This is a genomic window from Dawidia cretensis (genome assembly GCF_018598175.1).
GTDB classification, from domain to species: domain Bacteria; phylum Bacteroidota; class Bacteroidia; order Cytophagales; family Cyclobacteriaceae; genus Ohtaekwangia; species Ohtaekwangia cretensis.
On record NZ_JAHESE010000009.1, the window covers coordinates 57,672 to 115,342 of the forward strand.

Sequence of the window (57,671 nt, forward strand, 5' to 3'; positions counted from 1 at the left end):
TCTGGTTGTTACTAAAGGTTGTATCCAGGCAGCTGATGGTCGATTGTTTGTCCGGGCAAATGGGACAGACGGGATACATATCTGTTACCTGCAGTGAGTGCGGATCGTATGCTTCGGGCACCGCTACCTGCAGCTTGATTGAATGTGCCGGACCTTCTCCATTATTCTGAAAACGGATCTTAAAATCGATGTTTTTATTTTTATAAAAACGGTAGTTTAATCGGGTGTCGGATACAGACATTTTATTCGGATCGTGTGAGGTAACGATTTCCATCTCCAGCGTTTTGCTTTTATGATTATCCGCTCCCCTATCGGGCACGTAGATACCTTTTACCGTAATGATTGCACTGGTATCTTTCAGCATTTCGGGCGTGGTTGTGAGTGAATAAAATACATGGCGACTTTCCCGTGCACCCATATCATTGAATTCCAGTGCATGCACTGTGCGATACTCCGCCCGGGCGGCTTCCAACGCCAGGGATAGCTGTAATAATGACGCCTCATCGGATTTCCTGTCATTTTCTGGCGAAAGATTTATCTTACTACTCGCCCACAACGCATCGGGGTCTTTTTCATCCATACGAGAAGCAACCCGTGCTAAATCTTGTACCTCTTTCTCTCCGTGATGTGTACGGACCTCTGTGAGCTGGAAATTATCGGCCTTATATTTTCTTTCGTTAAAGAACAGGTATAGTTTACCGTGGGCTGGATAGTCGGTGTCATTTTGATAGCGTACGATGACTACCATTTCCTCGCCGGGAATGGGTTCCCGATTGCTCTTTACATCAAATCCGTCGGGTAGCGCCTGTTGCACCGGGTTGGTATCATTAAATGTAATCTTCTTTACAGGCACCTTCTGGGGCCGGCTTGGCGGTGGTTTTCCATTGTCGTAGTTATTGGTAGTCCATAGTCGAACCGTATGGTCGCCCGTTTTTTTATACACATGTTCTGGCGATGCCTCTTTGCTATACTCGCCATCGCCAAATTCCCAATAGAATGTATAGAAGGCGGCCGGCGCTCCGGGAATAGGTTGAAGCGGCGGAGTAATAGCCGAAAACTTTACTTTATTATCGTCACCTGCGGGTTGTATGCGACTTTCTCTTTTGACCGTATCTTGTTTGACAGCATGCTGACTAAAAACAGAAAACGAGAGAAGGCAAATACTGATGACTGCTATAATTCTCATCAGAATAATTTTATTGTGCAATATGCAAGTTATTCCATTTTTTCCAATTCCAAAAGTCCCCTCTCCAAACAGAGAAGGGACTTTTTTCGATTAAGCCAGCACTAGTCAGTGGGTGGTATTAAGGAAGCGCGTCGATCAGTGCGATCAGTGCAGCCTCGGTGGTAGGCTGAAGCTCCGTAAATGTTTCTACATGCTCAGCTCCGATCGTTGCAGGCCTGATGGCGTAGTACCACTGCTCGTCTATGACTGACACCATAATGAAGTGCACTTCAAGACCAATCGGAACCTGGCCATAGTGTTCTGTAAAAAGGGCCGTGGCTGAATCGTAACGATCGAACGAGGCCAGAGCAGTAGGTTCGCCGTCGTACGACAGGTAGACTGAGCAGTTGGTATTGTCATAGCCTTCGGGCACGTCTACAAAGAGTGTGGTTTTTGGACGTGGATCGCTGTACCAGCGGTCAATGTTTGTCCATCCAAATTGATTCTGGAATATGTTATAAGTAGTCTGCCCGATTTTCATATCGCGATCTTGCTGTCTCCATACGTTTTTGCAGACACCATCTTCACATTGCTCCACCCCCATAAAAGGTTTCATGTCCTGATCTATACCACCTGTTTTATCGGCGGGAGCCTCGATCTGAAATGTGCCATGTAATACCAGCTGCTCATCACCTTGCTTGGCATTGACAAAAAACTCGCCGCCTGAAATCAGCATGGCTATATTGCCGGAAGCATCTATGCCTTGGGTAGTCATGTTTGTGAGCAGCATCTGTGATTTCTTATAAATCTCCACCAACTCTATGGTTACGTTACCCGTTACTGCATCTCCATTTGATTTGAAAAATGAATTTGCATAAAAAGAAACGATAGTACCATCTTCACCTTCTATCTCTCCGCCGGCAGCATCGAGTGTAAAGGTCTGTTTTAGTGCCGCCACTTGATCCTGATGCACGTTGCTGATCTTATCATCTTCTCCCGGCTTGATGACTACGGGGGAGGCATCATCGTTATTATCATCGCAGCTTACACTGCCCATGGCAACGAGGCCCGCGAATAAAAGGGAGGTAAAATAATTGTGCTTTTTCATGGTTTGATTTTTTTGATTACACCCCTAGATCAAACCGATTAAAAATTGTTACCCCGTTTTGTGCGCCATTTTCCTATTTCTTCAAAAAAAAGCGAATTTGAGCGAAATAAGCGGTTTAATTTCACTCTCAAATAGCCAACAATGCTCATTTTCTTTTTTTCCACACAATAAAAATAGGTATGAACGCCGAAGACGAAGTGTTACAGGTCGGAAAGGAATGGGACAAGGCGATGGTGGGCAACGACCCGGACGAAATTGGAAAATTTATGTCCGAAGATTGGGTCATTGTGGGCTCGGATGGAATAACCTCGAAGTCTCAATTCCTCGAGACGATACGGTCGAGTGCTTTGACGCATTCGCGGATGGATTCCGATGAGACAAAAATAAAAGTTTACGGCGATACGGCTGTCGTCACAAGCCGGGGAACGAGCGCCGGAGAATACAAGGGTCAGCCGTTCGAGCTCTATGAGTGGTCATCCAGCGTATTCATACGCAAAAAAGGTAAATGGCTTTGTGTACATACCATGCTAACCCCGGCGAGGAAAATTTGACTCACGCAGCTGGACCGCAGGTGTCAAGATGCAGTCAACCTAAGTATTTGAGACACTGAGCCTACTGCTATTGAGATAATAGTGGAGCCGAAGACAACGTTTTGTCAGCCAACGGAAGGACAAATTTGAAAGTAGTTCCCTTGCCGGGCTGGCTGGCGACCTCGATAGCCGACTGATGCAGCTCCAGAATCTTCTTGACGATGGCCAGTCCGATTCCCATTCCTTTTTTAGGCGTAGAAATTCCGTCCAATTGCTTATAGCGTTCGAAAATGTAAAACTGGTCTTCGGATGAAATTCCGATACCCGTATCTACTATTTGAACCTTTATCCCACCATTATCCCTTGTAAGTTGGATGGTAATATCGCCGCCGTCAGGTGTAAACTTGAACGCGTTGTCAAGTAAATTTTGAAACACCCGTTCGGTAAGGGCGATGTCGGCAAACACGGGGGGTAAGTTGCTGGGCGAGTTTAAGCGCAGATTGATGGAGCATTCTTTGGCTTTGAGTTGATAGGCCATCAATATGTCGGATGCCAGCTCATCAAGTCTAAAAGGCTCTTTTTGTGGCGTGGTTACGTTGCCTTCCAGTTTGGCGTATTGGAAAAGCTGCTCTACGAGCCCCGAGAGTTTCTTAGCGCCGTCATGCACTACCGCCAAATACTTGTCTTTGTCACTTTGTGTCAGTACATCCTTTTTCATCATCAGCGTTTCGACATATCCCTGCATGATGGATAAAGGTGTTCTGAGGTCGTGCGAAACATTGGCGATCAGTTCCTGGCGGAACCTGTCGGTGGCTGTGATCTTTTGGATGTTGTTGACAATCACATCGGCCATGTCGTTAAACGTGGACGTTAGCACACCCAGATTCCCCTGAGCGTATCCTTTAATGCGGGCTGAATAGTCGCCCTCCTTGAAGCGCCTGACCGTGCCCGCAATGGTACAGATGCTGTCCGTAATAAGAAAAAAGGTCACGACGCCTACAATGAACGCCGTGAGCAGCGCGGACAAGAAGATGTAGACACTGAGGCGGGTATAGAAATGGTCGTTGATGGCGCTCAATATCTCTTTCTGCTTTTGACTGGACAATACGGCATATACATACCCAACCAGGTGGTTGTTCTCATATACCGGCGCGGCAGAAAAGATACTCGGTTCGCTCGGGTCTTTGGGATTGTCGCCCATGGGATACAACATATCATCCTGCGTGGCGAGCCATTGCTTAATAATGGCCATATCAACGCAGTGCATCTGTACCGTTGTATCAGGCACGACGTAGTCCATGATCCCGCCGGCCGTATCAAGCAGATAAATTTCCACGCTGGGATTCGCGACCATCGTGGAATGGATGATGTCATGCGTGACGGTGGTGTCGGGCTTGCCGTTTTTAAAAGGCTGCGTGAATGTAGCTAAATGGTGCGCCAGGTCGCCGTAAAGTTGCTGGTGGGCGGTGGTGTAATAACTCTTTGAAAATCCGGAGGCGATAGCCACGAATGCAACACCCAGTATAATGAGCAGCACGGTGAATACTCCGGCAATTTTCCAAAAGAGAAGATTTCCCCGGATTGTTTTGACCGACATAGGTAGGTTGTTAAAGGTCTTCGTTAAACCTGTAGCCTACGCCCCAGGTTGTTAAAATGAATTTCGGGTTCGAAACATCACCCTCGATCTTGCTGCGAAGGCGGTTGATGTGGCTGTTTACAGTATGCTCGTATCCTTCGAAGTCGTAGCCCCAGATCAGGTTCAATAAATTCTTACGGCTGTAGCTCTTGCCAGGATTTGAAGCCAACAGCGTGATGAGGTCGAATTCTTTTGGCGATAGCTCGATACGCACGCTGTTCAGTGTTACCTTCCTCTTGTCCGCATCTATTTTTAAATCGCCGTAGGTCATAATGGAAGAGGCTGCAAGTCCGCCTTCCGGGCTATGGTGGTCTTCGCTTCTGCGGAAAATAACTTTCACCCGTGCAATGAATTCCCGGATGCTGAAGGGCTTCGTGAGATAATCATCGGCACCCGTTTCAAGGCCCATAACCTTGTCGATTTCTTCAGACCTTGCCGTTAGCATCATAATGGGTGTCTGCCGGTCGGCCTGCCTGATCTTCCGGCATACCTCCATGCCATTGAGGCCGGGTAGCATAATGTCGAGAATGATAAGGTCGAAGGCACTGCTTTTTGCGGCATTAAGCCCGAGATGCCCGGATGCCGCGGTGATTACGTCACAACCGAGGTCGCGAAGGTGAATGGTGAGGAGCTCTACGATGTCGCTGTCGTCTTCTACGATTAAAATCTGCTTGCTGGCCATACCACAAAATTGATAAAAAAAGCAATAGCGGGCTGTGATACTTTTGTTACAATTCCGCAACCGCAGTGGGATACTGTTTCTTTTGTTTTGAGTCCTTAAACCAATCACTCATGAAACAAAACATTATTAAATCAGTTGCGGTGCTTATGGTGGCACTTGCCGGAACATCGTGTAGTGACGACGACACCGCTATGACGGAGTCCACGATGATCACGATAGAAAATGTGCTGGATAGTAAACCACTTGTTGAATCGGGCAGCTTTCAGGGCATGGGAACACCCCCGGTGATATTGCCCGGGCAATCGGTATCTTTCTCGTTTTCCGCGGCGAAGAACCAGCGGCTCACATTTGCTACGATGTATGGATGGAGCAATGACCTTTTCTTCGCGCCCGAGAACCCCGGTATTACGCTATACAATGAAGATGGAACTCCCATCACCGGCGATGTGTCATCACAAGTCAGGTTGTGGGATAATGGAACCCGCGTAAACCAGACTCCGGGCGCAGATGTGTCGCACCCTGGTGCTGCCGAGACTGCCACGAAGAATATTAAAGAGGTAAACGGTACCGACGACTATGGTCATGCGTATCTCCCCGCTTCGCAGCTAATGAAGCTAACGCTGAACTACAATGGAAATTCGACGTTTACGCTCACGATCATGAATAATTCGGGTGGCACAAACAACGAAACGCCGTTTAGCCCTGGCGTGTGGGCGATTTCCTATGTTGCCGGCGGAAACTTATTATTGCCGGAGCCGGTCTATTCAAAGGACAAACCTTCTGCAAATGGTCTTACCAACATCGCTGAAGCCGGTGATAATGCGGTACTGAACACTTACCTCGCCGGATTGACCGGTACGTTCACACCATTATCACCTGTGCTTGTGTTCGTGTACAATGGAGTTGAAAATCCGTTTTATAAAACAGGCGAGAAAGATAGAGGCATGGGATTGAAAGACCTTGCGCAGAAGGGAGATGGGAGTATGCTCGCCGCGGCGCTAAAAACGACGCCCGGCGTGAAGGAAGTATACCTTCTGAAGGAGATGGACAACACGGTGTTGCTGCCCAGGATCAATGGTGCTGCCGGGGGGAAGGTCTCACAGCAACTTACCATTGCCAAAGGCGACCGGATTGCGCTGGCGACCATGTATGGCTTTTCCAATGATTGGTTCTTTGCTACTACGGGAGCGGACGTCGATGCCATGCAGAAGGGCGACGTCTCTTCCAACATAGGTTTGTTTGACAATGGCACCGCTATCAATCAATACCCCGGCGCTGGTATTACCCAGTTCAATCTGGCGGGTACGCCGCTGGAGGAGAACAAGGATATCGTTGCGGTGCCAAGTGCGAACGAATTTACAATGCTGCCGGCAACAAGTAGTATTATTAAGGTCACGCTACAGTAATCGAAAAAGCCAGAGGGAATCTTTTATAGAAAGGATTCCCTTTGGTTACCTCTGCTCAGCACTATCGGCTATGGGGCACAGTTGCCTAAGACTCTGTAATTTCTTTTCGGTACCGTGTAAGGACGGATGATTTCGACAGGAAGCCGAGGTAAATACCATTCTCCACCACCGGTAAGTTCCATTGATTCGTCCTATCGAACTTATCAAATACCTCATGCAGGTTTTCATGAAGCTCTACCACCGCGTCGGGCTTGTCCATGAGATCCTTCACATAAGTCGACTCATATTTTTCGGTTTCGAACATGATGCGCCGCACTTTGTCCATGTGGACAAGTCCGATCAGCTTCAGGCCGTTGTCTATCACAGGAAATATATTACGTGGAGAGGCCGAAATGATCTTGACCAGGTCGGAGAGCTTAGCCTCGGGCGATACAACCGCAAAATTTTTCTCGATGAGCTCCGATAAATTCAGGCGACTGAGGAGTAGTTTGTCGCGCGTTTCCACCGTCGAGTTCAAGAGCCTGGCTAGTTTTCTCCCCTCCAGGGATACAGGTTGAAAAAGGTGCACCACGGAAAGGCTGAGCGATGAGACAATCATAAGCGGTATAATCAGGTTGTAGCCCCCGGTTATTTCGGCAATAAGGAAGATGGCGGTAAGCGGCGCATAAAATACTCCGCTTAGTATTCCCGCCATCGCTACCAACGTCATGTTACTGACAGGAAGTTGGGACAACCCTGTATAGTTAATGAAGCGACTGAATAGAAACCCGAGGTAGGAGCCTACTACAAGCGACGGAGCGAAACTTCCGCCATTTCCTCCGCTGCCTACAGTAACAGCAGCGGCGATCATCTTAAAGACAATCAATAGGCCTATAAACACCAGGAGCGCGGGTTCGGAGGTGATCAGGCGATTAAGAATGCTACCTTCCGCAAGCTGCGCTGCGTCTTTCCCTTCGAGCATACGCACGCCTTCGTATCCCTCACCGAAGAGCGGCGGGAAAACAGTAATCAGCGCAAATAGCATCAAGCCACCTGCTACAACTTTCACCCACTTGTTTTCTACGTTTTCAAACCGAAGCTCGATCGCATGAAAGATTTTGGCGTAGCACAAAGACGCAAGTCCACAGAGAACACCCAGCAGCAGATAAAACGGTACATTGCTGTAATCGAAGGGTTGCTTAAGGCCGAAGGCCAGCGTTACGCCTTCTGCAAGTACGATCTTGGAAATGAGTGCTCCACATGCTGCCGATAGGATGAGCGATATAAAGGCCGCCGCAGTAACGTCTGTCAGCAGCACTTCCACGGCAAACAGCACACCCGCGATGGGTGAGTTAAACGCAGCGGCAATCCCCGCGGCAGCGCCGCACCCGAGAAGTACGGTGCGCTCGCGATAGGTGAGTCCGTACACGCGACCGTAGTTGGAACCGATGGCGGATCCAGTAGAAACCATCGGCGATTCAAGCCCCAATGATCCACCGAAGCCGACTGTAAATGCGCTCGTGACGAGATGGGCAAAGGTGTCTTTTAGGGGAAGGATTCCAGATCTTTTTACGATGCTATATACAATCTGTGCGCTTCCCTTCTTCAGCTGTCCATTCAGGAAATATTGAATGAAGAACACGGTTAAAGCTATCCCTAACATCGGGAATATTGCGAACACGTAAAACTTTCCAGAAGTCTGAGAAGTAGCCACGAGATGCCCGATCTGATGCACCATCAGCTTCAATAGAATGGCAGCCAAGCCGGATACGAGCCCCACTAACACGGCGGAAAGGTTCAGAAAATTCCGGTCAGACAGCTTGCTTCGTAGGAACAATATGGGGCGTTTAATCAAGCTGATCATGGTGGTTTTCGTAGTTGATGTTGAGTATTCGCTGTGCCACCGGCAAACCTCAGTAGCAGATCGCTAAGTTGCTTTTTTAAATGGAATATGTGCGTGCAAAATTCATTTTTTTGACGGCCGCGTTGCACGGGTGCAACATCCAGGTGCCCTAAATTTCACTGCGTCTTTTCTTAAATCCGCCGTCTTAATCACGGAACCACATCACGATCATGGAAAAGTCAAATTCACTTCCGGTAGCAGTTATCGGCGCCGGGCCCGTTGGGCTTGCAGCTGCTGCTCACCTTGCGATCAGGAATCAACCATTCTTGCTCTTTGAAGCGGGCGGCTCTGTAGCCGCCAATATTCTTACCTGGCAGCACATCCGCGTATTCTCTCCCTGGCGCTATAATATCGACAAGGCCGCAAAACAACTCCTGGCACAAACCCACTGGTTGCAACCCCATGACGATGGGCTGCCCACCGGCAAAGAACTGTATGAACATTACTTCAAGCCACTCTCCGAGCACCCAGCACTCCAGCGGCATCTCCACTTGCGGAGCAAGGTCATCGCCATCGGCCGTGTCGGCCTCGACAAAATGAAAACCGCCGGCCGCGAACGGCTGCCCTACGCCGTCCAGGTACTTCACAACAACCACGTCGAGCAATTCCTCGTCAAGGCAGTCATTGACACCTCCGGTACCTGGAACTCCCCGAATCCCATCGGCTCCGGAGGCACGTTCGCCATAGGCGAACAGGAAAACAGCAGCAGGATCTTCTACGGCATCCCCGACATTCTCAACACGCACGCCGGGCGTTATAAGAACAAAAGCGTACTTGTCGTCGGCAGCGGCCACTCGTCCATCAATGCCGTGCTGGAGCTCGACAAGCTCAAAGAACAATACCCCGACACCCAAATTCATTGGGTGCTGCGTAAGCAAAATATCTATGACGTGTACGGTGGCCAGGAGAAAGACACCCTCGAGGCACGCGGCGCCCTCGGTATTAAAATTGAGCAGCTCGTCAACCAGGACCGCGTCAGCGTATATACCCCGTTCCATATCCAGCAAGTCGTCAATACCGGCACAAACCTTTCTGTCGTCGGTCTGCAAAACGAGAACAAGTTTGCACTCCCCGGCATAGACGAGGTCATTAGCAACACCGGCTCCCGACCAGACCTCAGTTTCCTTCGCGAAGTACGAATCAGCATCGATTCCTCGCTCGAGTGCGTCGCCGCGTTGGCAGAACTCATAGATCCCAACATCCATAGTTGCGGAACGGTACGGCCACACGGCGAAAAAGAGCTCCGTCATCCCGACCACGGTTTTTACATCGCCGGTTCCAAAAGCTACGGCCGCGCGCCGACGTTCCTTATGGCTACCGGCTATGAGCAAGTACGATCCATTGCCGCGGCGATCGATGGTGACTTGGAAGCGGCACGCAAGGTAGAGCTCGACCTTCCTGAGACAGGAGTCTGCAACGCAACAGCAGGCAATATCGAAGCAGCTGCATGCTGTGGCACAGCCCCGGAGGGCCAAAAAAAACAGGCAGCTACTTCATGCTGCACTCCAAAAATCGAAAACACGGCCTGCTGTGAGCCCAGCCAAACGAAAGAAGAAAACAACGGCGATTGCTGTGCTCAACCACAAGATGGTTCCGCCTGCTGCGACAAGTAGTGAACCGTAATAGTCGCAAGAGATACATACTTCTTGCGACTATTAGCCATCTAAAAGATTTCTCTCCTATCGGATATACTTTCTAGAAACCGTTTTCCATTCAGCAACCGCTTCCTTTAGATCGTTCTGAAATGCGTCGTTCTTCAGGTAATACTGAAGCATGGCAAACGACACCTGGCGCGATGCTTCGTTATCACTGGGATAATGAATACCCATAATCTCCCGCGACCGTCTGATCTCTTCGGCCAACGCAATGAAATCTTGCTGCCTCTCCGGAATTACTTCACTCCAGGTGAATGCCTGAACAAAAGCCCATAGCGTATGGCCGCTGGCAAAAGAAGGAGAATTGATTTTTGTTAGCGGTTGAAGTTTCGGCTCCAGGTGATAAGGCCTTGGCCGGAACAATTTATACTTGATCGTAAACTCCATGATACGTATATCCTGCATAACACCTTGCAGCAGTTTGGAGATCTTAGGAAAATTCTTTGCATTGATATTCTCACCCATCAGCTCACGGCCTTCAAAAAACAGGTTACGCAAATTCTCCTCATACGAAGGGTGAGAAGGCACCATGTTGATAGATGGCCAATAACCAATATCACCTAAAAATTCAACGCGCTTGATTTGTTCCGGAGTACGCTTGCTTTGCAGGTCGAGCATATAATCCAGTTCCTTCCGCACCTGGTCTGAACTGTTTGCCGGGAACTTCACGCTCTCACTAAGCGCCTTCACTTGCCCATCCGACAAGTAATAAGGCTTGACCAACATGTATACAAAGGAAGAACCGTATTCAGCTGGCGGATAATGAACCGTATCCATCCACGCGCGCTGCGGGTTTGCGGCTGCACTAATCGCCTGCAGGGATTTATAGTGATCGGAAGCGGGCGCCAATACACGCCTGGTGTTCTGCGCAATAACAAGGTGTGTTAAACCCAGAAAGAAAAACAATAGATATATTTTTTTCATGTCTTGAAGATTTACCTCCAAGACGAATGCGTTTTAAAAAAGACGCAGATATATTAACAGCAGGATTTACGATCTTCACAAACTATAGCATTACCATAAGCGTCTGTTCGCACGATAAGCACCTCATCCATTTTCTCCTTCAGCATCTGTCGCGCGCGTTGCACGCGCGATTTGGCGCCCGAATAAGAGATGCCCAAACGCTCAGCCAATTCCGTCTGCGAAAGATTCTCTATCTCGGTAAGCTGCAAAGCTTCACGGTACATATCAGGCAGCGTCGGGAATAGCCGATTAAGATACCCCGATACACAAGCATTGAAATTGGGTGCATCGTTTTCCCAATCCAGGTCACCGGCATAAATCGTTTTAGACTCCTTTCTGAAATGATCGATGATCGTATTCTTGGTGATCTGATAGATCCAGCCAGTGATCTTTTCCGTGTCCTGGAGCTGTCCGATCTTCGCCTGAACTTTCAGGAACACATCGTGAAGAATGTCTTCCGCAACTGTCTTATCCTTGACTCTTTTATGAACAAAGCCTTTCAACTCGTTCTGAAAGAAGCTCAAATTTGCGTTTGCTGATGGTGCCATAGAAATGAAGTTCAATTCTAGTTACGTGGCTATGACGAAGCCTGTTTAAAAAAGACGCAGATTAAACGCCTATAATTTTACTTCTTCGCTCAAAGAGCACGGTATTCCGCCATTTTCCGTCTAATTGGGCTATTTTTTCCCGAAACCCGATCTTGCGAAAACCAGCGGCCGTATGCAGGCGAATGCTCGCCTCATTCTCTTCAAAAATCGAGGCATACAACGTCCAAACACCGCTGTTTTCACTTTCTGCTACCAAGTGCTGCATCAATAGGGTTCCCAGACCCTTTCCGCCGCGATCGGGATGCACATACACCGTCACCTCCATCACTCCCTTGTAAACTTTTCGAACAGAAACCGGCTGCAGCCCTGCCCACCCACCAACCTGCCCCTCTTGTTCAATGACCCAAAACCAGCGGGCCGGAAACTTCTTGCTCCACGCCTCAAAATCCGGCACCTCTGTTTCAAAAGTAGCATTGCGTGTAAGGAGCCCGAGGCGGTATATCTCGCGAACAGCCTCCCAATGCGCTGGCTCAAAAGCCAAAATTTTCGAGCCTGTCATCACGACGTCGTTTTCGAACTGTACAATTTATCCCTCAACCAAAAGGCCAGGTTCACCAGCAAGATCAACGCCGGCACCTCGATCAGCGGCCCAATAACCCCCGCAAACGCCTGCCCCGAGTTGATACCATATACACCCACCGCCACCGCTATCGCCAGTTCAAAATTATTACCCGTCGCCGTAAAAGACACGGAAGCATTTTCCGCATAGCTCGCACCCAGCCGCTTTGACAACAAAAAGCTCAGCACAAACATCACGATGAAGTAAATCACCAGCGGCACGGCTATTCGCAGCACATCGAGCGGTATATCCACGATCATCTTCCCCTTGAAGCTGAACATCACCACAATCGTAAACAGCAACGCGATCAGCGTCAGCGGACTGATCTTCGGTATCACATGCTGCACATACCATGCTTCGCCCTTTGCTTTAATAAAGATATAACGTGTTAGAAAGCCAGCAATAAACGGCACGCCCAGGTACAGGAAAACGCTCTCGGCCACATCGCTCATGCTCACGTCTACCACGGAGCCCGCTATGCCAAATCGTGGAGGCAGCACAGTAATAAACAGCCATGCAAACACGCTGTAAAAAATCACCTGAAAGATACTATTCAATGCCACCAGCCCAGCCGCATATTCTTTATCACCCTTCGCCAGGTCATTCCATACCAGCACCATCGCAATGCAGCGCGCCAGCCCGATCAGAATCAATCCCACCATATACTCCGGCTTGTCACGCAAAAACACCATCGACAGCACAAACATCAGCACCGGACCTATCACCCAATTCAGTACCAGTGAAAGGCTGACTACCCTCACATTCCTGAAGACCTTACCCAGGTGTTCATACCGCACCTTCGCCAGCGGCGGATACATCATCACAATAAGCCCCGCCGCTATCAGCACATTCGTCGTCCCCATTTGAAAGGCACCCATCAGTTGCTCCACCGGCAGAAAATTTCCCAGCGCCACGCCGATCGCCATCGCCAGGAATATCCACAGCGTCAGGTATCGATCCAGAAACCCAAGTTGTTTTTTATTGCTCATGCCTTTTTTACTTGTGAAAACGCAAATAAGATTTCCCGTCCAATCTCCCGCACGCGCTCCGCGTACTTAGCCGTTTCAAGTTCCGTCCCATCAAAGGCCTTCGGATCGTCATACCGCAGCGCTATACGCGCCGACGAGCCCAGCACCAGCGGGCAGTTCTCGTCAGCATGGGAGCAAGTCATCACCGCCGCAAAGTCCTCGTTGTGGTTAAACGGGTCGTCATACGTTTTCGAGAAGGCAATAACGGGCGGTGCCTCATCTGCAAACCTCACCTCGTATATTGGATTTTGCCCATCCTTCTGCATCACAATCCTAAAGCCAGCATCCTCCATCGCCTTTACCGCGCGCGGGTTAAAAGCCGTTGCCTCGGTGCCACCCGAATAGCAAGACACGTTCTGTATACCGTAATAGTATGCAGCCGCCTGAGCCCACAGTTGTGACAGATGGCTCCTTCGGGAGTTGTGCGTACAGATAAAATTCAGGTATGTAGGCAACTTTGCATTCACGCTGTCCTGCACAAAGCGCGTCAGCTCACCAATCACTGGCTTGCGCACGGCAGGTATCTCACCAAATTCCGCAGTAAGCTGCGATACAGTCTTCGATAGATCGGTATTGAGGCTCATATTGTATTATTGTAATATTACGTTACGCCTGGTCAAAAAAATGACTCAGCAGCAGTCGTTCTTTTTTACATACTTGGAAAACATATTCATAAACATATCTCTCGCCTCCTCCCATACTTTTTCATCAATACAGTAGTTCACCTTCGGTCCCTCGATCTCGCCTTTGATGATTCCGATCTGCTTCAACTCTTTTAGGTGCTGTGTAATCGTCGATTGCGACAGCGGCAGTACGTCCACAAGATCGTTACAGATACAAGTTTCGTTCGCCAGTATATATTCGAGGATCGCCACCCGTGCCGGGTGATCGAAAGCCTTCGCCAGCGTCGCTACCCTGTTCTGGCGTTTCTTAAATAAGTCAGACTTGGTTATTCCCATATCGTTACAACGCAATATTACGTTATATATTCTAAATTGACAAACTGCCGCCTTGGAGTCGCAATTCGCGGTCAGTTTGTATTTTAACACAGGCCAACGTGACTGGCCTGTGTTAAGTATTTATTTCGTGTATCAACTGTCAGAACTTCACTATTGCAGACACATATATGGCTCTGCCGGATTTACCAGGCATAGAATACACCATCCTCGACGCAACGTCGGGAATGTTAATCTTTTCATCCAGTAAGTTCGTACCGTAGACGCTAAGAATTATTTCTTCCTGCATATTCAATGTGAAGATCTTGGGAATGCTCAGATTTATGTTTGCCGATAAGGTATTGTAACTTTTGGTTTCGCCGTTATGCCCCGGCAGTGCCTCCTGGCCGGTAAACGAATGAAACTTCGACACATACATGTTATACAGCCCCAGTGAAAGGCCCTGGCGAGCTTGAAACCCGACGCCAAGCTTGGCAACATGGTTCGGCATTAACGAAGCATGTTCGGTAATCGTACCATCGTCAGCGACCAGTTTATTGGTCTGGTAAGCATACGAGCCGTTTACATACACACGGGCGCTGGGAACATATTTACCTTCCAGCTCGAAGCCATGGGCTTCGTTGCGGCCCGCGTTGACAAATTTGCCATGTAGGCGAGTAATGTTATCCTCCTTACGGTTGTCAAAATAGGTCGCCGCCAACTCCAGTTTTGTTATTGAATAGAAAACCTGCACATCAAGGTTTTTCAAAATTTCTGGAGTCAGGTTCGGGTTGCCCACGATCACGTCTGATTTGATGTCGGTTTCAATGGCGTATGCCGCACGGAATGCCTGCCCATACAGAATTTTGGTGCCCAGGCTTTTCGTAAAGTTATAGATGGCGCCCACGCGAGGGACCACATTTACATCGACTCCTTGAATTTTATTTACTTGCAATCCACCGATCAATTTTAAAGGTGCAACAGGACGATAATCTGCCTGCACATACCCGTTGTACCACCCTTTGTTGTATTTCGGCACAGATCCTACAAGCTCACCGGTTTGCTTATAACCCGATGCCCCAAACACTATATTCCATTTGTCTGTCGGACGAATAAAGTTGGACACTTCCAGGATGATATCATCACTGTTACCGCTAGCCACCGCAGGCCCCGTTAACTTCAGGTTAAAACTATTCAGCGTGGCATTCACCTTTGTCGTCACCTTTTCGGAAATTTTCAATTCATACCCGATATCGGTCGAAACCCTGCGCGAAAAAGTTGTTTTGCCTGGCAAATTAAACCAAACCGGACTGCCAAACCCAAAAATTGTTTGTGTGCTCTCGGTAATCAGGCTGTTGATCGTTAACCCCTTGTAGCCCACCCGAAAAGCCAGGCCATTGTTGTTCTCCTCATAGTTGGCAGTATCCTTTGCCCCCATAGCATCGGTAGCCGTGAAGCTCCATCCCTTTTCTTCAAATTTTTTGTAACCGATCATGACATTGATGTCACCTCTATCAATATTCACAGAGCCGTCGACACCGGCGCCACCAAACGAGCCTAAATAAGTGCTCACCTTATTTTGGTCACCACCTTTTTTCAGGATGATATTCACAACACCCGAAAATGCATTGGATCCATACAGCACAGACCCCGGTCCACGAATAACCTCTATTCTTTCAATGGCTGTCACCGGTATACCCAGCAGCACCGCGTAGTCTAACCCACCATAGATACTCTCGCGGTTTGGGCGACCGTTGATTAGAAGCAAAGTATGATTGTTACTTTCTCCGGAAAGATCTCCGCGAAACGAAACGATGTTTTGGGGATTCGAGTTCGTACTCACGTTTATCACACCTGTCACCCGTTCCAGGATCTCAGCCAGGCTTAACCCCCCGAACTGCTCAATTTCGCGCGCCGAAATGGTCGAGATAATGCCAGGTGCATCCGAAGCTCTCTCGGCAACCTTAGACGCCGTCACAATGTTCATGTTCATAAGCTCTTCGAGCGACAGCGAATAAAGTGTATCAATAGACATTTCTTCCTGCGCAAATCCCACCAGATAACACTGCAGCATCAAACAGCTTGCGAGCAAAATTCTTTTCATATTCAGCAATTACATTTTTTGGATACCCATCCAAAATCTGGTCCGCCAAATAATTATTGCGTTATCAACCATTTAAAGCAACAAAGGCATTCGCTGTATATCCAATTTGGGAGACCAATTTCCAAACTTTAGAACACCATAAAGCTGATAATCGAAGCTTGAAGGTGGAATAGCCGTCATCAGGACACCACGCCTGCAGCATGCCATGACAATCAAAGCCCATTTCATCCCATCAAATATTCTCTGTCCACCAAAGGTATGCGTCATAGTCCGTTACGGCTATTTCACGTGTTATTCCCAGCGCACGACACATGGTAACGACCTGTCCCCGGTGGTATGAACTGTGATTGACTACATGCAGGATATATTCGTATCGACTTTGCGCGCTGTCAGATGCCTGAATACTTTCAATCAATTGTTGTTCATTGAGTGCGGAGAGGCTATTCACTAACTGCTGTGAGCTTATAACGAGATCGGCCATAACCGCATCGACTACATTCTATTTTACCGGTGCGTTAAACTCATTTATCTCGCCTCTGGCAATTAGCGCATGCCAGTATATCTGCGCCATCAGAATATGTTGGAGTGTCAGATCAATTGTCCCAAAGCTTGATCCCCTTTTTTCATAAAGTATGTGTCGGTCGATGGTCATCAACCAGGAGGTAAGGCGTTTGTTAGCCCAAAGGTCATAACGAAGAGACGGGTCGTGAGGCGTTGAAGATGCATGACTGGCCGTGTTTATGGACATATTTTTATCAAGAATTTGGCTGGCAATTATCAGAGTTGCCCAATAAGCCTTCTTTGGTTAAATTTCGAGTCCACAATACATGCGTAACTATGTTCGAAGGGTCGGATTTCCCCAAGTCGCTTGATGAAGAGACATTTAACCTCTGGCTGGAAAATGGCCGGCAAAGCAAAATAGGCTACAGCCATTTGCTTATCGTTTGGGATGAATACGATTCAACCTACCACCCTCTATACGTTGAGAGTCGTGAAGAAATCGAAGGTTACCAAAAAAATAACCAATCAACGGGCCGCGAATCACTGGTTGCCGTATACGACCTGTATTCTGAATCAAGAATTGCTTAAAAACGCTACTGCTTCTGCTTTTTCCCAAAAGGTCTGTCAACGCAATCGTATTTGTCAGCGCGGGATTCTTCGTAACGCTCGGGTGGATTCAATCCAAACGCCTCGAAGGTTTCAATTTCAAAGTAAGTGTTTATCGGATCTCAAGTCGAATTCACTGGCATAATATACGCTCTTGCTAAACCGAAATTAGCCACGCGATGTACGATTTAACGCAATGTAGACTCCAGGAAGGCGAGTAACGCTTGTCGGGTAGGCTCCGTGTCAAACATCGGCCCGTAGTGTGGCGCATCCTTTATTACCGTCAGTGAATTGCGCACTTTCGCCAGATCCAACCACGCTTTTAAGAGATACGATTGAGCCGTAGGCACATCCGGATCTTTCTCACCATGGACAATAAAGAATGGCGGGTCGGCCTTGTCGACATACGTGGCAGGGCTCGCCTGCTTCGCCAGGTCCGGTCGCGCCAGCGGCGAAGCGCCCAGCAGAATCGAGATCGGATCACTGGCTTGCGTCGGCAGCAAGTCGCCATAGAACATCAAAAATTCAGAAGGGCCGTAAAAGTCTACAACACTGCGAAGAGTAAAGGAAGGTTTTCGCCCGCCGGAATAAAATGCCGTAACGTTGTTGTTGTGTGACAATCCCAACAGCGACGCCAAGTGCCCACCCGCCGAAAAGCCCATCAGGGCAAAGTGACGTTGGTCAAGCTTGTATTTCGTGGCATTGTCGTGCAGGAACTGCACCGCCTGAATACAATCCTGGATCTGCGCGGGAAAAATCGCCGTAGTACTATGCCGGTAGTCGATCGACGCCAGGCCATAGCCCTTCTCCAGGATCGCCCGGATCGTCCCCTTCATATACCCCATATCGGCATACTTGTCGTTGTGCATCCACCCGCCGCCGTGCACCCAGATCACCAGCGGCACGTTACCTTTGGCTCCGGGCGGAAGGTATATATCCAGCAAGTGTTTCCGTAGCGTATCACCCGCATAGGCGATATTGGCATGAAATACTGTTCCTGTGGGAAAAGCATCTTTTATAGCGTCGGGAGGTGTAGGAAGCTGTTGGGCAACCGTTGCTGTTACCAGCAACAGGCTCAGCCATGTCAGGTGTAGTGTCTTCATGGAGTAGTAGATTCATTTTAAGATACTACGAAGACACTTCATAAACAAACAGCGGCAAGTCCTCAGAAGCGATTTCTCACGGACCAAATGTTTCTATTGACGCCAACGGGAGTAAAAGACAAATGTATTACCCTTACTAAATCCCCGTTCTTCCAGAATCTTCTGCATGACAGTATTATCGGTCGCCGTCATAACCTCGATCAGCGTAATCCCCAAAGTATCCAGGCCCTTCTCATAATGTTCCAGGAGCGCGGTACCAACACCTTGCTGCTGCGCCCGCGGGTCAACGATTAACGTTTCAAGATGCGAATACGAATCGTGGTAGTCGGCCATCAACGCTCCTGATAGCCTGCCCTCCGATTCAAAAACAAAAACCTTCTTTTTCCCATCCTGAATATACTCGGCAACGTCCCGCTCGCCGAAGCCGGTAGCATCTTCACCAAAAATGCGGGTATCGCTGTTAAATAAGACCGTAAGCGCGGAGATGTCTTTTTGCTCGGCGAGACGAATGATGCGTGTCATGTAAATCCTTTCAAAGTCCAGCGCAAAGATAACGATAAAGCAGTACTCCGTCAGCGCAGTACCGCCACGAAGTCTTTTTTTGGACTCTCGCACACATGGCAGTGATAAGATGCCGGCAACTTCTCGAACGATATACCCGGCGAAATACCCGCAGTGGCATCGCCATATTGTTCGTCGTATACGGTCAAACAGTGCGGACATTGATACACCGTGCTCGTGCGGGCCGGCTGCGTCTCGGGCACAAAAGCTTGTTGTTGTTCCTTTTCCGGATTTAACTGCCGGAAATACACCTTACTAAGCTCGATGAGCAGCGCGGGAATCAGCTCCCGCCGCACATGTTGCGCATAGGGATGATACACGCCATGATTCGGGCTAAAGTTGTGCGCATATAAAATAGTATAAAATTCACCCGGCAAGGCACCGGCGGGTTTTTCACGCTCGATCACCACGGACGTAAAATAAACCATGTCGCGATGAGTCTTGATCGTAAAGGTCAGGCCGTGCGTGCTGATATCCTGTTGGTCGAGCTCGCGCACCAGAAACCGCTTCAGATCGAGCGCCTCCAGGTCTGTTACCGGCAGGTGCCAGTTTAGCTCCAGCGAAGAATGGCGTTCGTTAATACCATATTTACCCATGAGCTTTTCCCACCGCAGCCGGTCGCTGGCCTTGATGCCTTTTAACACAAAAGCCTTCCAGGGAATGATGTTGACCTTGCCAATATTGATCTCCTGGCACAGGCGGCACGCCGCGCTCATAAAGTCGATGTCATACTGGTTGTTACGCCAATACAATCCCAGCCAATACTGATTATTCAGCATGGCATTAAGGCCTTCGTAATACGGAAAGGGGATCTCTGAAAGCTTGAGTTTTTCAGTAAGCGGCTTATAGTTGATGCGAACCTTCTCATTGTTCAGCACCAGGTTCAGCTCCTCCGTGGTAAACGGATGATACCCCAAAATGAGCTTCTCCAGCTCGCGGGCGATACGCGGTATATCCTGTCCAAAGATCAGGCGGGGCCAGCACTCCAGGGCATTGGCTTTCCGGGGATCACGTATATATAGATACCAGTAGTGCTCTTCGCGAGAGGCAATAAAATTAAGCTCCCCCGTAAACAGCGGCACCAGGCTTTGCAACGGATCCACAATATTAATCTTCAGCCGCGGTCTGTAGTCAAAACTGTCGATCAATACGTTATAGGTATCCTCCTTCAGCCACCGGGTGGAATCAACAACATTGACTGCTACGTACGAGCTGACAATATTTTGATAGGTCGACTGATCACTTCCCAGCTCATAATCGATCTGGATAGCCTGGAAGCTTTCCGCCAGCGCACTCTCGTCCGCACCATTGGCCGGAAACATAATATCCTGACGCGAGCCAAACGACACGTATTTATTACCAAGCGAGCGCGACAGCTCCATGATCTTCAGCAAGTCTATTGGCGAGAGGAAGCCTCCCTTGACAAAAGCGCGTATGAGGTTATGTTTGGCGTGTATCTCCATGAAAATTCGCGGGCGGCAATATAGTGTTAAACGGTTACAGTTTCCAGGCGCAGAATCTTTTGAATTTCAGGCTTGCAACTTCCACACCCAAGACCCGCACCCGAGCGTTGGCAAAGCTCATTCAGCGTGTTGCAACCTGTTTTGATCAACGCCTTTAAATTGCCCGCGCCCACCTGGTTACACGAGCACACCAGTTTGCCGACCACCGGCGCGGCCTTTTTACCGGAGCGCAACAGTTGCAGCCGTTGCGCCGACAGCTCGATCCTGTTTTCGATCAATTCCTTGAACTCGGCAAACTCGCTCTTGTCACCCATCAAAATCGCCCCTACCAGCCTGTCTTCTTTGATGATGCACTTTTTATAATAGCGCATAGACTTGTCGATAAACAATACCTCGTCGTATCCCACCTCGTTCGCCGGTATCTCGGCCATGCCCAGCGAGCACAGGTCAACGCCGGCAAGTTTGAGGATGTTCATCGGCACCGTGCCTTCGTATATACTCTGCACATCGCCGTCGAGGTAACGAGCCAACACATCGGCTTGTTTCTCCGCTGCGGCGGTAATGCCCAGGGTATTGCCCCGGTGCTCTGCGATCTCGCCGATCGCGAAAATGTCGGGATCGCTGGTTTGCAGGTGGTCATTCACGATAATGCCCCGGCCGGTATCAACACCTGCCTCTTGCGCAAACTCAATGTTCGGCCGCGTGCCCACGGCATACACCAGCGCATTGGCATAAAGAGTCTTACCACTGCGCAAGCCCGCGCGCAGCCGTTGCGTGGCATCGTCCCACACCACCTGTTGTACCTGGTCATTGAGGTATACCGCCACGCCTTTCTCTTCAATAAAGTCCAGCAACAACTGGCCGGCCAGGTTATCGACCTGGCGCTCCATCAGGCGGCTACTCATCTGAATGACCGACACCTGAATATCAATCTCGCGCAGCGCCACGGCCAGCTCCAACCCCAGCAAACCTCCACCGATAATGATAACCTGGCCTCCTGGCTTGAGGTGCTCTTTCAGCCGGTCGGCGTCGGGCCGCGTACGCATGGTAAATATACCGGGTAGATGCGTTGGCGCATCTTTGGGAATGAACGCACGGGTGCCGGTAGCCAACACCAGCTTGTCATACCGGTGGCGGCGGCCATGTTTATCTACCACATATTTTTGCTGGCGGTCGACCGACACGATCTCGTTCTCCAATTCCAATGCCACGTTCAGTGACTCAAACTCGCCCGCCTGAAATTTCTGCAGTCGGTCCCACCCCACCGAGTCGTTTACATACTCCGGCAACAACACCCGGTTGTAAAATGGATCCTTCTCTTTTGAAATGACCACAATCTCGTCCGTGGTATTCAGCGCCCGGTAGGTGCACAGGAATCGGAATGCGGCCGCACCGGCACCGGCCACAAGAATGCGCTCGCGCGGTTTAATGTATGGCGTCACCTCCACGGCCGAGAACTTAAAGTCGGGCTCTTTCGAGATGGGGTCGACCAACGTACTGGTTAGATTATTAGCCCGCGCGAGGTCGGTAGTGGCCTTGCCCCAGTGCATGGGCAAAAAAACAACGCCTTGTTTGATCTCATCTGTAATCTTCGCCCGCACCCGCACATCGCCGCGCGCACTGCGTATCGTCACGACGGTTCCTTCCTGTATGTCCCGCGCCGCCGCATCGTCGGGATGTATTTCCAGAAAAGGCTTGTCGATGTGCTGGCGCAGGCGGCTTACCTTACCCGTTTTTGTCATCGTGTGCCACTGGTCGCGTATCCGTCCCGTGGTGAGGATCAACGGGAAGTCGGCGGTAAGTGGCTCCGATTGGTTGGCCGGTTTGTCAAGCGGGAAGAACCGGGCCTTTTGCGAAGGAGTATAAAACCGGTGGTCGGTAAACAGACGTGCCGTACCCGACGATGAAATATCTTTCACAGGCCATTGAAAGGTACCCTCGGTTTTTAAACGCTCATACGAAAGGCCGCTGATATCAATGTTGGTGCCACGTGTCAGACGCGCGTGCTCATCGTAGATCGCCGCGGGCGATGTATACTCAAAACCGTGAAAGCCCATCGCCCGGGCAAAGCGACATACAATCTCGGCATCTGCCAACGCCTCCCCTGGCGGTTCTACCACTTTACTAAGATGGCTGATGCGACGTTCGGAGTTGGTCATGGTCCCCTCCTTTTCAAAGTGACCGGCCGCCGGCAGCACCAGGTCGGCAAAGCTCAATGTATCCGACTTGCGCGAAATGTCTTGTACCACCACAAAACGCGCATTGCCCAACGCTTTCTCCACACGCCGCAGGTCAGGCAGGCTTACCAGCGGATTGGTGCACATAATCCAGATCGCCTTCAACTCTCCGCGCTCGAGGGCTTCCACCATTTGAGTCGCCGTATAGCCTGGTTTCTCCGAAATGCCGGGTACGCCCCAGAAGTCGGCAACTTCGCGCCGGTGAACCGGGTTCTGTAAACTGCGGTGCGCGGCGAGCATCGTGGCCAGTCCGCCTACCTCGCGTCCGCCCATGGCGTTAGGCTGCCCTGTCAGGGAGAAGGGGCCGGAGCCTGGCTTACCGATGTGGCCCGTGATAAGATTCAGACTGATCAACGCAAAATTCTTATGTACGCCCACAACGCTTTGGTTCAGGCCCATCGCCCAAAGGGTTAGAAATCCTTTGGCCGCGGCGATATAAGCCGCTGCCATACGAATGTCTTCCTCCGGCACCGCACAGATCCGTGCGGCATCGGCCAGCGGCACAGCGACGACTGATGCACGATAGCGCTCATAGTCTTCGGTGTGATTATGAATGAATGTATAGTCCACATCGCCGTTTTCAATCAACACACGGGCGATGGCATTGTATAGATAGATATCCGTGCCGGGCAGTGGCTGCAGGTGTAAATCCGCTCCGGTACAGGTTTGTGTCTTGCGCGGATCCACAACGATCAGCTTAACGTCGGGATTACGCTGCTTGTGTGCTTCTATACGACGGAAGAGAATCGGATGACACCATGCCGGATTGGCACCGGCAATCAGAAAGCAATCCGCCAGCTCAATGTCTTCATACGCAACCGGTACAGCATCTTCCCCCAGCATATTCGTATACCCAGCCACAGCGCTGCTCATACACAACCGGGAATTTGTGTCGATATTATTTGTACCGAGAAAACCCTTTACCAATTTGTTGACGACATAATACTCTTCCGTCAGGCATTGCCCCGATACATAAAAGCCAACAGCGTCAGGTCCGTGCTTTTGAATGATCGTGCTAAACACGGCCGCGGTGCGTTTCAGGGCATCGTCCCAGGTAACACGTTCCAGCGGATGGTTGCGACTGCGCCGCATCTCCGGGTAGAACAACCGGTCGCTGTGATCGTTCATGGCATAATGCAGATTCATGCCTTTCGAGCACAGCATGCCTTTGTTCACCGGATGGTCTTTATCCCCCTCCACCGTGACGTTATTGCGTCTGTCCCTTTTTACAACAATACCACACCCAACGCCACAGTACGAGCATGTTGTCTTAAAGGATTCTTCCCGCGCGATTGTCATTTCTTTCGTATTAATCGTTCTTCAAACTGGTTCATACTCCTACAGGTTTGTCCACGCGGGCCGAAGCACGAGCATGACATACGCCCAATTCGCCGAGCGGTCGGCATTCTTTATGTTCTTTACTTTCGATGAAGTGAGGGTTGTCGACGCCAGCATAGCGCTATAACCACCTTCGATCTGAATGATGTTTGAAAGCGCATACTGCGCGGTGAAGTCGATCTCCGTGCCCAGGTAGCGATCCATCCACTGACCATCTTCACCATGCACTCTGTCCGGCAACGAGAAATAGTGCACGTCGGCCATACATGTCAAACGCGGGCTCGCCACCAGCTTTGACTTCACGTATAGATCTGTCAGACCGTTGGCACCAAAACCATCCGCCACATAGAAATAATCCATATAGCCCCAGAACTTATGGGGTGTTCCATACAACGGATCAAAGCGCTGGTATTTCCGCGAAGGGTTGTCGCCATTGTTACCCGAAGTAAGGTCTACGCCCGGGCCGACGCTAAATTTCTTATTCACGGCATACAACGCCGACAGCGAGAAAAGATACTCTTGTAAGGATGTGCCCACCCGGTATTTTCCTCCCTGATAAAAGGCCGTGGCGGCGAGTGACACACGTTTCAGCACCGTGCCAAAGAAATTACCGCCAACGGTATAACGACTCCAGGCACCCCGTTCATAGAGCGGTGTTCTGGCCAGCGTATCGGTTGGCGCAAAATGGAACTTGCTAAAAGCGTCCTTAAAAAACAGGAACGACGCATTCCCGAACGGCAGCTTACGACCGACGTATAAAAACTGCATAGACTTATACAGCGCCGTCATGCCATTGGTACTGGCCGCATAGCCTGTGGGTGTACCGTTGTAGATCGTATTGGCCTTACGTTCGGCATTCTGATTATACCCCGCGCCAAGATGCGCCGTCCAACCCTTGTGCTCAAATTTCAATAAAGCAGCATCATGCCGGCGCCCTTGCTGAAGCCAATCCAAATTGCCGAGCAGGCGTACATCGTCGTACACCAGCTCCTGCCGACCGATTTTGAGTGTAAAGTTTTTTATAACCTTGCCCGTGTCCACCAGGCTAACCTCACCCCAGGCTTCATGTAGCATCAGGCCATCGTAAGCATCGGTGGTCACGCGGTTAATAGACGAGGCATCTTGCCCCCAGACGCGAACATCTTGTATCGCCGTATAGAAAGTAAACCGATGGCCGGTATACCGCAGGTTCACACGCGTGCGTTGTGAAACAAACGCGGCAGGAACCGTGTCGCGTACCGAGGGTGTTCCCTGTCCGTCGCGGTATTCGCCGCGCGTGCGCAACTGCGCCGATACCGCCACCTGGGCGTGTACCGAAGCCGGTCCCAAAATCAGGAAGGCTAGCAAAAGAATAATAAACTTGCCATGCATAGGTAAAGCGGTTAAGGTTACAGAAAGAAATGTCCTAAGGTTGGCGTCCGGTTGTTTAGAACCGCCTTAGGCCACAGCTTCCTGTACCGCCGCATCTGCCGTAACAGGCGAAATGGCTGCACGCTGGGCAACGGCCAGCAAAAAGGCAACGGCAGCGACCAGGGCTACAACAATGCCGATCATAAAAAGACTGTCGCGGTATGAAATACTTTCCGAGGCAAACAGAAAACCTGCGAGCACAGCGCCCACGTTGCCACCGGCACCGACAATACCCGACACGCTCCCCATGGCCTTCGCGTTGATAAACGGAACCACCGAGTACGTAGCACCGTTCGACATCTTCAGGAAAAGCGCAAACACCAGCATCGTCACAATCGCCCAGACCAAAACATCCATGGAAGCAAAAAGCATAATACCCAACCCTTCTAACAAGAGGAATAATGCCAGTATAAAGATGCGGCCGCTCAGGCCATACCGTTTCCCTACCCTGTCACCAAACACACCCCCCAGCGCACGCGCAAAGATGTTCATCATACCAAAGGCCCCGGCAATGAGCCCTGCCTCTTTCAGGCCGAGGTGAAAGTTATCGACGAAATAAAGCGTAGCGATATTGTCAATGGTGATCTCTATACCGAAGCAAGCACCGTACGCCAGAAAGAGCACCCACACCCGGTAATCCTGGCAGGTCTTCCAGAAACTTTCTTTCTTTTCCGCTGTTGCCGCAGGCAAATCCTTCCGGATTTCCGCCAGGTTCCCTGCCGGCGTATCCTGCGTGCAGAAGTAATAAACAAACCCTAAAATCAACAACACTACCCCCGGCACGATCATACTGTAGCGCCAGGCCTCCGGTGCGGCATAGCCCGCGCCCACCAGGGCTGCAAAGATCAGCGGCATGACCATCAGCGTTACGCCACCGCCCATGTTGCCCCAGCCCGCAGCCGTGGCGTTGGCGGTGCCTACCACGTTGGGAGCAAACATCACCGAGGTGTGATACTGTGTCACGACAAAAGAAGCACCGATAACGCCGATGGCTAACCGGAAGAGCAGAAATGATTCATAGCTATTGCTCAGGCCGATCAGCATAACCGGGATAGAGCCCAGGATAAGCAACGCGGAATACGAAATGCGTGGTCCGATCTTGTCACACAACCAGCCAAAGAGCAACCGGGCAAAGATCGTGATGGAAACAGAGGCAATGATGATGTTACCGATCTGGCCCTTACTCAAGCCCAGGTCTTCCCGTACTACGGGCATCAGGGGAGCAATCCCGAACCAACCAAAAAAACAGAAAAAGAAGGTGATCCAGGTAATGTGAAACGTGCGCATGGGCACGGACGTGAAATCAACCAGGTTGATTCGCGTAGCTTTTGGGAATTGGGGTTGTGACATGCTTTACGTATTAATATTACGTAATAAACATACTTAAAATACGTATGTTTTACGTAAAAATACGTAACAATATTACCGAAAACGTTCTAACTACGTAATATGGGTGTTCTTAGGCGATATTTTCCCGTACGGCCTTGTTCACCATATCGATTGCGTTGTTCACGCCCAGCTTCTTCATGATGTTAAACCGGTGCGTTTCGATCGTACGTTGACTCTTATCGAGCGCCTCGGCAATTTCCTTGTTGTGTTTGCCATCGATCACCATGCGCAGGATTTGCTTTTCGCGCTTGGACAAACTATAGGGATCAGCGACCGATATATCCTCACGACGTGCGGGCCGCTGCGCTCCCTGCAAAAGCCGGTTCGCCAACACGTGCGAGACCGCGCCGGTATAATATTTACTCCCCCCGTGCACCGCGCGCAGCGCCTTGAGAAATTCCTCCTTGTCGGTGTCTTTTAACAGGTAGCCATACGCATCGGCATTGAGAGCCTCCAGCACATATTCCTCGGAGTCATGCATGGAAAGAATCACCGTCTTGGTACCCGGCGCATACTCCTTGACGCGGGCGGCCGCCTCCAAACCATCCATCTGCGGCATGCGGATGTCCAGCACCAGAATGTCGGGCTTCAACGTGCGGGCTGCCTCCAACGCTTCCTGGCCGTTACCGGCCTCTCCCACCACTTCCATTTCGGCATCAGACTCGAGCATCGCCCGGATCCCCTTCCGCACCAATACGTGGTCGTCGGCCAATACGATTTTGATATGTTCCATTGCTTCCTGTATACCGGGTTCTACGATAAAGTCTTTGCACGCAGGGGCACCGTCAGCAATACCGTAGTACCGGCACCCAGTTCCGAGCGTATTTCTAAGCGGCCGTGAATATACTCGGTCCGCTCGTACATATTAAATAATCCCCGCCCCGAGCTGATATCAATGTTACGATCTTTCAGGGCACGGGCGTCAAAACCTTTTCCAGTATCACGCACCGACACAAGCAGATCGCTATCGGTTTGTGACAGCGTAACATCCACCTGTGGGCTGGCCGAATACTTAATAGCATTATTGATTGCCTCCTGCGTAATGCGAAAAATATTGTTCTCTACGTTCTCCGGCAAACGCTCAATCGTGCCTTCGCTTGTGTACGTAAGCGACATGGCCGTCAGCTTGGCAATTTCATGGATAAAAACATTCAAGGCCGCTTGTAAACCATAATCACCGAGTACGGTAGGCTTCAGGTTAAACGTGACACGACGTACTTCTTTGATCACGTCTTTTACCAGGTGATCGATCTCGGCAATCTTCTTCTCGGCCTTCGCCGTGTCGACCAGGTCAATGGCGCTGATCTGAAAATTAAGCGACGTCAACATCTGCCCGATACCATCATGAATATCCATGGCCAGCCGCTTCCGTTCTTCTTCCTGCCCCTCGAGGATCAACACCGACCGGAACTTCTGCTGATTGATCTTCCGTTCAATCTCCGCCTTGTTCTTCTGCTTCATGCCATGCTCGGCTTCTTTGCGCAGGGTGATGTCCGAGACAAACACCAATAGCTCGGATACCTGCCCCTGTTGTTCATAAACCGGTGTGATCGTAACATCCATCCAGGCCATCGTACCGCTCGGGCGTGCCAATGCAAGCTCGCCTTGCCAACTGGTACCTTCCGAGACCGTATCAATAACAACGTCCATCCAATCACCCGGATCACCAATACCGTCGAAGAGATCACTCAGCCGCAAGTCCCCCTCGGGCTGCGATGCCCCGACCAGCACCTGCCCCACAAAAGCATCTGCCAAAAACAACACGTTGCCGCCACGATCGGCACGCGCCAGCAAACGCGGACTCTCCGGCGGCTGATTGACAATGGACAGCTGCTCGTACGACTTTTCCAACGACGCATATAGCTCACCAATCTCTTTCGAAAGCTTGCGCGCATTCTTCTCCGACGTCATCAGTTGATGCAGCGTGTTACTGACGTACACGGTGGTCGGCCGGAAAATAAAAACAAACTCCAGCAAGATGGTACCGATCACAATGGCCAGAATGATATACTCGATGCGGCTCAGCGATTCGATCTTATCGTTAGCCTCTACTTCATATTGCGCCACGATGCGCTCCATGCCTTGCAGGAAGGCGCCTTCCGCATGGCGCACCACTAGAATAGAGGCTCGCAACGAATCATACGAAACGCGTGGATCCTGTTTCAACTGCGTCAGAATATGCGACGTATGTTCGTCCATAGAGCTATACGGCACAGCAGCTTCCTGAAAGAGCTGCGTAATCGCGGCACTATTTCGCCCGGGCAAATGCAAGCTGTCGTTGCCGTACTGCAGCCCCCGTTGCGAAGTATGCCACAAGTGATAGGCCGCATCAAGATCGGCGACAATCGTTTGGCGGTCGGCGGCAGACTGCGCCGGTTCGAGGTATAGCAGCGTCTTGGTGATCTTCTGGCTCAGCATCCGTTGCTTGCCCGCAACGTTCACCACGCGCGAGTCGCTGCGTTGCGCCTGTAGGTGACTTTGTATGAGTGCCTGGCCGGTAATGGCCACCGTCGCGATAACGCTCAGCGCCAGTACGTAGAGCGTACCGAGCCGGCTAAACCGGCTGCGTTGAATCGTGGCGGATGGATCGGGTTGGGGGAGCATATACGTAGCAAATTACGTAAAATCTACTGAATGCCAGGGAAACAAAAGTGCCGGGCGGGGCCCGGCACCTGACCTAAACCAGTACAAAGGCTTTACGCCGTAAAGCCGATGTACACGAAGCCATCTACGACCTTGACCGGATATACCGTGATCGAGTCCTCCTCTGCATTCAGGCATTGCCCGGTGTGCAGGGAAAATGTTTTTTTATGAAAAGGACACGCTACCTTCGCCTCGCCTGCTGTCGTACCGATGATACCGCGCGCCAACACCATCTGCATCTTGTGCGGACAGAGATTCTGGCAGGCATACCATTCAGCGCGACGGGAAAAATTAAAGACGGCAATCTGTGTATCGCCATACTTCACACACGCGCCGCCATTTTCTGGAAAATCGGTCGCACGTGCCGCACGATACCAGTGCGCCACGTCCGTGCTGTTGGGAGATGTATAGGTCGTAAGATCGTTCGTTGATTCCATGGTTAGTATCCGTTTAAAATTCTCTATTTACGATTCCAGTCGGCCGGCATCTTTTGGCCACGCAGGTCGACAAACGACAGCGTTTCGTCGCCCGCGTCGTCGTTGACGAAGTGACGGTATTGTGCGCGCAACGCCGGCGTTTCCACTACCTTCTTCCACTCACATTCGTAGTTTGCCATGAGCTCTTTCATTTCTTTCTCCAGCATGGCGCCTATGCCGAGCGAGTCTTCTACCACTACCTGGCGCAAATGCTCCAGGCCTCCTTCCATCTTATTAAGCCAGGTCGCGGTACGCGTCAGCGGATCGGCTGTCTTGATATAGTACATCAGGAAGCGATCGATCAGCCGCACACACGTGTCCGTGTCGACGTCCGTCACCAACAGCTTCGCGTGCTGCGGACGCGCACCGCCGTTACCACAGACATATAGATTCCAGCCTTTCTCCGTCGCAATAATGCCGAAGTCCTTTGACTGTGCTTCCGCGCACTCGCGTATACAGCCTGACACAGCGCCTTTAAACTTGTGCGGCGCCCGCAGCCCCTTGTAGCGGTTCTCGATAAAGACAGCGAACGACACCGAATCTTGCACGCCGAAGCGGCACCACGTAGAGCCTACACAGCTTTTGATCGTACGCAACGACTTGCCATACGCATGACCGCTCTCAAAGCCCTCCTGAATCAATTCTTCCCAAATCAACGGTAGCTCGTGCACCTGGGCGCCAAACATGTCGATTCGTTGACCTCCGGTAATCTTGGTATAGAGGTTATACTTTTCAGCAATACGGCCGATCGCCATCAACTTCTTGGGCGTGATCTCCCCCCCGGCAATACGCGGTACGACCGAGTACGTACCACCACGCTGAATATTGGCCAGGAAACGGTCATTGGTATCCTGGATCGTCGCCTGCTCGGCAATCACTTCATTCCAGATACTCGCCAGCAACGAAGCGACCGCGGGCTTACAAATCTCGCAACCGTCGCCTATACCGTGTTTGTCCAGCAGCGCATCATAGGTACGAATACCTTCTACTTTAATGATATCATACAGATCTTGTCGCGTAAATGAAAAGTGCTCGCACAGGGTCTTCTTTACCACCACGCCCAGGCTTTCGAGTGTCATCTTCAACACATCATTCACCAACGGTGTACAACCACCACACCCTGTACAGGCCTTCGTAGTCTTTTTTAGATCATCGAGCGTACGGGCGCCCTTGTCTTTGATCTGACAGATCAGATCACCTTTCGTTATATTTTCACACGAGCAAATCTGCGCTGTGTCCGGAAGACTTTTTACCCCTGCGCCTTCGTCCTCTTTTCCCGGACTGCCGATGATGAGCGTCTCCGGTTGAGCCGGCAGCGGAATTTTATTCGCCACCATCTGGTGAAAGATATTATACTGACTGGCATCCCCCACGAGAATACCGCCTAGTAGATGCTTCCGGTCGGCCGAGATATTGATGCGCTTGTACACACCGTTGCAACGATCCTGGAAAGCAATCGGTATACTGCCCGGAGTTTCACCAAACGGATCTCCAAAGCTTCCCACATCCACCCCCAGCAGCTTGAGTTTGGTCGACATATCGAAGCCCATAAATTTTTTGGACCGGTCACCCGTCAGCTGACGTGCCACGACATCGGCCATATCATAGCCGGGAGCCACCAGGCCGTAGATCATGTCATTATGTACGGCTGCCTCGCCAATGGCAAAGATATGCTCATCGGTTGTACGCAGATAATCATCTACTTGTATACCCCCGCGGGCATGCACGGCAAGGCCACACGCCTTCGCCACTTCATCCCGCGGGCGAATACCCGCGGAGATCACCAGCATCTCTACCGGCAACGCTGTACCATCGGCAAACTCCAGGCCGGTAATACGATCTTCACCCGCAATACGTTTGGTAGCTTTACCCGTATGGATCGTAATACCGATCTGTGTAAGCTTATGCGCCAGTATGGTAGCACCAGCCTCGTCGAGTTGCCGCGGCATCAGGCGCGGCGCAAATTCAACAACGTGCGCCTCCAGATTCAAATCTACCAATGCCTTGGCCGCTTCGAGGCCAAGCAAGCCGCCCCCCAATACCGCCGCCGTACGGCAGCGCTGACCATACTCGATAATCTGATTCAGGTCTTCAATTGTTCTATATACAAAAACCCCATCCAGCGCCACACCGTCCAACGGCGGCACAAACGCACCCGAGCCCGTTGCCAGCACGAGGTAATCGTAATGGTCTGTAATACCATGATGCGTGCGAATGGTCTTGTTCGTCCGGTCAATCTCTGTTACCAGCTCGCCCGTATGCAGCGTGATCCCTTGCTCATGATACCACCCGCGCGGAGCCATCAACAGATCGTCGGCCGTCTTACCGGCAAAATACTCACTGAGGTGCACCCGGTCATAGGCCGGACGGATCTCTTCACCGTACACCGTAATGCGTATGTCGCCAGACAGCTTGCGCAGCTTCTCACACAGCTTAAAGCTGGTCATTCCATTTCCCACCAGTATTACGTGCTTCATTTTCAAACGATTTAGTAGCTTGATGCCTTATTTTTAAGTAATAATACGTAAATAACACTGTATTACGCAAAACATTTACGTATTATTACGTAAAACAATAGCATCATGATGCGAAGCGAAGCAAAAGTTATGTTGGTCGGCGCCGGGCCCGGCGATCCGGAGCTGATCTCTGTAAAAGGGCTGAAAGCAGTCGCCCAGGCCGACGTTCTATTATATGATGCCCTGGTCGCACCGGCGTTGCTGGAGCAAGTCAAGCCTGGCTGCCGGTTGGTATATGTGGGAAAGCGTCGCGGCCACAAGGCTTTTGAACAAGAGGAGATCAATGCGCTACTCCTCTTCTATGCCCAGCGGCATGTCACCGTCGTGAGGCTCAAAGGAGGCGACCCGTTTGTATTCGGTCGCGGCCACGAAGAGCTGATGTATTTACAACAGCACGGCATCGCGGCCGAAGTAATTCCAGGCATCTCCAGTGCACTGGCAGCGCCCGCCGCCGCGGGTATTCCGCTCACCAAACGGCACGTCAACGAAAGCTTCTGGGTAGTAACCGGTGTATTGAGCGATGGCTCGCTTGCCGGCGACCTGTATCACGCAGCCCAATCGACGGCCACCGTCATTATATTAATGGGAATGGCCCAACTGCCCGAGATCGTGCGGCTCTTCAGCCAGGCACGCTCGCCGCTGGAGCCCATCGCCATAATACAGAACGCCACCTGCGCCGATCAGCAGATAGCCATCTCGATGCTCTGCAACATTACTGAAACGGTCCAGCAACAAGGCCTGACCTCTCCCGCGGTAATGGTGATCGGCAAAGTGGTCGACGAACATACCCTCAACCACGCGCTGACATTGCAAAAAGATCCTTACCTCGTAAAACGCTCCTGACCATGACAACAACGGCAATCGAATACTTCGCCTTCGAAGAAGACTTCGTCGAAGACAACGTACGGTGTATTCCCATGATCGTACGCTACAAACTGGATGCTTGCCTGGTCAAGCTTAAACTCGCCGAATGGAGCCGGATGACCGTAGAAGAGCGCTCACTATTAGCGGTGTTGCCCTGTGAAACAGCCATGGAAATAGAAGAATACCGGAATTTTCTCTGCGACATCATACACCTCCGCACCGGGCAGCATGCAACGCCCCTATCCCCGGCGGCAGCCTATACTCCGGCACGCTTACAACACATGCCGGCAAGCCTGTGCGAAACATTAGACCAGCAACGGTATACCGTGTCGTCTGAACAATGGCATCGCCTCTCTGTCTTACAAAGGTTCGCATTGGTCAAACTGAGCACGTCGACACACGAACAAAAGAACTTTCCCCATGCCCTGCGCGAGTTTAATCTTCTACAATGAAGGCCAGTCGGTGGGATAATTTACATTCAGAAAAATGCCTGCATCGGAAGGCTGTATCATACTGATAACTTCGTTATTCAATACCTGTTGCGGCCCAATCGTACCCGCGGCCACATAGCGCTGTAAGACCGGCAGCGCCGCCGGCTCCCAAATGGTAAGTAACGGCTCCGGCATCCTCCGTGCCGGATTATAAAAACACGTCGCGATTTTCCCGGAGTCACGCGCCTCCACCAACTGCAAAATCACCTGACTATCCACCCGCGGCATATCTACAGCCACTGCCAGCCACGCACGATCCGGATACTGCTGCAGCGCACTCATAATGCCGTTCAACGGACTCCGAAAATCAAACGCATCCGTCACAACGTTCCAGCTACCATCAACCTCCTGGTCCTGTCGGCAGGAAAGAAAAACATCCTCACAATACGCCGCTATGGCACGCCGCAAGTATTCCCGCTGTGGTACGCCATGAAATTCGAGCAACGCCTTATCGCGTCCCATACGCGAGCTATACCCACCACTCAGAATCAGCCCATTCAGTATCGCCATCACTTTACCCGCTTCATGGGAAATTGCACTGACTTTTCCCCCTGCATCCCCGAAATTACCGCCACCATAGAATCCTGGGTAATTTGCGTGTAGGTGATACGCTGCGGAAAGTCATGCGCCGGGTTTTCAAAGATCATCTCCTTCTCCGTTACCGTTGTCTCGGTAAACGTTATCGGCTGTCCACTATTCTGATCGCGCACCGTCGGAATATAGAGTAGTTTACCACCGCGCATTTCCAGGTTCACAACCTCCGCCGAAACCGTATCCTTCCCCACCACAAAACAGCTTCTTCCGGTGTACGTTGAGTCATCTTTCATTCGCCAGGCCTCGTATAACACCCCCCGCGGCGTGTTATTCCGCCATTCCCCCAACAACCACGCGGCCTCCTCCAATCGCCTCCCATCAGAAGTGTTCGTCTCTATCGGCACTGCTGCCGGCTCCGCTGGACGCGTTCGATTACAAGCACTCAACGTAATAGCTAACATCAATGCGAAGACATCCTTTCGTAAAAAGGCGTAATTTTGTATATTCATAATCAGGCAAATATTTTTAACAAAGTTTATAGCGACATGATAGCGTCCTTAAACGATATTTCAAGCGTAGCAAAGCCACTCCGAAGCTATTCAATAACGCACGATCCAAGATACTGAAAAATACACCCATCTTCGCGACTGAAACACATCCCCTCCCCACGACCCCCGCGTCATCCTACACCCGTGAGTTCTGCCAGTTTCTGGAATATCGCCTGGGCGATGCCTTCGTGTATTCAAACAAGGAAGCCATTCACGGCTTTTGGTGCGGCGGTGTTGACACTCCCTACTTCGACTACAAACTCGCCCGTAAGCACGTAAACGATACACGAAAAATCGAAACCAGGGCCTGGATTGGCCCAAGCGGCCAGGAAGAGTATGCCTTGGTCATCCACTTCGGCAAATACGCATTACGCCGCTACGCGAAAGGTAGCTCACTAAACGACTGCGTCCCCAGTCCCAACACGGATGACTGGTTATCATAAATACTACCTCCAAAACGGTAGAAATATACCTTCGATAGGGTAACAGAAAATTAATATTGTACGATAATTGCCTAAAAGGTACGGCGCATGGTTATTCCCATTGCGCAAGATCCCTATCGCCAGGGGCATAGTTTTTTGTTCAAAAAAAATGCGTAACTTTGGCTAGTTAATGGAAGGTGATTTTAATTCACTATTCGGTCATTCTTTGATAGTTGCTAGCCTTCCCCACATAGTTCATCACTGCTTAATCTTAACTAACGAGAGCATTTTTTACAGCTTAAACGTCCACATTTCGCCACAACGGCCCCAGCTACATAGTGTCGTGGGACTTCCGAAACAGGCGTTTGCACGTAGTTACGATCATTTTATTAATCTTTTGAACAACACATGAATCACTCTGAAACAGGGCAATTCTCACAGGTAAACAATCCACTGCCCGCCGCAAAACCGGTGACGTTTGCCGGCACACAACGTGACTTTACGACCACCTTGAATAAACGTGTCAACGAATACTTTCGGGAGAACAAAATCAACCGTCACGGGGATGGTGAGATGGTGCTGAAGACATTTTTTATGTTCACCCTGTATTGCCTGCCTTACGCGCTCGTCGTGAGTGGTGTGCTTACCAGCCCACTCTGGGCACTCGCGAGCATCGTCGTCATGGGCCTTGGCCTGGCGGGCATTGGACTATCGGTCATGCACGACGCCAACCATGGCGCGTATTCAAATAAGGGCTGGGTCAACACCTTGATGGGCTACTCACTAAACCTGGTTGGTGCCAATGCTTTTAACTGGAAAATGCAGCACAATGTGTTGCACCATACCTATACCAACGTACACGAAGAGGACGAAGACATTAGTCCCCGGGGTGTGCTGCGGCTTACGCCGCATTCGTCCTGGAAGCACATGCACCGGTATCAGTTCATTTATGCCTGGTTCCTGTACGGCCTGATGACCATTGTGTGGCTGTTCTTTAAGGACTTTGTACGCATCGTGCGATATGGCCGCGACGGATTGGCAAAAAAACACCACGCCAACATTGTACGCGAATGGTTCATTCTGATTGTCTCAAAGCTGGTATATATCAGTTATATCTTTGTAATCCCCATGGTGGCAACATCGTTCCTGTGGTGGCAGGTCCTGCTGGGTATAATACTCATGCACTACATTGCAGGCTTTATCCTGGCGATCATCTTTCAACCGGCGCACGTCGTGGAAGGAACAGAGTTCCCGCTTCCCAACGATGACAATATGCTGGAGAATAACTGGGCCGTGCATCAGCTCCACACCACCACCAACTTCGGCAATAGCAGCCGCTGGTTCTCGTGGTATGTAGGCGGACTCAATTTCCAAATCGAACATCACCTGTTCCCCAATATCTGCCACGTACACTACCGGAAGATCTCGAACATTGTACAGCAAACGGCGGCGGAATACGGATTGCCGTATAAGAGCACCCGAACCTTTATGCAGGCGCTGGCTGGCCACGCCAGGCTGTTGAGGGAATTAGGCAAAAGACCGGTACTCGCACCTGTGCATGCCTGAGCTTAAACGCCATTCGGACCATTAGAGCTTTTTAGGAACTCGCCCGGTGTGGCGAGTTCTTCTTTTTTACACCCATCGTAACACGCCGGCAAAGTAACGTCAGCCCGGAAAAAAAGCGGGGCCTCTCCTTGCAGAGAAGCCCCAGGCATATAAACACATTAACCCAATGTTACTTCACGAAATTCCGGCTCACGGTCTTCCCGTTGCGGATAAACGTCAGCGTGTAGAAGCCCGGCTGAAGGGACGACACGTCCACCTTTTTAGAACCTTTCGTCGTCAATACTTTTTTACCTGATTTATCGAGAATCTGCAGGCTGCCTGTGGAAAGATCTTCCGACGACACTACGTTGAGCTCGTTGGCTACCGGGTTGGGATAGATATCAAACGCGGCCGATTGATCTGTAGCAACCTTTGCACTTTCTACCGGAGCTGCCGCGGCTGCACCTTGACGTGTGATACGGATCCAGTTCAGGTTCCAACCACCGGTCTGTGCAAACACACCGAAGTTATAGGTGCCTGCATTCACATAAACAGTATGCGAAACCGTTGTCCAGTTTTGCCAACCACCCGTGTTCGGCACATCGAGCGCGCCCAATACGGTAGAACCAGCATTGAGGTCAGCCGACAGACGGCCACCACCATTCTGGCTGGCAACACGATACTCGATGGTGTAGTTACCCGAGGTAGGGAAGTTTACATTGTAGTATGCCATCCAGTCGCTCGCGTCGATGTACCCAACGTTCAGCCCACCCCCTGCATCGGTTGTAGCTTCCGTCTGTACGCCCAGCATGGCACCATAGTTTTCGGCTTGAATCGTTGTGCTGGGAGCTGGCGGGTTGCCACCACCGTCCTGGTATACCTTCACGTAGTCAACATAGTACTTCGCTGGAAGCGCCGCGTCGTTAATATTCCATTGCGGCCAGCGGCCACCGACGGCCAGGTTTAATAAAATAAAGAAGTTGTTGTGGAACTCATGCGTGCCGTTCACACCGTTGGTGATGTCAACCACGTGGTACTGATTGCCGTCGATGAACCAACGGATCGTGTTCGCATTCCACTCGATCGTGTAGACGTGATAACCGGTTACGTTGGTATTGGTTGATCCGCCGTAGTAGGCATATTGGTTATTGTTATCGGACCAATGCACAGTACCGTGAATGTCGCTGCCGGTGTTCACGTGTTCCATGATGTCGATCTCACCGCATGCAGGCCAACCCGCGCCGGTGCTGATATTGTCACCCAACATCCAGAAGGCAGGCCATGATCCCTGGAAGTTCGGCATAGCAATACGCGCTTCGATCTTACCATAACGCCATGACTTGCGTCCCTGCGTTTTCATACGGGCCGAAGTATAGGCGGAACCACCAAAGTTCTCGCGGCGCGCGGTGATCACCAACTGACCATTCTCTACCGTTGCGTTCTCGCGACGATAGTACTGTAACTCCTGATTACCCCAGCCATCGCTGCCGGTGCCCGTCTCGAACACCCAGTCAGAGCTGATACCATTCGTAAACTCATCCTGCCAGACCAGCTGCCAGTTCTGTGCAAAAGCTCCGTTTGCCGTCACTGCCAGCAAAGGCAACAGCAACAACCGAAGGTTTTGTACCATCTTCGTAATTATTTTTCCCATAGCATAAACATTAAAAGTGAAACAATCCATTAACAGGGTCAGTTGCCGGCAACCGACACACAATGTTAGGCAGCAGAAAAAGAAAGGGGGAATGTAGTTATTGAGCGGTATTGCGTATTTATTAAATGGTACAGCCTGCTTGCGAGGAAAAATATATAGCCGTAACGGTCTTTCATTAAAAGGGAATATCGCCATTACGGCGATATTCCTTTGTTCATCTTGTTTAAATCAGTACTTTAATTCTCTAGCGTACCAGGTAGCGCAGCAAGCCGCTCTGCGCACCGGCACCCACGCGTATCAGGTATAATCCAACCGGCAGCGCAGGGACTTCTACCTGCAACGAACGCTGAACACCCTGATATTTCCGGTGTATAAGTTGAGCGCCATCAGCCTTCATCACGTGTACGGAAACATCGCCGGCATCCTGTGTAAAGTCGATCGTCACCACATTAACACGGTTGCTTTCACCTGGATTCGGGTAGACCGTTATGGCAGCGTCCGCTGCTACAAAAGCTTCCGCAGTTGCCACACGTTGTTGCGCGCCACACGCGCCTTTCAACACCCAGGCATCCTGCCAGTACATACCGGTACCGGGGCCATAGGCCCAGGCAGCGCCATTGCACCAACCCGAGTAAGGCCACTCACGACACTGGTAAATAGAACCACCCTGCTGTACCTGACTCCCCGCGACGTAGCCGCTATTCTCCACATATTGCGGCACGCCCGTGCAGCCACCAGTAGGATTCGTCACCGTGATATTCACAGCAGCGGAAGTAGTGCTAAGACCTTCGTTGTCGGTAGCCCTGGCGGTAAGCGAATAATTGCCAGCAGCAACACCGCTCCAGGTGTAGGCATAAGGGGCAGAAGTGTCTTCACCAAGCTTCACAGTCCCTTGGAAGAATTCAACTTTGGTGACCACACCATTGTCAGAAGCCGATGCTCCCAATATCACCGTAGCCGCGGCGGTGTAGGCCGCACCGCTCGCAGGTGACATCAGATTTACCACAGGCGGTGTATTGGTGTTTGGCACCGTTACGGTAATCGCCACAGCCGACGATGTAGCCGTAGCAGCGGTTGCTGTCGTCACCTTCGCCGTCAGGCTATAAGATCCCGCCACAACATTTGTCCAGGTGAAAATATACGGTGCACTGGTGTCTTCGCCCAGCTTCACAGTACCCTGGAAGAATTCGACTTTCGTAATCGTCCCACCAGTACCGGCGCCAGCCGTAGCAGCAATTTCGATAGAAGCAGGCGCGGTAAACGAGCTCTGCGCCGCAGGCGAGGTAATACTGACCGAAGGTGGTGTAACCCCTGTCAGATAAGGACGTCCCGCATCAAACGCTTTGAGCTGTTCAAAGAACCAGCCGTTATCGCCGGCATTGCCATTTGACTCCAGCGAGTTGCCATTCAGGTTCGCGAAGTCTGTGCAATCTGCCAACCCTTTACCAGCAAGGAAACCGATAAAACCGGCATCAAAGAATTCCTGCTTGTGCGTAAAGAAGTACGGCATGAAAGTATCTTCATAGCGGTTCACGGTATTTGGCAAGCCCATGTGACCGATCGAGATCTGCCAGCCCAGCAGCGGCAAATTAACACCTTGGCTAAGCGTCTTCGACCAGCTCACCCATTTGGCATTTTGTGTATCGTTCCAATAATAGTCGCGGCGGTTCTGCTTCACGAACCAGTTGCCTGCGCTCCAACCATTTTTCTCTACACCAATAAAGTCACCACGATCACCCGTAGCGGGTAACAGCTGATTGGCAAACTCTACATTGCGTTGTGCCGAGTAGGTAACGTCACCCTGGTTCCAGTATACCATGCCCTTTGCACCGTCGGCTACGGGCGGCCCCGTAACACCGTTGCCATTCACCGACCAGAAAGACATCAGCAGACCATTGTATGAATCCGGTGCGTAACGACGCAGCGTGCGAATAATACCTTGCGCCACACCGCTCAACGTGTTCGGCAGACCGGCCAGGTGTTCATAACCAGCCCCCAGGTTGCTTACCGTAGCCGGCACCTGACGCGGGTCAGACGTTGTACCTTGCTCGAGCGCATTTTGTAGGAAATAACCCCACGTATCCGGCTCGATCACAAAAATCGCCTTGTAACCATTGCTCTTCTCCGCCACCGTGCGGATACTCGAGAAGTACTTGCGCATAAAGTCGGCGTTGCGAATGTTATTCTTCAACGCGGCAGCGCCGCCCTCTTCCTGCAGCATGTAAATAACATACGCCGGACGCAGCCCCATCTCCTGTGAGTTGCGCGAATAGTCCGTACCCCACTGGTTAAACAGCCACGACAAGGCGTTGCTGGAAGGATCAACACCATTGTTTACATAGGCATAACGATAGTTCAGCTTCACATTCTCTTGTAGGGCTTTCTTCATCCGCACGTTGATGATATTGGTATTGTCACTCACCAGGCCCATCTGGAAGTCACCCCAACCTGCCGGTACTGCCGCAGCCGCCTGTACACTGGCTACCGGTGCTGCCGCACGTGCCGAAGCCGCCGGCGCACCAAGACCATCAAGGTATGTACGGTTGGCATTAACAAAACCGTAGTTGTTCTGAAGAACATCCCAGTTGATAGACCACGCCATGATCCCACGCAACGCCGGGTAGGTGCTGGTCATGGTGTACTGCCCACCGTACGACTGACCTTTTACGATATAATTAAAGGCTTGCTGTAGTTGCTGGTTCGTCACCTGGCCGCTCCCCGCAGCACCCGCCGACGACGGCACGGCAATCACCACTTGATCAGGACGTAGCGGCGGGAAGAAATATGACGGGTTGCCCCCCACATTAAAGCCCTTCAGCAACATGTCGGTCATAGATACCAGGTAGTCGGGGTTACCAGACGAATATAACGTACCATTCAGGCCCATGATCGCCGGCTGGTTATACAGCTGCGACTGCACGTACGTGATCTTATCACGCAACGCATGGATCACCGGAATATATACCCCCGCACGACGGTCTACGCTGGAATGCAACCCTGCATACCATTGGTAACCCAGCTGCAGATAAAACGCCTCCGGTGCAAACGTAAGAATGAAATTATTACCGTAGTGATTGCAAAGATCGCGAATGGCGCCAATCATCTGTACCACCTTCGGCGACGTAGGGTTACGGAAGTCTGCATCACCCGTTTCCAGTTCCAACGAGCTTTGCTCCAGGTCTATGTCGATCCCATCAAAGCCATACTCGTCAATGATGCTCTTCATGTTACTGACGAATGTAGTGCGTGCAGCAGCGCTCGTCAGCGAGAAGTAACCTTCATACCCACCGATGGAGATCACAATTTTTTTTCCCTGGCTTTGTAACAGCTTGATATCAGACTTGAAATTGGCCACGGTATAGTCAGCGGTCGCACCCGCGAGAACAAACTTCACCTGGCCATTCGTGCTACCCACCGTCACGGGTTCAACAAAGGATATGTTGATTACATCCCACTTGGGCGATACATCGCGCAGCTTCACAAACGGCACGCCGCCACCCCAGGTATGCCAATAGCCGCTCATGATGCGCGCAGGCAATCCACCGGTATTGACGTCTCCTGCCGTAATAGAAACAGCAGCCGACTCTTTCGTAAAACCACTATTATCCGTCGCACGGCCCACCAGCGTGTGATACCCTTGTGTCGCCGTCCAGGAAATACTATAGGGTGTAGAAACGTCTTCCCCGATCTTGGCACCGTCCACGAAGAACTCAACTTTAGTTATTGAGCCATCAGCATCGCTCGCAGTAGCGGCAATCGTGACGGCCTGCCCTACAGGAAAATTGGTGCCCGCAGTCGGCGCCGTGATGTTTACAGAAGGGCCGTTGTTGCCGCCGGTGCAGTCACCCAACAGCTCCCACGCATTGTCCCACGCCCAGCCGATACCCGGCTCGTACGCACCTCCAAGTGAGCACCATCCGCCCACTTCGCACTTATACTTCTTATTGTTGTATTGCACTTCATCACCGGTGCTATAGGCCGCCCCATTCGCATACGTCGGGATATTACACCCCCCACCGGTATTACCATTTACAGTAACCGATGTCGTTGCCGAAGTGCCTGTTGCGCCCGCGTTGTCCGTGGCCACGGCCCGCAGCGCATAAGTACCCGCCGGCACACTGCTCCAGGTGTAGCTATAGGGAGCAGAAGTATCTTCGCCCAGCAACGCAGCGCCGTTGTAGAATCCAACTTTAGCAACCGCGCCGTCCGTATCGCTTGCTGTCGCCGTCAGCGTAATACTGGCTGGCGCGGTAAACGATGCACCATTGGCCGGAGCGGTAAGCGTCGCCGCCGGACTGGCATTTGTTACACCCGTCACGGTAATGCCGACCGCTGCAGTGGTAGCAATACCGCCAGCATTGTCCGTAGCACGCGCCGTGAGGCTATACGTACCGCTCCCAATGCCGCCCCAGGTATAGCTATACGGTGCTGAGGTATCTTCCCCCAGCAACGTCGCGCCCTGGTAGAACCCAACCTTGGCTACGGTACCATCGGCATCACTCGCAGTAGCCGTCAGCGTAACGCTGGCGGGCGCGGTGAACGATGCGCCATTGGCTGGAGCCGTCAGCGATACCGTGGGATTGACATTTGTCCCGCCGCCGTCGCACGGGCCAATGTAGCGCCACACGTCCCACTCGCCACTGCGTGTCTCAGGGTTCTCTCCTTGCGTCCACCAGCGCGCTTCATATATTTTGTTATTCAACGAAACACGGGCACCACTGGTGTACGTATTTGCCGCCATCCACACGGGGTCCGTGCAGGCGACACAGCGCTCGTCCCGGTATGATGGGGACGAGGCATGCACCGCCGTGATACAAAAAATCATCAGGAATACGGCAAACCATCGCCGGTATGACAGCCAGCCAGCGGCCGGAGTATAATGTCTTCTCATGAAATTGCGTGATAGTCGTTATTTAACCAGGTATCGTTGTGTTGTGCTCTTCGCATCGTGCTGCAGACGGATCAGGTATAAACCTGCCGGTAAGGCCGGAATCTCTACGTCCAGTGTCGTGCTGCCGGTCGGAGTATACTGCTGACTGTAAACACCCACACCATCCAACGTCTTAACTTCCACCGTAGCGACGCTGGGCGATGTGCCTAAACCAAACGTAACGGTAGCCGTACGACCGATAACCCCTGGGTTGGGATATACCGCCACGCTTTCAGCTTCCGCTACAGGGGCTTGCACAGCCGCAGTCGATGCACCGCAGGCAGAAACAAACACCCACGCATCTTGCCAGTAGGTACCCGTGCCAGGGCCGTATGCCCATGCAGCACCATTACACCAGCCCGAATAGGGCCACTCACGGCACTGATACACACCGCCGGCGTTTTTCACCTGGCTACCGGCTACATAGCCGTTATTCTCTACATATTGGGGTGCATTGCAACCACCGGTAGGATTCGATACCGTAATGCTTACAGCCGACGAAGTCGTTGTAGCATTCTGATTATCGGTAGCGCGGGCAGTAATGCTATAAGTACCTGCCGTTACCCCTGTCCAGGTATAGCTATATGGAGATGAAGCATCTTCACCCAGTTTTGTGCTGCCCTGGAAGAATTCCACCTTGCTGACCGTACCATTGGCATCACTTGCGTTAGCAGCGATAGTAACGGAAGCGGGTGCTGTAAACGTTGCACCATTGGGCGGCGACGTCAGGCTTACCACCGGCGGTGTATTGCCTCCACTGGTCGTGGCAGTAATGGTCACCGATGAAGAGGTTGTCGTCGCACCCTGGTTATCCCTAGCGACAGCTGTCAGCGTATAGCTACCAGTGCCTACGTTGCTCCAGGTAAAAGTATACGGTGCCGAAGTGTCTTCACCGAGCAGGGCGCCATTCTGGAAGAACGCTACTTTTGTCACGGAGCCATCGCCATCAGAAGCATTCGCTGCCAGTGATACGGTGGCCGGTGCCGTAAACGTTGCGCCGTTGGCCGGCGAAGTAAGACTTACAGTGGGAGCATTATTGCCGCCACCCAAACTGCTGAAGTAAGCATAGTGGTTATTCACAAACGCGTCGCCCTGGGTCTTATCCCAGTTAACCGACCAGGTCATAATACCCCGCAAGTTCGGGTAGGTGCGGTTGGTGACGTACGCGCTGCCGTACGAAATACCCTTGATCAGATAGTTCAACGCCTGATGTACTTGTGCAGGCGCTACGTACCCACCTGCCGGCGCGGAACCTGTGCCGGTAGCTGGCAAACCAAAGGCTACCTGATCTTCACGCAACGCGGGGAAGACGTTGGCTGCATTACGCGCCACGGGGAACCCCTTCAGCAGCATGTCCGTCATGGCAACGATAAAGTCCGCTGTGCCCTGATTGTAGATCTTCTCGTCGAGCGCTACTTGCGAGCCGGTGTTGTAATACTGCACGTGTACAAAAGTGAGTAGGTCGCGCAGACCGTGCAGCACAGGCAGGTACCCACCAAAGGCAGTGCCGTAAAAGCCATAGCCTCCTTGTACATACTGTGTTTCCGGAGCAGACGTCAACCAGAAGTTTTTGCCCTGACCCCGGAAATACGTAACGAGCTCACGCGAAGCGGCAACCAGGTTGCTGATCTTCGGCGTCGTGGGATTCTTAAAATCTGTATCTCCTGGATTCAGGATCACCGAGGTGCCTTCGAGGTCAATGTCATAACCGTCAAAGCCGTACTCGGTGATGATCGTCTTCATCGAGTTTACAAACTTGGTGCGGTCCGCAGCCGTGTGCAGCTCGACGGGCGCGTCGGCACCCCCGATCGAGATCTGCACACGACGACCCTGCGCCTGCAGCGTACGGATGTCGGCGATAAACTCGGTTTTTGATTGTTGTACCGGCTCGAAGGTCATCGTCATATCGCCGGGCGCTACCGGCACAGCAAAAGCGATGTTGATGACATTATACTTGGAGTTTACGTCACGCAACCGAATGTAGGGAGCGGAAGCATTGTTCCAGTTGTGGAAGTAGCCAACCACGACGCGGTTGCCTAATTGGGCCTGGGCTGGTAAAGCCGGTAGCAGGATGCCAAGCAGGCATACCACCACTACCAGGCGAAACAAGCCTTTGAGGTGTTTTGTAGAAGTTGTGTTCATCTGTTTTGTTGTGTATGGTTGAATAAATAGGTGACAAGCAAACAGGCTATGAAGGCCTTGCGGTGAGCAAGGTCGCCATGAACACAAGCGACATAAAATGTAGTTATTGAATGGCAACGGACATTTATTGAATGGTCATTCGGTCAACTGTGTGCGGAACGCACATAGGAAATGACAAGCTCAGCATGTGCTGGCATACGACCGTTCGAAACCGTAGCTTTGCCAGGTAACAAACAGATTGTCATGCATTGGATATTACTGATCGTAGCGGGCTTACTGGAAATAGGCTTTGCTACTTCCCTCGGCAAAGCCCGCGAGGCCACCGGCACAACAGCGCAATTGTGGTACGCTAGCTTCCTGATCTGCCTCACGCTGAGCATGTACTTGCTGATGCGCGCCACGGAAACCTTGCCTATCGGCACCGCCTATGCGGTATGGACAGGGATTGGCGCCGTCGGCACAGTACTGGTCGGCATTTTTATCTTCCACGAGCCCGCGACTTTTTGGCGGCTGTTTTTTATCACAACGCTCATTCTCTCCATCGTCGGGCTCAAAGCCCTGTCACCACACTAACGGACGGCCTGTACGTCTATATCTTGCGACACCGGCAGGTTGCGGAGGGCCTGCTGTATATGACGCTCATCGTGGGCGATCAAAAAAGCAAACACATCGCCTAACCGCAACCGGATAAAAGTAGCGATGGAAATCGGCACACGCGTGGCCGTCAGGTCGGCACGCCGCGCACGCGAGAGCAACGCCAGCAATGTCTCCTGCTGATGGATAAACTCGGCCACGATAGCATGCGCATCGAGATTGGGCGGCGGCGCGTAAGCTTTCATGGCTTTGATCTTCCACTTGCCGGTCTCGGGCTGCATCATCCGCGTGAAATAGCTCCCGAGCCACGTACTGGTAAACGTCGGCGCGTCGGGCTGGCCGTCGTGACGTTGCAGTGCCCGGTCGATGGCCGGGAGATAAAAATGGCCATAGCGGTTCAGGTGCTCCAGACATTGGGCAATGCTCCAGCCACCCGTAACAGAGGGTTTCAGCAATACCTCGCTGTCCTGATTCTGAAAATAATAAATCGCATGCTGCAGGTGTCGCTCAACGCTGGCTTCCAGGCCGTCCAGCCAGTGATTTTTATCTACGGGGTTCATAGTGCAAGAGATTTGACGACACAAAGGTGGAGCAGCACCCGAAAGTAATTGTTGGTAAATACCAGGATTTTCAGATCCGCACACGATTCATAAACTTGCTGAAGTTGGTAGCGTCCATGCCCAGGTAATTGGCTAAATACTTATGCGGCACCAACTGCAGAATGTGTGGGCTCCGTTGTAATAATCGCTTGAATTTATCCTCGGACGAAAAACACTGTAGCTCCACCAACCTTTCCAATACGCCCGAAAGTGTTACGTTCAGACTTTGCCGTACCATCGCCGAAACGGCCGGCCGACCATCCATAAGTCGTTGCATCTCGGCAAAGGGAGTTCGCAGAAATACTGAAGGAGTCAACGTCTCATAAAAATACCGCGACGGCTGCTGCATCAAGAGCGAGTCCAGCACACCACCAAACGAAGGCGCATACGTAAAAACAATCGTCGCCTCCCGTGCCTGGTCGTCGGTATAAAATACACGCTGCACACCTTCCTCTACAAAGTACAGATAGCGCTCCACATCGCCGGCGCGGGTCATAATCTCCTTGCGACGGGCAGTGGTACGCGTCCAGATGCTGGCCAGTAACGACCAGTCTTCTTCTGGTAGGGCAAAGTGCATCTGGAGAGCTTGTTTCAGGGGATGATCGTCAGGCAGTGTCATACGCGAAAAGCGGAATCGATTCTTGTGCTGTCTAATTTAATGACTAAATTTTGAACCGGCAGAACCGACCCGGTGTTTTAAAAACATGGCAAATGGAAACTTTTCAACCCTGGTCAATAGCGAGAAGCTCACTTTCGTAGACTTCTCAGCAGAGTGGTGTGGCCCCTGTAAAACAATGGCCCCAATCCTGCAGGATCTCAAAGCACGCGTGGGTGACAAGGTCCGCATTATCAAGATCGACATTGACCGCAACCCCCAGGCGGCGGCCGCCTATCAGGTGCAAAGCGTACCAACGCTCATGCTCTTCAAAAACGGTAATGTCCTATGGCGGCAGTCGGGCGTCGTACCGGCTCATTTCCTCCAACAGGTTATCAACGAGCACGCCTGACCCTTGAAGTAATCTAAACAACACTTACACGCAACGGTACATGTCCCGCGCGGGGTATACTACGAGCGCACCTACCGAAGGGCCGGACAGTGCCTTAAATTTTATTGCCGTTCGCCCGCGCGGCAGTCGCTACGATGTCGGACACCTCGAGTATTTTTTTGTCGTAACCCCGCCGGGTAACATCAATCATGGACAGACCAAGTTCCCTTAGTGTGATGAATGCCTTCGGAAATAACGCGCGACCGATCGGATACATCCAGCCCATAAATTTATAAAGCGTTAATACGTTCTTCGCTCCCTTATCCGGCTTCATAAAGCCGGGACGATAGGCAAATACCTGCCGGAAGGGAAGTTTCATCAAGTCGTTCTCCGTCTTGCCTTTGATGCGCGCCCACATCGTCCGCCCCTGTTCCGTGCTGTCCGTACTCGCCCCTGACACATAGCAGAATGTCATCTGTGGATTGCGCGTGCTGAGAATGTCGGCAACGTGCAAGGTCAGCGTATGCGTGATCTTGAAATACTCGGCTTCCGAGAGACCTATCACCGACACCCCCAGGCAAAAATAACATGCATCATATCCCCCGAGCTGATCCTGTATAGACGACAAATTATAGAAGTCGCCATGGATAATCTCGCGCAGCTTCGGATGCGTAACGCCGCCAGGCTTCCGATTAATGACAAGTACGGCTTCTACGTTCGGGTTTCGCAGACATTCGTGCAACACGCCCTCTCCCACCATACCGGTGGCGCCCGTTATAATAACACGTAGGTTCGATGCTGTAGTTGCCATAGGATTGATTCGATAAAAATTTATGATAAAATGGTAATCGTGTTATACCAGCGAAGGCGCAACACCATAGGTTTTCTTAAACGCGAAGGAAAAGTGGGAAAGATCTTCAAAGCCCACCTCCAGGTAAACGTCTGAAGGCTTCCGTCCTTTCTCTTTGATCTGATAGTGTGCTTCCTCGAGTCGCTTCTGCAGCAGCCACCGGCTGGGCGATGTGTGGAACACCTTTTCAAAATCACGTTTGAAGGTAGCGATGCTCCGGCCCGTGAGATACGCAAAACGTTTAAGCTCCACGTTGAAGGCAAAGTGCTGTTTCATATAAGCCTCCAGGTCAATCTTGCCCGGCTCGCTAAAATCAAACAACATCGCCCTCAGTGCCGGGTCCAATTGTAGTAGCAAAAGCACCGCCTCATGGGTTTTTAACGCGGTGATTGCGTCTAACGATTGGCTGGCGCTACTTTCATAGGGAACAAGTGACGTCGCATACGCTGCATACAATGGGTCGCGACGCAGTGGCACCACCGACTTTCCCGCATACGGATTGACGGCCCCGGGTACCTCCGTTAACGCAAAGTCACGCAGACGCTCCTGACTAAAGAACACCGTAATGCTGCGCATCTGCCCACCCGCCCCGGGATACTTCACCGACCGCACCAATTGGTTACGTTTCACCAGAATGGTATCACCGGCCTGGTACATCTCCTTACTCGCGCCGGTATCGATCGCCAGGCTGCCTTCGAATATGTGCGTAAACGCGTGCTTCGAAAGAAACTTCTCGCTCTCGCGCTTAATGTTAGTATTGCAAGAATATAGCACCTCGGGAAGATGATCCTCACTACCGTTGCTCATAGCCTACTTGTTTTGTGGTAAGACGACGCGGCCCGCAGACTATTGTATGTCCCGGACCTCTATTCACAAAGTTCTATTTATCAGCAAGATAACACTTTGTTCAAAAGCTCAATATTCTTTGTTCAAAAGCTCATAACTTGATGTATCGGGGGGCCACGTCGTCATCTCACCCAGTATTTCCGATAGGGGATCTCTCCTTTTATATGTATATTCATTCGTGGGAAGGCTGCGCCCCCGTGCCGATCAGCCGTCAGTGAAAACGATTTCCTCCAGCAGCCCTTCCCAGGCCATTTTCCTATAAGCTGCTTCCGTACTCGTCGTTACAGGATTGTATTGTATACCGATCCTTACTCCGACCTGCTGCACAATTATGCCTCGCTCATTTTTACACTAAAGCAATATATATTTATGAAATCTCCTCCCAAAAGCATCCTCACAGGACTTGTGGCATTGCTCGCGTTGCCCCTCGCGGCCCAGCGCCACGAAGTTGTCTCTGCTGCCGGCGACTCTTTCAAACAAGACGCCGGGTCGCTGATTTTCACCGTCGGTGAAGTAGCGATCGAAACCACCACGACGCTGCCACACTACCTCACACAAGGCTTTCATCAGCCGGTACTACGCGTACAGGCCACACTAGACGATAGCGACACCGGAATCCCGCTCATAGTATTCCCCAATCCGGTCAATACGCTGCTATACCTTCGTAATGACACCCGAACAGCGCACCTCCGGTATACCGTGCTCGACGCGCGTGGCATCCCCGTACGCGAGGGTCCTATGACGGACCTTACGGAAATTTCATTCGAGGACCTGCCGGGCGCCTCGTACCTGCTTCAGGTAAAAAGACACCAGGCACTTATACGTCACTTCAAGATCATCAAACAATAAATCTCGCTATCACAACACGTTTTTCCATCTATAAATACCCCCCTTTATGAAAACACTGTCTATATTTTTACTCGCAATCATCAGCTTGAATGCCTGGGCACAGGTACCTACCGGCTTTAAATACCAAGCTGTTTTACGCGATGCCGCCGGCCAGGCAAAAGCTAACAGTACCTCGCTCGTCGGCATTCGCATTGTCCAGGGCAACGCCGCTGGCCAAGCCGTTTATACCGAAAACCATCATGCCACCGCGACAGAAACCGGACTTATTAATCTCACCATTGGCGACGGGAATGATCGCAGCAGCGACCTCGCTACTGTCGACTGGTCTGCAGGCCCTTACTTTCTGGAAGTAAGCATCGATGGTCAGCTCTATGGTGCCAGTCAGCTGATGAGCGTGCCCTACGCACTCTACGCGTTGAAGGCAGGCGCCACGGAAACGACTGCCCTCAGCACAGACAGCGCCTGGAACGTCTACGGCAATACCCGTACGACCTCCAACAATTTTCTCGGCACCAAAGACGAGTTGCCGCTGGTGGTCCGCACCAACAACATTCCCTACCTGCGCCTGACGACCCGGGGGCAATTAGAGCAGCTCAACACCGGGCATTCCGTATACCTCGGCGAGGGAGCGGGCCTGAACGACGACCAGGTAGTGAACGACAATGTATACGTTGGCTACCAAAGCGGGTTTACCAGCAATAGCGGCAGTCAAAACACAGCCGTAGGGTGGCGTACGCTTTATCAAACCACCTATGGCGCCGCCAATACCGCCATCGGGGTAGGCTCCTTGAGCAGTAACACCGTCGGTCGCTATAATGTCGGCATCGGTGTGTACTCACTCTACCATAGCACAACCGCTTCCAGCAACATTGCCATCGGTCACCACGCACTATACGCCAACACGACCGCGTCGGTAAACACCGCCATCGGCACATTCTCGCTGGCCGACAACCTGACGGGTGTCGCCAACACCACACTCGGTTTCAATACCCTGCGTCAGAATAACACCGGAAGCAATAACACAGCCCTGGGCCAGAATGCACTCTACTCAAACACCTCCAATAACAACAATACAGCCGTGGGGGCGGAAGCATTGTACCGCGGGTATGGATCCGACAATACCGCGATCGGCTACAAAGCCCTGTTCAACTCCAGCGGCTGGAACAACGTAGCGTTGGGCTCCTTCTGTCTTTCGGACAATTACGGCTTCGAGAACGCTGCTGTCGGAGCGTACGCGATGTATAAAAATGAAGGCAAATGGAATAGTTGCCTGGGCTCCATGGCGCTTTTTAAAAACGCCGGCAGTTTCAACTCCGCAATTGGGTTTAAAGCATTATTTAACAATACTGGTGGACTCGACAACACAGCCCTCGGTGTAGAAGCACTATTCGAGAACACACAGGGTAGTCGCAACACTGCCGTAGGCATGAAGGCCATGCAAAGCACGAGCGGCGAGCGTAACACTGCTGTTGGTTATGCGGCACTCTCATGGTATGGGGAAGGCAATTACAATACCGCCATCGGCTATGCCGCATTTCAGGGGAACAGCAGTTTAACTAACGCTACCGCTATAGGCGCTGGCGCACAAGTATTTAATTCCAATGAAGTCCGTATTGGCAATGTCTCCGTCACCAGGATCGGTGGCCAGGTAAACTGGACAGCTGCCTCTGACGGTCGCTTTAAAACGGACATCCACGAAGACGTACCCGGCCTGGAATTCATTCAACAGCTCCGCCCGGTGACCTATCGCGTTAACCACGACGTCATCGTCGCAAAAAATGCTGCCGCCGGCGTCGATGCGTCCGCCATTCCGAAAGATCTCACCTTGCATACCGGCTTCATCGCACAGGAAGTAGAGGCCGCTGCCCGGAAAGTAAACTTCGACTTCAGCGGCGTCAGCCGTCCCGAAAGACCCGAGGAGTGGTATAGCCTTCGTTATGCCGAGTTTGTTGTGCCGCTCGTCAAAGCCGTACAAGAACAACAAGCGCTGATCGACAGCCAACGCCAGCTGATCGAAGCCCTGACACAAAGAATACAAGCATTGGAAGGAAGATCTACCAGCAACACGCCGGCAGGATCACTCACCGCTGCTGTAAAATAGGCTGTATGAAAGGACCGGTGCGCTCACCGGTCCTTTTCCCATTTCATGTATATGCCCTGTAGAATCATAAAAACGCCGTACGCGACCGTACCAATCGCCACGATCACGAACAACGGATGGCCCAACAGGCTTTCGCCAATGAAATTAAATGCCTTGTCTGTATTTACCACCTCCTCGGGATCAGCGTGAATTGCACCCAGCACAAGAAAGTAGGACATGATCAATAAGATCGTACCGCGAGAGAAATGCCCGTACCACGCGAGGCTGTGGACCAATCGTTGGCCCATGCGCGAAAGTCGTTGCATGCTCAGCCTGGGCACATACAGGCGGCGTACAACATGATAAAACTCGAGTAACCCTGTGATACCGACTAACACCCCCGTCGCGCCAACCAACCAGGTGCCACCCCGCCAATCCAGCACCTCTTCTATCAGCAACCGTTGTTCCTCCACGCCATCGCCCTCTAACGCAATGCCCAACAGGGCTTGTATAGCAGAAAGCGCAATGATCGCATACGCCACGCTGCTTAACGCAGTCCCTATACGTGTGATAATTCCTTTGGCAGTAGCCGGTTCGTGAAAAGGATTGGCGATCGCTTCGTACAATCGCCAGGCAATGTAACACACCATGCCGAGTAGAATGCTCCAAACCAACACCCAACCGGCGAGCAGCTCGGTCAGAAACTCCAACATGCTATCTTCATCCGCGCCACCATCTTTCAGGCGCAGTAATGATAGCATGGCAATGGTGCCTATGCCAATATATACCAGCCCGATCGCTATAGATCCGCTCAGGGCCAGGTAACGAACCAGACGAGGTGGTGGGCGCCGCGGCATAGACGATTAACAAATGGATCGGATTACAGGAGATAAAATTACGGGGCTTTCGTAACGCTTACGCGCCAAATAATGTTTGACACATCATCCGTCACCAACAGCGTCCCATCGGGCGCCACGGCTACACATACCGGCCGGCCCCGTACCTCGCCTGTTGCTTCGTCTTTAATGAAGCCGGTCAAAAAATCTTCCGGCGTACCGGGCACACCGTTCGCAAAGGGAACGAATATCACTTTATAGCCGCTCAGCGCCGAACGATTCCAGGAGCCATGTTGCCCCACAAATGCGCCGCCGTGATAGTGACCGGGAAATGCTTTGGCGTCGTAGAATGCAAGGCCCAGGGAAGCCGTGTGCGATCCCACGGATACGTCCGGCACAATCACATTCCGGAGCGAGTCGGGCAGCGGCTCTTTTACAGCCGGGTCGTCGTGTGTCCCGAAGTACGTATAAGGCCAGCCATAAAATCCACCATCTTTTACACTGGTAATATAATCCGGTACCAGTTCATCGCCCAGGTCGTCGCGTTCGTTTACGGCCGTCCACAGTGTGTGGGTACCGGGTTGTAAGTCCATCCCTACCGGATTTCGAAGGCCCGCGGCAACGATTCGCTCGCCCGTGCCATCCGGGTTGATCTCGAGAATATTGGCCCGGCGTATCTCATTTTCAAAACCGTGCTCGGCACTATTGCTCCCCGAGCCGACGGACACATAGATTTTCGTGCCGTTATGATTGGCAATGATATTACGGGTCCAGTGATTGTTATATCCGCCGGCAGGCAACGACACTATCTTTTTACCGGTGCCTTGCATGATTGTCTGCCCTTCCTTGTAGGAATATTGCCAAATACCATCGGTATTGGCTACATAGAAGAATCCGTTCAGGATCACCATACCAAAGGGCTGGTTCAATCCCGATAAAAAGACATGCCGTTGATCGATGGTTCCATTATTGTCGGTGTCCTTAAATAACGTGATGCGATTTGCGCTTTTGCCCAGGTTCTGCGACCTGCTTTTACCCGATACGGCGTTACCTACCTTCTCCGGCATTTTGGGCTCGGTGTTAGCTTCTGAAACAAAAATATCACCGTTTGGTGCAACATAGATCCAGCGGGGATTCTTGAGTCCGTCCGCAAAGCGCGTAACCGTAAAACCCTGCGGCGCGACCGGTGTAATGTTTTCATCCCATCCTACCACATTACTGAACTTCTTCGCTGACTCAGTGGCATACGGTTCAGGTAGCGTTACGGTTTGCTTCTGCGCAGTTTGTACGGTATCCGCAGTCGTTGAGGGTGGTATGGAAGGCTTTCGGGATTCACAGTATACGCATAAAAATACCAATGTTATATACAGAAACGCACGTAAGGAAAGTCTCATATATGTATCCAAAAGTTGAATAAAGAAAAGGATTACCGTACAACGAGTAAAATATCATGCCACCGCACGGGACACACTCTAAGTATTTATACGGAAGTGTCGTGCGTATCTCCGCGTAATTCAAAATACGACATTCCTCCGATGCCGCTGTGAAAGCCGGCATTCTACCTTTGCCCTACGGCCAGGTATACTTTGGTCAAAAAACTCATCGCTATGCAAGCTTTTTACGCGGCGGAAAAACTTCCTTCTAAAAACATTTTTTCACGACCGGCCTACCGGCGCTTTTTGACTGCCCTATGAAGCCCATGGTGAACATCATCAAGACGCCGTCGGGTACCAAAGGTAAAATTACCGGCGAGCTTACCGGGCAACATGGCGCATCACTCACCGCCTTGTTTAACAAGCTCCGCACCAAGACTGACGTGACGTCGATTACCATTGACCAGCCGGTTGCTATTGACCTGTGCTTTCTACAGATGCTCTGGGCCTTCTTGCAGGAAACCCGTGCCGAAGGGCGTACCATCACGGTCTCTTCGGGGCTAAACGAAAACGACTTCAAGCTCCTGAAGCTTGCCGGGTTCGACGCCCTACTACAACCACAAGACACCGCCCTACCTCACGTGACTCACTAATCTATGGACCATCTCCAGGGCATATTTATTGCCGAGGCCGAAGAGCTCATCGCCAGCCTCGAAGAAACACTGCTGCAATTCGATAAGGACCGCACCAACAAAACGTCCATCGAAACCATCTTCCGGTCCATGCACACCCTGAAAGGGTCTGCCAGTATGTTTGGGTTCGAAAGCCTGAGCGCGCTCACCCATGAGCTGGAAACCGTATACGATCTGATCCGTACCGGACGCTTCGCCGCGACGAACGAAGTGCTGGAGGTAACGCTGGAAACGGTCGACCACGTAAAGAAAATCATTCGCGACCAGGGCTTACAAGACCCCGTCAACCGCGCGCGCCACGAAGCGCTGCGCAAAGCCATTGCCGGCCTGACCGGCGAGCAAATCCATACGCCTACCGGTATGGCTACCTTCTACGTGCACTGCAAACCCCACGCCAATGCGCAGCTGAAGGGCACCAATCCGCTATACCTCGTGGAAGACCTCGTGTCGCTCGGCACAGCCCGCGTGCTGCCCCACATGGACGAGGTTCCGAAGTTGGACATACTCGACCCAATGCTGTGTTATACCGGCTTTGAAGTATTTCTTGCGAGTAAAAACGCCTTGGCCGAAGTTCAGGGCGTCTTCATCTTTGCCGAAGACTGCTGCGAGGTGATCGTCGAAAAAATTGCCGACACCGACCTGCTTCAGGTTCCCGCATTTATACAGGCACTCGATATCAAACCGTTTGGTGCATCGCCGTTTGGACTGCCTGCCATCCAGCACCTGGTAGCCAACGCCTTACGCGCCGATACCACCACAACGACCGCCAGCACATCGGCAGATACAACGGCGCCTATACTCTCCACGGCGGCCAAAAATCATGTCACCAGCATCCGCGTGTCGTCCGACAAGCTCGACGAGCTATTAAACCTGGTGAGCGAGCTGGTCACTTCACAAGCAGGCCTTACGCTGCTGGCCGCCCGCCACAATGTACCGGACCTCGCCAACCTGGCCGAGAACATGGAAAAGATCTCACGCCGCTTACGCGAGAACGCCTTTAGCATTTGCCTGATACCCATTGATACCCTCGTCACGCGCTTCCAGCGACTGGTACGCGACCTATCGAAGGAGCTTGGCAAAGAGATCAACTTCAGCGCTGAAGGCGTTGAGACAGAGCTGGACAAATCCATCATCGAAAACATTACCGACCCGATCCTGCACATGCTGCGCAACTGCATCGACCATGGCATTGAATCACCGGCCGAGCGCGAAGCCAAAGGCAAACCCCGCCAGGGCTCTATTCGCATGAAAGCCTTTCACTCGGGCACGTTCGTATACATCCAGATCATCGACGACGGCAAAGGCATCGACGCCGAAAAGATCCGCCAGAAAGCAATAGCCAAAGGGTTGATCGCTGCCGACGCCGTACTCTCCGAAAAGGAGACCTACGATCTCATCTTCAAGCCGGGCTTCTCTACGGCAGAGCAAGTGACCGATGTTTCCGGCCGGGGCGTGGGCATGGACATTGTAAAACGTAACATCGAGGCGATCCACGGCGAAGTATCCATTGCCTCACGTGTACAGGAAGGCACTACCATTACCATCCGCCTGCCGCTGACGCTGTCCATTGTAGACGGCATGCGTGTCAGAATCGCCTCGTCAGAATATATACTCCCCTTGACAGCGGTAGACAAATGTTACGAGATCGAAACGCGCAAGCTGCGGCGGGAACACGCCCAGAAGATAGAATTCGACGGCACCCTGCTGCCGGTTTTTAATCTGCGCGAAGTCTTTCATGACGATGAGCCTAAACCCGACATCACGCAAGTCATAAAAGTACACTTCGACGAATTCCCGGTAGGGCTGGCGGTCGATGCCGTGATCGGCGAGTACCAGGCGGTCATGAAGCCACTCGGCTCGTTCTATGAAAACCGGGAAGAGTTCAGCGGAGCCACCATCCTCGGCGACGGCAGCGTCGCCCTGGTCATGGACATACACAAACTTGTACGCCAGCTCATTGACGAGAACCGCCTCTTACACCAGCACTAAATCTACCTTCACATATCCTCACATCATCATGGAAACCGTCACCGTCACCAGTCAGTCGTACCTAACCTTCCGGTTAGACGACGAGCTTTTTGCCACCAGCGTGGCCGACGTTTCGGAGATCCTGGAGCTCTCCAAGATCACCAAAGTACCCCGCGCTCCGCATTTCATGCGGGGGGTTATCAACCTGCGCGGAACTGTACTACCCGTCGTCGACACACGCTTGAAGTTCGGGCTCGAAAAAACACCCGATACTGTCAACACCTGCATTCTTGTATTGAACCTCACGATCGATGGCCAACAGATTATGCTGGGTGCCGTTGTCGATTCGGTACAGGAGGTACTCGAG

At 51.6% G+C, this 57,671-nt stretch carries 48 protein-coding genes (2 of these 48 cut by a window edge); 14 read left to right on the plus strand and 34 right to left on the minus strand.

Translation table 11 applies throughout. The annotated features are described in order from the left end of the window. Window positions 1-1,186: the 5' portion of a PKD domain-containing protein gene (locus tag KK062_RS11400; RefSeq protein ID WP_254084424.1), read on the minus strand. 788 nt of this gene lie to the left of the window's left edge; only the first 1,186 of its 1,974 coding nucleotides appear in the window; the start codon lies at window positions 1,184-1,186; its stop codon lies beyond the left edge, outside the window. Between the two features lie 118 nt (window positions 1,187-1,304). After that, on the minus strand, window positions 1,305-2,273 hold the full coding sequence (locus KK062_RS11405) for a hypothetical protein (RefSeq protein ID WP_254084425.1): 969 nt from the start codon (window positions 2,271-2,273) through the stop codon (window positions 1,305-1,307). Window positions 2,274-2,452: 179 nt separating this feature from the next. Between KK062_RS11405 and KK062_RS11410 the strand changes: the two genes are divergently transcribed. Beyond that, a complete protein-coding gene (locus tag KK062_RS11410) occupies window positions 2,453-2,824 on the plus strand; it encodes a nuclear transport factor 2 family protein (protein ID WP_254084426.1) in 372 nt (123 codons plus the stop codon). A 67-nt stretch (window positions 2,825-2,891) separates the two neighbouring features. Here the strand turns inward: KK062_RS11410 and KK062_RS11415 are convergent, their stop codons facing one another. Together KK062_RS11415 and KK062_RS11420 are read right to left on the minus strand one after the other, a co-directional pair. Next, window positions 2,892-4,400, minus strand: coding sequence for a HAMP domain-containing sensor histidine kinase (locus KK062_RS11415; protein WP_254084427.1), 1,509 nt, complete (start codon window positions 4,398-4,400; stop codon window positions 2,892-2,894). Window positions 4,401-4,410: 10 nt separating this feature from the next. Next, the gene (locus KK062_RS11420) at window positions 4,411-5,121 is read right to left on the minus strand and encodes a response regulator transcription factor (protein ID WP_254084428.1); all 711 of its coding nucleotides are present in this window, start codon (window positions 5,119-5,121) and stop codon (window positions 4,411-4,413) included. Window positions 5,122-5,231: 110 nt separating this feature from the next. On the opposite strand from KK062_RS11420, the gene KK062_RS11425 reads away from it, so the two are divergent. After that, a complete protein-coding gene (locus KK062_RS11425; RefSeq protein ID WP_254084429.1) occupies window positions 5,232-6,527 on the plus strand; it encodes a spondin domain-containing protein in 1,296 nt (431 codons plus the stop codon). Window positions 6,528-6,612: 85 nt separating this feature from the next. On the opposite strand, the gene KK062_RS11430 is transcribed toward KK062_RS11425, so the two are convergent. Next, window positions 6,613-8,370, minus strand: a complete 1,758-nt coding sequence (locus KK062_RS11430) for a chloride channel protein (protein WP_254084430.1) — start codon at window positions 8,368-8,370, stop codon at window positions 6,613-6,615. Between the two features lie 209 nt (window positions 8,371-8,579). On the opposite strand from KK062_RS11430, the gene KK062_RS11435 reads away from it, so the two are divergent. After that, window positions 8,580-10,022 carry an NAD(P)-binding protein gene (locus KK062_RS11435; RefSeq protein WP_254084431.1) on the plus strand — a complete coding sequence of 481 codons (1,443 nt, stop codon included), beginning with the start codon at window positions 8,580-8,582 and terminating at the stop codon, window positions 10,020-10,022. A gap of 66 nt (window positions 10,023-10,088) precedes the next feature. On the opposite strand, the gene KK062_RS11440 is transcribed toward KK062_RS11435, so the two are convergent. From KK062_RS11440 to KK062_RS31050, 8 genes are all read right to left on the minus strand, one after another. Continuing rightward, on the minus strand, window positions 10,089-10,988 hold the full coding sequence (locus tag KK062_RS11440; RefSeq protein ID WP_254084432.1) for a phosphatase PAP2 family protein: 900 nt from the start codon (window positions 10,986-10,988) through the stop codon (window positions 10,089-10,091). Window positions 10,989-11,041: 53 nt separating this feature from the next. Further along, window positions 11,042-11,575 (minus strand): RNA polymerase sigma factor SigZ, encoded by a 534-nt coding sequence (gene sigZ / locus KK062_RS11445; protein ID WP_254084433.1) that lies wholly within the window; start codon window positions 11,573-11,575, stop codon window positions 11,042-11,044. 61 nt (window positions 11,576-11,636) lie between these two features. Continuing rightward, window positions 11,637-12,134 (minus strand): GNAT family N-acetyltransferase, encoded by a 498-nt coding sequence (locus KK062_RS11450; protein WP_254084434.1) that lies wholly within the window; start codon window positions 12,132-12,134, stop codon window positions 11,637-11,639. Continuing rightward, entirely contained in the window at window positions 12,134-13,183 is a 1,050-nt protein-coding gene (arsB, locus tag KK062_RS11455) for an ACR3 family arsenite efflux transporter (RefSeq protein WP_254084435.1), read from the minus strand. The genes KK062_RS11450 and arsB overlap by 1 nt, the downstream gene beginning before the upstream one ends. Then, the gene (locus KK062_RS11460) at window positions 13,180-13,806 is read right to left on the minus strand and encodes an arsenate reductase/protein-tyrosine-phosphatase family protein (RefSeq protein WP_254084436.1); all 627 of its coding nucleotides are present in this window, start codon (window positions 13,804-13,806) and stop codon (window positions 13,180-13,182) included. Before KK062_RS11460 ends, arsB begins: the two co-directional genes overlap by 4 nt. Window positions 13,807-13,851: 45 nt before the next feature. Continuing rightward, window positions 13,852-14,181 (minus strand): ArsR/SmtB family transcription factor, encoded by a 330-nt coding sequence (locus KK062_RS11465; protein ID WP_254084437.1) that lies wholly within the window; start codon window positions 14,179-14,181, stop codon window positions 13,852-13,854. 139 nt (window positions 14,182-14,320) lie between these two features. Beyond that, window positions 14,321-16,261, minus strand: coding sequence for a TonB-dependent receptor plug domain-containing protein (locus KK062_RS11470; protein ID WP_254084438.1), 1,941 nt, complete (start codon window positions 16,259-16,261; stop codon window positions 14,321-14,323). 232 nt (window positions 16,262-16,493) lie between these two features. Then, window positions 16,494-16,742, minus strand: a complete 249-nt coding sequence (locus KK062_RS31050) for a DinB family protein (protein ID WP_369075170.1) — start codon at window positions 16,740-16,742, stop codon at window positions 16,494-16,496. Window positions 16,743-17,098: 356 nt separating this feature from the next. Between KK062_RS31050 and KK062_RS11475 the strand changes: the two genes are divergently transcribed. Next, the gene (locus KK062_RS11475) at window positions 17,099-17,350 is read left to right on the plus strand and encodes a hypothetical protein (protein ID WP_254084439.1); all 252 of its coding nucleotides are present in this window, start codon (window positions 17,099-17,101) and stop codon (window positions 17,348-17,350) included. Window positions 17,351-17,556: 206 nt separating this feature from the next. Here the strand turns inward: KK062_RS11475 and KK062_RS11480 are convergent, their stop codons facing one another. The 10 genes from KK062_RS11480 to nirB all read right to left on the minus strand — a co-directional run bounded on the left by KK062_RS11480 (window position 17,557) and on the right by nirB (window position 32,465). After that, window positions 17,557-18,471: an alpha/beta hydrolase gene (locus KK062_RS11480; protein WP_254084440.1), complete on the minus strand. Its 915-nt coding sequence runs from the start codon at window positions 18,469-18,471 to the stop codon at window positions 17,557-17,559. Window positions 18,472-18,564: 93 nt separating this feature from the next. Beyond that, the gene (locus KK062_RS11485; RefSeq protein WP_254084441.1) at window positions 18,565-19,086 is read right to left on the minus strand and encodes a GNAT family N-acetyltransferase; all 522 of its coding nucleotides are present in this window, start codon (window positions 19,084-19,086) and stop codon (window positions 18,565-18,567) included. Further along, complete coding sequence (locus tag KK062_RS11490; RefSeq protein ID WP_254084442.1) at window positions 19,044-20,495, minus strand: rubredoxin; 1,452 nt, start codon at window positions 20,493-20,495, stop codon at window positions 19,044-19,046. The genes KK062_RS11485 and KK062_RS11490 overlap by 43 nt, the downstream gene beginning before the upstream one ends. Window positions 20,496-20,521: 26 nt before the next feature. Further along, a complete protein-coding gene (locus KK062_RS11495) occupies window positions 20,522-24,031 on the minus strand; it encodes a nitrate reductase (protein ID WP_254084443.1) in 3,510 nt (1,169 codons plus the stop codon). 39 nt (window positions 24,032-24,070) lie between these two features. Continuing rightward, the gene (locus KK062_RS11500) at window positions 24,071-25,441 is read right to left on the minus strand and encodes an alginate export family protein (RefSeq protein WP_254084444.1); all 1,371 of its coding nucleotides are present in this window, start codon (window positions 25,439-25,441) and stop codon (window positions 24,071-24,073) included. Window positions 25,442-25,507: 66 nt separating this feature from the next. Next, a complete protein-coding gene (locus tag KK062_RS11505) occupies window positions 25,508-26,830 on the minus strand; it encodes a NarK family nitrate/nitrite MFS transporter (RefSeq protein WP_254084445.1) in 1,323 nt (440 codons plus the stop codon). A 109-nt stretch (window positions 26,831-26,939) separates the two neighbouring features. After that, window positions 26,940-27,602 (minus strand): response regulator transcription factor, encoded by a 663-nt coding sequence (locus tag KK062_RS11510; RefSeq protein ID WP_254084446.1) that lies wholly within the window; start codon window positions 27,600-27,602, stop codon window positions 26,940-26,942. A 20-nt stretch (window positions 27,603-27,622) separates the two neighbouring features. Next, window positions 27,623-29,473, minus strand: a complete 1,851-nt coding sequence (locus tag KK062_RS11515) for a sensor histidine kinase (RefSeq protein WP_254084447.1) — start codon at window positions 29,471-29,473, stop codon at window positions 27,623-27,625. Window positions 29,474-29,565: 92 nt separating this feature from the next. Next, a complete protein-coding gene (nirD, locus tag KK062_RS11520; protein ID WP_254084448.1) occupies window positions 29,566-29,949 on the minus strand; it encodes a nitrite reductase small subunit NirD in 384 nt (127 codons plus the stop codon). A gap of 23 nt (window positions 29,950-29,972) precedes the next feature. Beyond that, window positions 29,973-32,465 carry a nitrite reductase large subunit NirB gene (gene nirB / locus KK062_RS11525; RefSeq protein WP_254084449.1) on the minus strand — a complete coding sequence of 831 codons (2,493 nt, stop codon included), beginning with the start codon at window positions 32,463-32,465 and terminating at the stop codon, window positions 29,973-29,975. Between the two features lie 105 nt (window positions 32,466-32,570). Here nirB and cobA point away from each other — a divergent pair, with 105 nt between their 5' ends. Together cobA and KK062_RS11535 are read left to right on the plus strand one after the other, a co-directional pair. Next, window positions 32,571-33,347: a uroporphyrinogen-III C-methyltransferase gene (gene cobA, locus KK062_RS11530; protein WP_254084450.1), complete on the plus strand. Its 777-nt coding sequence runs from the start codon at window positions 32,571-32,573 to the stop codon at window positions 33,345-33,347. A gap of 2 nt (window positions 33,348-33,349) precedes the next feature. Next, a complete protein-coding gene (locus KK062_RS11535; protein ID WP_254084451.1) occupies window positions 33,350-33,820 on the plus strand; it encodes a nitrate reductase associated protein in 471 nt (156 codons plus the stop codon). On the opposite strand, the gene mobA is transcribed toward KK062_RS11535, so the two are convergent. Both mobA and KK062_RS11545 read right to left on the minus strand, forming a co-directional pair. Then, window positions 33,812-34,369 carry a molybdenum cofactor guanylyltransferase gene (gene mobA / locus KK062_RS11540; protein WP_254084452.1) on the minus strand — a complete coding sequence of 186 codons (558 nt, stop codon included), beginning with the start codon at window positions 34,367-34,369 and terminating at the stop codon, window positions 33,812-33,814. The two genes, KK062_RS11535 and mobA, sit on opposite strands and share 9 nt — an antisense overlap. Then, on the minus strand, window positions 34,369-34,902 hold the full coding sequence (locus tag KK062_RS11545) for a DUF6265 family protein (protein WP_254084453.1): 534 nt from the start codon (window positions 34,900-34,902) through the stop codon (window positions 34,369-34,371). Before KK062_RS11545 ends, mobA begins: the two co-directional genes overlap by 1 nt. A gap of 869 nt (window positions 34,903-35,771) precedes the next feature. Between KK062_RS11545 and KK062_RS11550 the strand changes: the two genes are divergently transcribed. Further along, window positions 35,772-36,929: a fatty acid desaturase family protein gene (locus KK062_RS11550; protein ID WP_254084454.1), complete on the plus strand. Its 1,158-nt coding sequence runs from the start codon at window positions 35,772-35,774 to the stop codon at window positions 36,927-36,929. A gap of 169 nt (window positions 36,930-37,098) precedes the next feature. Here KK062_RS11550 and KK062_RS11555 read toward each other — a convergent pair whose 3' ends face one another. The 3 genes from KK062_RS11555 to KK062_RS11565 all read right to left on the minus strand — a co-directional run bounded on the left by KK062_RS11555 (window position 37,099) and on the right by KK062_RS11565 (window position 45,631). Continuing rightward, entirely contained in the window at window positions 37,099-38,559 is a 1,461-nt protein-coding gene (locus KK062_RS11555; protein ID WP_254084455.1) for a carbohydrate-binding protein, read from the minus strand. A gap of 244 nt (window positions 38,560-38,803) precedes the next feature. Then, the gene (locus tag KK062_RS11560) at window positions 38,804-43,450 is read right to left on the minus strand and encodes an Ig-like domain-containing protein (protein ID WP_317195767.1); all 4,647 of its coding nucleotides are present in this window, start codon (window positions 43,448-43,450) and stop codon (window positions 38,804-38,806) included. An 18-nt stretch (window positions 43,451-43,468) separates the two neighbouring features. After that, window positions 43,469-45,631, minus strand: a complete 2,163-nt coding sequence (locus KK062_RS11565; protein ID WP_254084456.1) for an Ig-like domain-containing protein — start codon at window positions 45,629-45,631, stop codon at window positions 43,469-43,471. Between the two features lie 243 nt (window positions 45,632-45,874). Between KK062_RS11565 and KK062_RS11570 the strand changes: the two genes are divergently transcribed. Beyond that, window positions 45,875-46,204, plus strand: coding sequence for a DMT family transporter (locus KK062_RS11570; protein WP_254084457.1), 330 nt, complete (start codon window positions 45,875-45,877; stop codon window positions 46,202-46,204). Here the strand turns inward: KK062_RS11570 and KK062_RS11575 are convergent. Both KK062_RS11575 and KK062_RS11580 read right to left on the minus strand, forming a co-directional pair. Next, the gene (locus KK062_RS11575) at window positions 46,201-46,785 is read right to left on the minus strand and encodes a DinB family protein (RefSeq protein ID WP_254084458.1); all 585 of its coding nucleotides are present in this window, start codon (window positions 46,783-46,785) and stop codon (window positions 46,201-46,203) included. The two genes, KK062_RS11570 and KK062_RS11575, sit on opposite strands and share 4 nt — an antisense overlap. Before the next feature lie 70 nt (window positions 46,786-46,855). Next, window positions 46,856-47,443 carry a Crp/Fnr family transcriptional regulator gene (locus KK062_RS11580; RefSeq protein ID WP_254084459.1) on the minus strand — a complete coding sequence of 196 codons (588 nt, stop codon included), beginning with the start codon at window positions 47,441-47,443 and terminating at the stop codon, window positions 46,856-46,858. Between the two features lie 85 nt (window positions 47,444-47,528). On the opposite strand from KK062_RS11580, the gene trxA reads away from it, so the two are divergent. Beyond that, on the plus strand, window positions 47,529-47,831 hold the full coding sequence (gene trxA, locus KK062_RS11585; RefSeq protein ID WP_254084460.1) for a thioredoxin: 303 nt from the start codon (window positions 47,529-47,531) through the stop codon (window positions 47,829-47,831). Window positions 47,832-47,925: 94 nt separating this feature from the next. On the opposite strand, the gene KK062_RS11590 is transcribed toward trxA, so the two are convergent. Together KK062_RS11590 and KK062_RS11595 are read right to left on the minus strand one after the other, a co-directional pair. Then, the gene (locus tag KK062_RS11590; RefSeq protein WP_254084461.1) at window positions 47,926-48,621 is read right to left on the minus strand and encodes an NAD-dependent epimerase/dehydratase family protein; all 696 of its coding nucleotides are present in this window, start codon (window positions 48,619-48,621) and stop codon (window positions 47,926-47,928) included. Window positions 48,622-48,663: 42 nt separating this feature from the next. Beyond that, window positions 48,664-49,467, minus strand: a complete 804-nt coding sequence (locus KK062_RS11595) for a helix-turn-helix domain-containing protein (protein ID WP_254084462.1) — start codon at window positions 49,465-49,467, stop codon at window positions 48,664-48,666. A gap of 408 nt (window positions 49,468-49,875) precedes the next feature. Here KK062_RS11595 and KK062_RS11600 point away from each other — a divergent pair, with 408 nt between their 5' ends. Together KK062_RS11600 and KK062_RS11605 are read left to right on the plus strand one after the other, a co-directional pair. Beyond that, entirely contained in the window at window positions 49,876-50,355 is a 480-nt protein-coding gene (locus KK062_RS11600; protein ID WP_254084463.1) for a T9SS type A sorting domain-containing protein, read from the plus strand. Window positions 50,356-50,401: 46 nt separating this feature from the next. Next, window positions 50,402-52,456, plus strand: a complete 2,055-nt coding sequence (locus KK062_RS11605) for a tail fiber domain-containing protein (RefSeq protein ID WP_254084464.1) — start codon at window positions 50,402-50,404, stop codon at window positions 52,454-52,456. 23 nt (window positions 52,457-52,479) lie between these two features. On the opposite strand, the gene KK062_RS11610 is transcribed toward KK062_RS11605, so the two are convergent. After that, the gene (locus KK062_RS11610) at window positions 52,480-53,292 is read right to left on the minus strand and encodes a DUF1206 domain-containing protein (RefSeq protein WP_254084465.1); all 813 of its coding nucleotides are present in this window, start codon (window positions 53,290-53,292) and stop codon (window positions 52,480-52,482) included. A 38-nt stretch (window positions 53,293-53,330) separates the two neighbouring features. Then, window positions 53,331-54,665 carry a PQQ-dependent sugar dehydrogenase gene (locus KK062_RS11615; protein WP_254084466.1) on the minus strand — a complete coding sequence of 445 codons (1,335 nt, stop codon included), beginning with the start codon at window positions 54,663-54,665 and terminating at the stop codon, window positions 53,331-53,333. A gap of 296 nt (window positions 54,666-54,961) precedes the next feature. On the opposite strand from KK062_RS11615, the gene KK062_RS11620 reads away from it, so the two are divergent. The 3 genes in view from KK062_RS11620 to KK062_RS11630 are tightly spaced (at most 28 nt apart) and all read left to right on the plus strand, a layout consistent with a single transcriptional unit that may run on beyond the window. Next, window positions 54,962-55,297 (plus strand): hypothetical protein, encoded by a 336-nt coding sequence (locus KK062_RS11620; RefSeq protein WP_254084467.1) that lies wholly within the window; start codon window positions 54,962-54,964, stop codon window positions 55,295-55,297. Between the two features lie 3 nt (window positions 55,298-55,300). After that, window positions 55,301-57,325, plus strand: coding sequence for a chemotaxis protein CheA (locus KK062_RS11625; protein ID WP_254084468.1), 2,025 nt, complete (start codon window positions 55,301-55,303; stop codon window positions 57,323-57,325). A 28-nt stretch (window positions 57,326-57,353) separates the two neighbouring features. After that, a protein-coding gene (locus tag KK062_RS11630; RefSeq protein ID WP_254084469.1) for a chemotaxis protein CheW crosses the window boundary here: on the plus strand, window positions 57,354-57,671 show its 5' portion. The gene runs 186 nt beyond the window's last position; the window shows 318 of its 504 coding nt (coding positions 1-318); it begins with the start codon at window positions 57,354-57,356; the stop codon falls past the right edge of the window.

Bases quoted from the DNA above. Each gene is read 5' to 3' on its own strand.
- KK062_RS11605 (WP_254084464.1), top strand. From the start codon at position 50,402: ATGAAAACACTGTCTATATTTTTACTCGCAATCATCAGCTTGAATGCC.
- KK062_RS11460 (WP_254084436.1), bottom strand. From the start codon at position 13,806: ATGAGCCTCAATACCGATCTATCGAAGACTGTATCGCAGCTTACTGCG.
- KK062_RS11425 (WP_254084429.1), top strand. From the start codon at position 5,232: ATGAAACAAAACATTATTAAATCAGTTGCGGTGCTTATGGTGGCACTT.
- KK062_RS11465 (WP_254084437.1), bottom strand. From the start codon at position 14,181: ATGGGAATAACCAAGTCTGACTTATTTAAGAAACGCCAGAACAGGGTA.
- KK062_RS11545 (WP_254084453.1), bottom strand. From the start codon at position 34,902: ATGAATATACAAAATTACGCCTTTTTACGAAAGGATGTCTTCGCATTG.
- KK062_RS11440 (WP_254084432.1), bottom strand. From the start codon at position 10,988: ATGAAAAAAATATATCTATTGTTTTTCTTTCTGGGTTTAACACACCTT.
- KK062_RS31050 (WP_369075170.1), bottom strand. From the start codon at position 16,742: ATGGCCGATCTCGTTATAAGCTCACAGCAGTTAGTGAATAGCCTCTCC.
- KK062_RS11500 (WP_254084444.1), bottom strand. From the start codon at position 25,441: ATGCATGGCAAGTTTATTATTCTTTTGCTAGCCTTCCTGATTTTGGGA.
- KK062_RS11565 (WP_254084456.1), bottom strand. From the start codon at position 45,631: ATGAACACAACTTCTACAAAACACCTCAAAGGCTTGTTTCGCCTGGTA.
- mobA (WP_254084452.1), bottom strand. From the start codon at position 34,369: ATGGCGATACTGAATGGGCTGATTCTGAGTGGTGGGTATAGCTCGCGT.
- KK062_RS11420 (WP_254084428.1), bottom strand. From the start codon at position 5,121: ATGGCCAGCAAGCAGATTTTAATCGTAGAAGACGACAGCGACATCGTA.
- arsB (WP_254084435.1), bottom strand. From the start codon at position 13,183: ATGAGCAATAAAAAACAACTTGGGTTTCTGGATCGATACCTGACGCTG.
- KK062_RS11535 (WP_254084451.1), top strand. From the start codon at position 33,350: ATGACAACAACGGCAATCGAATACTTCGCCTTCGAAGAAGACTTCGTC.
- KK062_RS11480 (WP_254084440.1), bottom strand. From the start codon at position 18,471: ATGAAGACACTACACCTGACATGGCTGAGCCTGTTGCTGGTAACAGCA.
- KK062_RS11450 (WP_254084434.1), bottom strand. From the start codon at position 12,134: ATGACAGGCTCGAAAATTTTGGCTTTTGAGCCAGCGCATTGGGAGGCT.
- KK062_RS11515 (WP_254084447.1), bottom strand. From the start codon at position 29,473: ATGCTCCCCCAACCCGATCCATCCGCCACGATTCAACGCAGCCGGTTT.
- KK062_RS11410 (WP_254084426.1), top strand. From the start codon at position 2,453: ATGAACGCCGAAGACGAAGTGTTACAGGTCGGAAAGGAATGGGACAAG.
- KK062_RS11495 (WP_254084443.1), bottom strand. From the start codon at position 24,031: ATGACAATCGCGCGGGAAGAATCCTTTAAGACAACATGCTCGTACTGT.
- KK062_RS11405 (WP_254084425.1), bottom strand. From the start codon at position 2,273: ATGAAAAAGCACAATTATTTTACCTCCCTTTTATTCGCGGGCCTCGTT.
- KK062_RS11580 (WP_254084459.1), bottom strand. From the start codon at position 47,443: ATGACACTGCCTGACGATCATCCCCTGAAACAAGCTCTCCAGATGCAC.
- KK062_RS11625 (WP_254084468.1), top strand. From the start codon at position 55,301: ATGGACCATCTCCAGGGCATATTTATTGCCGAGGCCGAAGAGCTCATC.
- cobA (WP_254084450.1), top strand. From the start codon at position 32,571: ATGATGCGAAGCGAAGCAAAAGTTATGTTGGTCGGCGCCGGGCCCGGC.
- KK062_RS11430 (WP_254084430.1), bottom strand. From the start codon at position 8,370: ATGATCAGCTTGATTAAACGCCCCATATTGTTCCTACGAAGCAAGCTG.
- KK062_RS11620 (WP_254084467.1), top strand. From the start codon at position 54,962: ATGAAGCCCATGGTGAACATCATCAAGACGCCGTCGGGTACCAAAGGT.
- KK062_RS11615 (WP_254084466.1), bottom strand. From the start codon at position 54,665: ATGAGACTTTCCTTACGTGCGTTTCTGTATATAACATTGGTATTTTTA.
- KK062_RS11490 (WP_254084442.1), bottom strand. From the start codon at position 20,495: ATGGAGATACACGCCAAACATAACCTCATACGCGCTTTTGTCAAGGGA.
- KK062_RS11600 (WP_254084463.1), top strand. From the start codon at position 49,876: ATGAAATCTCCTCCCAAAAGCATCCTCACAGGACTTGTGGCATTGCTC.
- sigZ (WP_254084433.1), bottom strand. From the start codon at position 11,575: ATGGCACCATCAGCAAACGCAAATTTGAGCTTCTTTCAGAACGAGTTG.
- KK062_RS11595 (WP_254084462.1), bottom strand. From the start codon at position 49,467: ATGAGCAACGGTAGTGAGGATCATCTTCCCGAGGTGCTATATTCTTGC.
- nirD (WP_254084448.1), bottom strand. From the start codon at position 29,949: ATGGAATCAACGAACGATCTTACGACCTATACATCTCCCAACAGCACG.
- KK062_RS11555 (WP_254084455.1), bottom strand. From the start codon at position 38,559: ATGGGAAAAATAATTACGAAGATGGTACAAAACCTTCGGTTGTTGCTG.
- trxA (WP_254084460.1), top strand. From the start codon at position 47,529: ATGGCAAATGGAAACTTTTCAACCCTGGTCAATAGCGAGAAGCTCACT.
- KK062_RS11575 (WP_254084458.1), bottom strand. From the start codon at position 46,785: ATGAACCCCGTAGATAAAAATCACTGGCTGGACGGCCTGGAAGCCAGC.
- KK062_RS11510 (WP_254084446.1), bottom strand. From the start codon at position 27,602: ATGGAACATATCAAAATCGTATTGGCCGACGACCACGTATTGGTGCGG.
- KK062_RS11570 (WP_254084457.1), top strand. From the start codon at position 45,875: ATGCATTGGATATTACTGATCGTAGCGGGCTTACTGGAAATAGGCTTT.
- KK062_RS11475 (WP_254084439.1), top strand. From the start codon at position 17,099: ATGTTCGAAGGGTCGGATTTCCCCAAGTCGCTTGATGAAGAGACATTT.
- KK062_RS11550 (WP_254084454.1), top strand. From the start codon at position 35,772: ATGAATCACTCTGAAACAGGGCAATTCTCACAGGTAAACAATCCACTG.
- KK062_RS11435 (WP_254084431.1), top strand. From the start codon at position 8,580: ATGGAAAAGTCAAATTCACTTCCGGTAGCAGTTATCGGCGCCGGGCCC.
- KK062_RS11505 (WP_254084445.1), bottom strand. From the start codon at position 26,830: ATGTCACAACCCCAATTCCCAAAAGCTACGCGAATCAACCTGGTTGAT.
- KK062_RS11590 (WP_254084461.1), bottom strand. From the start codon at position 48,621: ATGGCAACTACAGCATCGAACCTACGTGTTATTATAACGGGCGCCACC.
- KK062_RS11610 (WP_254084465.1), bottom strand. From the start codon at position 53,292: ATGCCGCGGCGCCCACCACCTCGTCTGGTTCGTTACCTGGCCCTGAGC.
- KK062_RS11560 (WP_317195767.1), bottom strand. From the start codon at position 43,450: ATGAGAAGACATTATACTCCGGCCGCTGGCTGGCTGTCATACCGGCGA.
- nirB (WP_254084449.1), bottom strand. From the start codon at position 32,465: ATGAAGCACGTAATACTGGTGGGAAATGGAATGACCAGCTTTAAGCTG.
- KK062_RS11470 (WP_254084438.1), bottom strand. From the start codon at position 16,261: ATGAAAAGAATTTTGCTCGCAAGCTGTTTGATGCTGCAGTGTTATCTG.
- KK062_RS11415 (WP_254084427.1), bottom strand. From the start codon at position 4,400: ATGTCGGTCAAAACAATCCGGGGAAATCTTCTCTTTTGGAAAATTGCC.